The organism is Rhizobium leguminosarum bv. trifolii WSM2297 (assembly GCF_000271845.1).
On sequence record NZ_JH719395.1, the window covers coordinates 2124903 to 2181562 of the forward strand.

Genomic DNA, 56660 nt, shown 5'->3' on the forward strand with positions numbered 1-56660 from the left:
AAACTGTGATAACTCGTCGATAAATTCGAGTTGATTGACCTTCACGAAAATTAAGCGCGTCCTAACTTTAGATGTATGTGCGTAACAATCGGAGGAGGATTGTCATGACGATACAAAGTGGTTCGCCTGCGTCCACGGATGTCCAGGAAACATCCCGCGCAATCGACACATCCGAGTTTATGACGCGCATCGCTGAGAAATTGCGGGCCAAGAGCGGCTCGGATCTGCCGCTGTCCTGCTTCATCGAGCAGGTCAAACTGCAACTGGCCGGCGGAAAGTCGCCGGAACAGCTGCAGAACGAAGCAGCGGCTGCCAACAGCAACATGCCCGGCCAGCTTTCGGATACCTACAAAGCCTGGGCGATGCCCGACTGACACGGCCTTTACCGGCCGGCATATCGATGCCGGCCGGAACCTTCCCTCCCCCCGCACATTCATAAATCGCGTCAGATCGCGATCGTCTTTGTGTTTTAAACAGAGGAGAAGACCATGCGACTTTTCGAATGCGGCACACTCGTCCCCGGATGCGCCTGGCATACGCGGGCCGACAGCGACGCCGAGGTAGTCCGCCGCGCCGTCGAGCACCTGAAAAACGCTCACGGCGAAACCACGATCCGCGAAAACATGGTGGATAATATCAAGGCTCGCATCCGAGACGAGGTCAACGCAGCCTGATTATTGCACCCGTTCCTGCAGCCGGGCGAGCAGCGCCGCCCGGTCGGAAGCGAAATTTTCCTCGACCCACTGGTTTTCCAACCCGGCTAGCAGCTCGCCGACACGCGGCCCGGACGCGATCCCCGCAGAAATCACATCGCCGCCGTTCAGCGGAAATTGCGGCTTCTTCCAGTTTGCGGCCTGATCCAGGAGCTTGGTGAGCCGCGCCGATCGCGCCATTTCGTCCAAATCCCCTTCAGCCTTGCCCCGCGCAACGCCGAGCGCCAGCTTCAGCCGAGTGACGATCCCGTCGGTACCGTTGCGGTAAAGCAGCCGTTCGAAGGCGGCCGACGACATGTCGTCATTCACAGGCGCTGCCATTGCCCAGGCCTTGAGCGTGGCCGCTTCCGCATTCGAGAGCTTGAGGCGGCCTGCCAGCGTTTCCAGCCGCGCCGCATCGGGCGGCACGATCGCTGCAAGCCGCAGCAGCGGATCGGGCGTCCAGCCGAGCGCCTTTTCGGTGGCGACCAGCGAAGGGATCGCATCGATCCCCCATTTTTCCGATTCAGGCAGGATTTCCGTCAGTACCGCCACCTGTCGCATCCAGAGCAGCGCCCGCCCGGGATCGGCAGCACTGAGCAGCTTGCGCAGCTCCGACCAGACTCGCTCCGCCGACAGCATCTCCAGCTTCGAACGCGCCGCCGAACACGCCTTCAGCCCCTCGGCGTCCGGCCGTCCGGATCCGTAATAGGCAAAGAAGCGGAAGAAGCGCAGGATGCGCAGATGATCCTCGGCAATACGCTTTGCCGCGTCACCGATAAAACGGATGTTGCGCCTTTCAATGTCGGCAAGCCCGCCGACCAGATCCACCACCTCGCCCTCGGCATCGGCATAAAGCGCATTGATCGTCAGATCCCGCCGCTCGGCATCTGCCTTCCAATCGGTGCTGAATGCGACCTTGGCATGGCGCCCATCGGTCTCGACGTCGGTGCGAAGCGTCGTCACCTCGAAAGGCTTGCCGTCGATGACGAGCGTCACCGTGCCGTGCTGCAAGCCCGTCGGCACCGCCTTGATACCGGCGGCTTCTGCCCGTTCCATCACCATCTCCGGTCTAAGCGTCGTGGCGATGTCGATATCGCTGACCGGCAGGCCCATCAGGCTGTTGCGCACGGCGCCGCCGACGACCCGGGCTTCCCCGCAGTCGGCCCCATCATTGGCCCCACCGTCGGCATTGAGAAGCGCCAAAATCCGGCCGAGCGCCGGGTCGCGGAACCATGCTTGGTCGGCAAGGCCGGTCATGCATAAAGCCTTTCGTAAAGCGTGCGGACGATGCCGGCGGTAATGCCCCAGATCATTCTGGTTTCATAGGGCACGCGGTAGAAATGCCGGTCGATGCCGTCGATAACACGCCTGTCGCGGGCATGGTTGGCAGGGTTCATCAGGAAGGAAAGCGGCACCTCGAACACGTCAGCCACCTCGGCGGGGTTCAGTGTCAGTGCGAAGCCCGGCGAGACGACGCCAAGCACCGGCGTGATGCGGAAGCCTGTCGAGGCAAGATAATTCGGCAGCCGTCCGACGGTCTCGACGAAGGAACCGGAGAGACCGATCTCCTCCTCCGTCTCGCGGATCGCCGCCATCTCGGGTGAGATATCGGCGGGATCGATCGAGCCACCGGGAAAGGCGATCTGCCCGGAATGTTTGCGCAGCGTCGCCGTGCGCTTGGTGAAGATCACATGCGCTTCCTCGCCGTCGTCGACAACGGGCACGAGCACGGCGGCGTCGCGCAGCTTGAAGGTCGCGACCTCCTCCACGATATCGGGATTGAGGATGTGGTCGCCATGATCGCGCCAGGCATGGTCGACCGGGCCGCCATTCTGGTTGAGCGCCCGGCGGCGGAATTCGGCTGCTGAGAACAGCGGGTAACGGCGGGTGATCGCATCATTCATCGGCAAAGAGCATCCAGTTCATCGGCCGGCATGACCGGGAAGACCTCGCCGGCGGAGCGGATCGCAAACATCGTCTGCCCCTCCACGTCGAGAATCTCGCCGAGCGCGACCAGTTCATACATCACCGCACGCGACACCAGCGCCTCCAGCCGCCCGCGCACATGCAGATAGGGTTTCAGTTCGGCGCTCTCGCCGGCAATGGCAAAGCGCAGCCGATGCCCTCCTCCCGCCTCCACGACATCGCCGACATTGGTGCGGAAGGTCAGCACCTGTTGGCCCTGCCCCTCCGTCACGCTCAACTCCACGGCGATGAACGGAGCGTCGACGACCCTGATCCCGACCTTTTCCACAGGAGTTACGAGATAGGTCTTCTCGTCGTCATCTTTTCGCAAAACCGTCGAAAACAGCCGCACCAGCGCGGGCCGGCCGATCGGCGTGCCCATATAGAACCAGGTGCCGTCGGCCCTGATCTCCATATCGATATCGCCGCAGAACGGCGGATTCCACCGTTCGACCGGTGGTAAGCCACGTTTTTTTCCGCCGCTTTCGTCAGACGCGCGCGAAATCATGGCAGCAAGTCCTGCCGCATCCGCCTGTCCGCTGATTTTCTCGGCTGCCATTCTTCCGTCCCGGTTTGTCCTTAACGAAGTAAAGTCACGAGATAGTCATTCGCAACGAACTTGTCAGCCTGTCGCATCTCCATAACTCTATCGAGTATGAGGCAGATAAATAAGTCCGCCGATTCGCTGCCGAATGATTTCAGCCGTTGGAGATGCCCGTGGGTATGATGAAGACCGAAGCCAGCCTCGATGAAAAGGCGATCGTCGCCGCTGCCGAAAAGGCGCTCTCCGATATCGCCGCCATCCGCGGAGAAGTCTCGAAGGTGATCTTCGGTCAGGAAAGCGTCGTCGAGAACACCATTCTCGCCGTCCTTTCCGGTGGTCATGCCCTGCTCGTCGGTGTCCCCGGCCTTGCCAAGACCAGACTGGTGACGACGCTCGGCGAAGTCCTCGGCCTTGCCGCCAACCGCATCCAGTTCACGCCGGATCTGATGCCGTCCGATATTCTCGGCTCCGAGGTGATGGACCAGGACGACAGTGGACGCCGCTCTTTCCGCTTCGTCAAGGGCCCTGTCTTCGCCCAGCTGCTGATGGCCGACGAGATCAACCGCGCTTCGCCGCGCACCCAGTCGGCGCTTCTGCAGGCGATGCAGGAATATCACATCACCATCGCCGGCCAGCGTTATGACCTGCCGGCACCCTTCCATGTGCTCGCCACCCAGAATCCGCTCGAGCAGGAAGGCACCTATCCCCTCCCCGAAGCCCAGCTCGACCGATTCCTGCTGCAGGTCGACGTCAACTATCCCGAGCTCGCCGCCGAACGCCAGATCCTGCTCGAGACGACGGGCTTGGGGGAAACCCGGCCTGCAGCCGTCATCGACGCGCAGCGGCTGATCGAGATTCAGACGCTGGTGCGTCAGATGCCGGTGAGCGACACCGTCGTCGATGCCATCCTGGCGCTGGTGCGTTCGGCCCGTCCCGGCCAGGGCAATGCTTCGACCGACAAGAATGTCGCCTGGGGTCCGGGCCCTCGCGCCGGCCAGGCGATGATGCTCTGCGCGCGTGCCCGTGCGCTCTACGAAGGCCGCCTGGCGCCCTCGCTCGACGATATCTTCGCGCTCGCCGAACCCATTCTCCAGCACCGCATGGCGCTGACTTTCGCTGCCCGCGCCGAAGGCATGTCGGTGCGCGACGTCATCGCCGGACTGGTCAAGCAGGCAAAGGGATAAGGAAGCCGGACGCGTGGCATCTATCGGACAGATCGTCAACCCGACGTCAGGCAGCGATGCCCTTTCCCGCGCCAGACAGCGGGCCGCCCTGGTACCGGACTGCCTGGTGGAAGCCAAGCGCATCGCCAACACGGTGATCGCCGGCTGGCATGGCCGCCGCAAGCGTGGCATCGGCGAGAATTTCTGGCAGTTCCGTCCCTATTCCGAGGGCGAAAGCCTGTCCCGCATCGATTGGCGCCGCTCCGCCCGCGACGACCATACCTATGTGCGCGAGCGCGAATGGGAGGCGGCGCACACGATCTGGCTCTGGTGCGACATGTCGCCGTCGATGATGTACAAGTCGAGCTACGGCAGCGTCTCCAAGGAAAGCCGTGCGCTGGTCATCATGCTGGCGCTTGCAGAAATCCTCGCCCGCTCCGGCGAACGCATCGGCTGCCCCGGCATCATGGAGCCCGCCTCCGCTCGCAACGCCGCCGAGCGCCTTGCAGCCGCTCTCATGCACACGCCGCTGACCGGCGGCCTGCCGGAAACGGCGATGATCCGCGGCTGGAGTGATCTGGTGCTGATCGGCGATTTCCTCGACGATGCGCCGGCGATCATGGAACGCCTCGGCCCGCTTGCCCGCCGCGGCCTGCGCGGCCACGTAGTCGAGATCGCCGATCCCGCCGAAGAGATATTCCCCTATAGCGGCCGCACCGAATTCACCGATCCGGAGACCGGCGCCAAGCTGGTCTCCGGCCGCGCCGAACACATCCGCGAGGCCTATCGCAACGCCTACCTCGCCCGCAGGGACAGCCTCGGCCAATCGCTGCGCCATCTCGGCTGGACCTTTGCGACGCACCGCACCGATCATCTCGCCTCGGAGGCGCTGGTCGCGGTGCACATGTACCTGTCCGGCATGCCGGCCAAGGCAACGCATGGAGGGCAGATGTGAACGCCCTTCCCTTCGCTTTCGCCTTTCCCGCCATTCTCGGCGCGCTCGTCGCCCTGCCGGTCATCTGGTGGCTGCTGCGGCTGACGCCGCCGCGCCCGAAGACCGAGGTCTTCCCGCCGCTAAAAATCCTCGCCTCTGTCTTGAAGCGCGAGGAGACGCCGGCGCAAAGCCCGTGGTGGCTGACGCTGCTGCGCATGCTGCTCGCCGCCACCGTCATTCTTGCGATCGCTGATCCGGTGTTCAATCCGCGCACCAGTTCGCTGGCATCCGGTGGCCCGCTCGTCCTCTTCGTCGACAACAGCTGGGCGGCGGCGCCCGACTGGGAGCGCCGCATCCAGACCGCCGACGCGTTGATCGACGACGCAGAATCCGCCGGCACGCCTGTGTCGATCGCCTTCACCGCCGATCCGACCAACGACGCCGTTCCAGGCACCGCCGCGAGCGCCCGCGACAAGCTGCGCGCCGCCGAGCCGCGACCGCTGGTGCCGGACCGTGAGCGAGCCTTCCAGGCGCTGCGCGCCGCGCTGAACGGCATCAAACCCGGCACCCTCGCCTTCCTGACCGACGGCGCCGCCGCCAAAGCCGACGACGCGACCGTCCGCAGGCTCGCTGAACTGCAGCCCGCCGATCTCCGGCTGATCGAGGGCGATGCCGCTCGGACGGTCGCGATCACCGCGGCCAACAATGCGGCCGACGCCATGACCGTCAAGGTCACACGGCTCAACACCTCGCGTGCTGCGTCCGTGGCGCTGAACGCCGTCGATAGCCAGGGCCGCTCGATCGCCAACGGCAGGGCGGATTTCAGCCCCGGCCAGAGCGTTGCGACGAGTTCGATCACCGCACCCTTCGAGATGCGCAACGATTTCGCCCGCGTCAGCGTCGACAATGGCGCAACCGCCGGCGCCGTCCACCTTCTCGACGACGCGTTCAAGCGCCGCCGTGTTGTCTTGCTGTCGGGTGAAGGCGGGGATGAGTTCCAGCCGCTGCTCTCGCCGCTCTATTATATCCAGCGAGCGCTGCAGCCCTATGCGGATCTGATCCAGCCCAGAGATTCCGATCTTTCGGTCGCCATACCGAAACTTCTCGCCAGCAATCCCTCTATCATCATCATGGCCGATATCGGCCGCCTGCCGGAGGAGACCTACGAACCGCTGACACGCTGGATATCGAATGGCGGCATGTTGTTGCGTTTCGCCGGTCCGCGTATGGCCGCAGCCCCTGCGGACGATCCGCTGATCCCGGTTATCCTGCGCCAGGGAGAACGGGCGCTCGGCGGCACATTGTCCTGGAGCGAACCGCAGTCACTCGCCGAATTTCCGAGTTTAGGGCCTTTCGCCGGCATAGCGCGTCCCGCCGACGTCGTCGTCAAGCGGCAGGTGCTTGCCGAACCGACGCCCGATCTTGCCGAACGCACCTGGGCGAGCTTGGCTGACGGCACGCCGCTCGTCACGATGAAGCAGCTCGCATCCGGCCAGATCGTCCTGTTTCATGTCACGGCGGAAGCGACCTGGTCCGATTTGCCGATCTCAGGCACGTTCGTCGACATGCTGCGCCACCTCCTGCAGATATCGCGTTCGGGCGGCGTGACGTCGGAGGCGCGCGGCAATGCACGTGTCTCCGAAACGCTGCCGCCATTCCGGATGCTGACGGCCAAGGGCACGCTCGTCTCCGAGACGGGTTCGGCGCGACCCATCATTCCACAGGCCGGGGCCGAACCGACGGCGAATTTCGACAACCCGCCCGGGCTCTATGGTTCGGAAGATGGCTTCACCTCGCTCAACGTATTGCCGGAGAATGCCGAACTGATGCCGCTCGACATCACGGGGACCAATGCCGTGCGCGAAGGCCTGATCGGCGGCGAAAGCTGGTCGGCAAAGCCCGCGCTCTTTCTCGCAGCCTTCCTGCTGCTGCTGGCCGATAGCCTGGTCGTCCTCTTCATGAACGGTGCGTTTTCGCGCTCGCGCCCCGCTGTCCGCACCGCCGCGATGGTCGCCATCGCGATCAGTGCCGGCTTTCTCATGCAACCCGGCTCACTTCACGCCGACGACTCTAAGCCCGGTGACGACCTCATCCTACAGAGGCTCGATAACACCCACCTCGCCTATGTCGTCACCGGTGAACAGGACGTCGACGATATATCCGAGCGCGGCCTCGAGGGCCTCACCCAGTTCTTGACCTTCCGCACGACGCTGGAGCCGGCGCCGCCGGTGGGCATCGACCTCACCAAAGACGAGCTCACCTTCTATCCGATCATCTACTGGCCGGTTTCGGCGACAGCGCCGATGCCGTCGAGCGCCGCGATCAGCCGCATCGACGCCTATATGCGCAACGGCGGCACCGTGCTTTTCGATACGCGCGATCAGATCAGCGCATTGGACAATGGCGGCAATGTCAGCGCCAACGGTCAGAGGCTGCAGCAAATCCTCGGCAATCTCGACATTCCGCCGCTGGAACCCGTGCCATCCGATCACGTGCTGACGAAATCCTTCTATCTCCTGTCGAGCTTTCCCGGTCGTTACACCGGCAGCCCACTCTGGATCGAGGCCCGGCAGGGCGGCCGCGAAGCGACCGAAAAATCGGCAGCGACAGCCGACGGCGTGTCGCCGATCCTGATCACCGGCAATGATTTCGCCGGCGCCTGGGCGGTCGACGATAACGGCGTGCCGATGCTGCCGACCGTGCCGTCCGATGAAGCGCAGCGTGAATATGCCTATCGGTCCGGCGTCAACATCATGATGTACATGCTGACCGGCAACTACAAGACCGACCAGGTCCATGTTCCCGACCTACTCGAACGGTTAGGACAGTGAGATGACCTTCGACTTTTCGCCCTTCCTGCCTTGGCCGGTTCTGGCCGCACTGGCCGCCATCGGCGCGATTATCGCCGCCTTCGCGATCTGGCGCGGCATTCGCGGCGCCTGGATCAGAACGCTGGCGGCACTCGCCATGCTGACCGCCCTTGCCAATCCGGTGCTGCTGCAGGAGGACCGGGATCAGCTGTCGACCATCGTCCCGGTTCTCGTCGACCGAAGCCAGAGCCAACAGACGCCCGATCGCGTCAAGCTGACCGACGATGCGCTGGCCGCCCTGAAGGGACAGCTCGCCCGCTTCCCCCAGATCGAGCCCCGCTTCGTCGATGTCGAAGGCGACGTCAATTCCGACGTGCCATCGACGCGCCTGTTCGACGCGCTGTCGGCCAACATCGCCGATGTCCCGCCTGCCCGCATCGGCGGCGCTATCATGCTGACCGACGGTGAGGTTCACGATGTTCCGGCCGCCAATCAGGCGCTGGGTTTCGATGCGCCAATCCATGGCCTCATTACCGGCAAAGCCAACGAATTCGATCGCCGCATCGAAGTCATCAAGGGGCCGCGCTTCGGCATCGTCAATGAGGAGCAGCAGGTCGTGCTGCGTGTATTCGACGACGGCCCGAGCCCCGGCGGCACCGCCAATGTCACGGTAAAGCTGAATGGTGACGAGATCGCCACCCTGCAGGCGACACCCGGCCAGGATACGCCCTTCTCCTTCAAGGTGCCGGCCGGCGGCAGCAACGTGCTCGAATTCTCAGTCGCAGCACTCCCCGGCGAGGTCACCACCGCCAACAATCGCGCCGTTCACGTCATCGACGGCATCCGCCAGAATCTCCGCGTTCTCCTCGTCTCCGGCGAGCCGCATGCCGGCGAGCGTGCCTGGCGCAACTTGCTGAAATCCGATGCCTCGGTCGATCTTGTGCATTTCACTATCCTGCGCCCGCCGGAAAAGCAGGACGGCACGCCGATCAACGAACTGTCGCTGATCGCCTTTCCGACGCGCGAACTCTTCGTCGACAAGATCAAGGATTTCGACCTGATCATCTTCGACCGCTACCAGCATCGCGGCGTGCTGCCGCTGCTCTATTACGATTACATCTCGCAATATGTCGAAAACGGCGGCGCGCTGCTGATTGCCGCAGGGCCTGAGCATGCCGGCCCCGATTCGATTGCAATGACGCCTCTTTCCACGGTCCTGCCGGCAACGCCCACTGGCGAGATGATCGAGAAAGCCTTCTATCCCCGCCTCTCCGAAGAAGGCCGCAAGCATCCTGTCACCCGTGGTCTCGACGGTTCGGGCGAGGAACCGCCGCATTGGGGCCGCTGGTTCCGCAGCGTCGATGTCGACCGGCCGCAGGGCGAGACGATCATGCTCGGCGCCGACAACCACCCGCTGCTGGTGCTGAACCGCGCCGGCCAGGGCCGCGTCGCCATGCTGCTTTCCGATCAAGGCTGGCTCTGGGCGCGCGGCTTCGAGGGCGGCGGCCCGAATGTTTCGCTCTATCGCCGTATCGCCCATTGGCTGATGAAGGAGCCGGCGCTCGAGGAAGAAGCGCTGACAGCGCGCGCCTCCGGCCGGACACTTGAAGTCACGCGCCAGACGATCGGCGACAATCCCGGCAACGCCACCGTGCGTTACCCCTCAGGCAAGACCGAAACGTTGCCGCTCACCCAGACCGAACCAGGGCTCTACAAGGCCGAAAAGCGGATGGACGAGATCGGCCTCTTCGAAATCCGCAACGGCAAGCTGTCGACGCTCGTCCATATCGGCGCCGTCGACGCACCTGAGTTCAAGGCGATGATCTCGACGACCGATGTGCTGAAGCCGGTCGCCGACAGGAGCAAGGGTCTCGTCACCCGCGTCGCCAACGAAAACGGCAGGATCAACGTGCCGCCGATCCTGCCGGTGCGTGGCCAGGTCCGCGTCGCCGACGACGATCGCATGATGATCCGCATGACCAGCGAGACCGTCTTGAAGGGCATCAATACGCTGCCGCTCTTTGCCGGTTTTGCCGGCGTCGGCATTCTGCTGCTTGCCTTCGGAACCATGTGGTGGCGCGAGGGGCGCTAATCTCATGCCGGAATTCGAGCTCACCGCCTCACCCTCGCCGGAGGAACTGGCAGTGATTACCGATGCGCTCCAGGCCTTCAACAACAATGATGTCGGCCCCTCCGACCGCCAACCGCTTGCCGTCCTTATCCGCGATACCGATGGCAAGGTGACCGGCGGTCTTTCGGGCTATACCGCCTGGGGCTGGCTCTTCACCCAGATGCTCTATATTCCCGACACGCTGCGCGGCACCGGTCTCGCCGGCAAGATCCTCACAAAAGCAGAAGAAGAGGCCAAGGCCCGGGGCTGCCGCGGCGCCTGGATCGACACATTCAGCCCGCAGGCCCTGCGTGTCTATCTCAGTCAGGGTTATGAGGTTTTCGGTGAGCTCGAGGATTTCCCGGAAGGCCGCACACGCAGCTTCCTCCGGAAAAACCTCTAGAGCGGGTCAGCTTTTCGCGGAAGCGCAGAACCGCTCTGACATTAACGCAATTCCGGACGAAAAACCGCTTCGCACTTTTCCTGGAATTGCTCCAATCATCCGTGCCAGGCGATGATGCCCTTCAGCCGCTCGTGCACGTCCTCGGCGATCGCAACGACAAGCACGCGGCCGGGATCGACGGGGCCGGGAAAGGCAAGCGCGTTGTAGGCGACTTTCTCGAAGCCGAGCGGGCCATAATAGGGCGGATCGCCGACCAGGATGACGGCTTCCGAGCCCTTGCGCCTTGCCGCCTCCACCGCGATCCGCACCAGTTCACGGCCGATCCCCTGGTTCTTATGGGAGGGACGCACGGCGAGCGGGCCGAGCAGATGGCCCTTGACCGTGCCGGCCAGCACCGGCGTCATCCGCACGGAAGCGATCGTCTCGCCATTATCGGTGCAGATGAAGGAGAGCGACAGATCATGCGGCCCCTGCTCGCGGATGCGAGCGGCCGCCCGCGTGAAGCGACCCGGACCGAAGGCTTCTTCGTTGATATGTTCGATGGCGGCGTCATGAGACGCGTCTTCGGTGAGGTAGACGAGATCGTGCTTGTACATGATGACAGAAACCGGATGGACAGATTGATGGGTCTCGAACACGCCTTGGGCGTTCGGGAGCATCAGCGTCGTCGCGGGTTTCTGGAAATGAACATCAGGCAGGGATCCTAAAATCGTGGAAACGCCGATAGCAGGAAAAATTTCTGCCGTCCAACGCAAAATGCACACCACAGCACGCGAAACTATGCAGCGCCCGAACGGCGTGACACACTGTTCAACCTTTACCGCATGCAAAGCCCCGCTATCTCAGCTAACTTCGGTCCCGACACGCAACCAAAGGAAATGAAGATCATGGGAATGCTGGTGGACGGCGTCTGGCATGATGTCTGGTACGACACAAAGGAGAGCAAGGGCCAGTTCAAGCGGCAGCCCTCGCAGTTCCGCAACTGGGTGACATCGGACGGTGAGGCCGGCCTTTCCGGCAGCGGCGGCTTCAAGGCCGAGGCCGGGCGTTATCATCTCTATGTCTCGCTTGCCTGCCCCTGGGCGCACCGCACGCTGATTTTCCGCAAGCTGAAGAAGCTGGAGGAACTGATCTCGGTCTCGGTCGTCGATCCGCTGATGCTCGACAACGGCTGGGAATTCAAAGTCGGCGACGGAGCCACCGGTGACCAGCTCTTCGGTTCAGCTACGCTCTGGCAGATCTATGTCAAGGCCGATCCGCATCATTCCGGCCGCGTCACCGTTCCCGTCCTCTGGGACAAAAAGACCGGCACGATCGTCAGCAACGAATCGGCCGAGATCATCCGCATGTTCAACAGCGCCTTCGACGGGCTGACCGGCTCGAGGACGGATTTTTATCCCGAGGATCTCCGCGCCGAAATCGATGCGCTGAACGCCACCGTCTACGACACCGTCAACAACGGCGTCTACAAGGCGGGCTTTGCCACCACCCAGGAGGCCTATGAGGAAAATGTCGGCAAGCTGTTCGAAACGCTCGATATGCTCGACGAACGCTTGGGCAAGAGCCGTTATCTCTTCGGCGACCGTCAGACCGAAGCCGACTGGCGCCTGTTCACGACGCTGCTACGCTTCGATCCCGTCTATGTCGGCCATTTCAAATGCAACATCCGCCGGATCGCCGATTACCGCAACCTGCCCGGTTATTTGAGAGATCTCTATCAGACGCCAGGCATCGCTGAGACGGTAAACCTCACCCACATCAAGCAGCACTATTACCGCAGCCACAAGACGATCAATCCGACCGGCATCGTTCCCGTCGGCCCGGCGCTCGATCTCGACAGCCCGCATGGCCGCGCTACAGCGCCGCGCGTCTTTTTAGACGCGCAAAGGACGCTGTAGAACCTTTAAATTGCTGCGGCTTGCCGCGGCTTAAGATTTGCCTCTCACCAGCGGTGGTCGGGCTGCTGCTCGCCCCGAAGCTCAGCGAGGCGGCGATGCGTCGCCTCGGTCGTGCCCTCCGGCAGGCTGTCGAGCGAGAAGAAGCCGCTGTCGGAGATCTCCCAGTCCGGCGGGCGCGGCGCCGTCTGTTCGACGCTCGCCCGGTAAAACACGACATGGTCGCGACGGGTGTTCGTGGTGTTGAAATAGACCTGGACCAACTGCGGTTTGCCGATGATCCTCAGATTACCCTCCTCGCGCAATTCCTTGGCGAGCGCTTCTTCGACCGTCTCGTTGCGCTCCAGCCCGCCGCCCGGCATATGCCAGCCGCCGACATAGCTGTGGCGCACCAGGAAAATCCGCCCCTCCGCATCGAAGCAGGCAGCCCTGACGCCCATCGTCATGCCGCGGGCGAAGGAGAAATAGACATGCAGAAGGCGCAGGGCCGTCCTGATATGTAGGGGCCGCTTTTCTTTATCCACCATCGTTCCGTTTCAGCCCTTCATCGCGCCGGATGTGTTTGATTTGTCAATAAGCTGGTCTATGTCTCGTAGCATGTTCAAGCTCGCGCATATTTCCGACGTCCACCTTGGGCCGTTGCCTCGTCTTTCCATCCAGGAGTTGTTTTCAAAACGCATAACGGGCTTTGTGAACTGGCATCGAAACCGACGCAAGCACCTTTTCGGCAGCACGCTGGATCTGCTCCTCGACGATATCCGCGCTCACCAGGCCGATCATCTGGCCGTCACCGGCGACCTTGTCAATCTGGCGAGCGGCATTGAGATCCGCGCCGCCGCCGCCTGGCTGCGCGAACTCGGCGACCCCGCCGACACCTCGGTCGTTCCCGGCAATCATGACGCCTATGTGCCCGGCGCCTACGAGAAGTCGATGCGCGCCTGGTACGATTATGTCCGCGGCGATCTCTCCCCGCCGCAATGGCAGGAGGATCGCCACATCTTCCCGTATCTGCGCATCCGCGACAAAGTCGCGATCGTCGGCTGCTCGACGGCGGTCGCAACACCTCCCTTTGCCGCTTCCGGCTTCTTCGGCGCGCGCCAGGCTCGCGATACCGTCAATATGCTGCGCGCGGCCGGCGAAGCCGGTCTCTTCCGGGTCGTGATGATCCATCATCCGCCGATCCGCGGCGCCACCACCTTCTACAAGCGCATGATCGGCATTCGCCGCTTCGCCGCGGTGATTTCGACCGGCGGCGCCGAACTCGTGCTGCACGGCCACACCCACCTGAACACGCTGCACTGGCTGCGCGGCCAGGTGCAGCCGGTGCCCGTCGTCGGCATCGCCTCGGCCTCGCAGGGACCGGGCAGCATCAAGCCGCCCGCCGCCTACAACCTCTTCTCCATCGACGGTTCTCCCGGCGCCTGGGAACTCAGTGGCGAGCGCTTCAGCGTCAACAGGTCAGGCGACGCAGTGATGCCGGAAAGCGTCGATATTTTCGCACGTTAGCGCCGGTTCCGGACTCCTTTCCTCCAGCACTTGAATCGATCTGAGAGGAGGTCAGGCGATCGTCGCAACAATTGCCATGGAGGCCGCTTACCCTCTTGGTATTTTTAGCGGTAAGCGTACAATCCGGCCAACTGCATCGCCTCAGAACGGAGCCCGCCGATGACTTCTTCTTTCCGTCACCTGTCCAGACTCTCGCTCGCCGCCGGCTTTGCCTTCGGCATCGCCACGGCCGCTTATGCGGTCGGCGGCGGCAATGATGACACCAATCCGCCGCCGAAGACCGAGACGACCAAGACCTGCACCGGCGGCAAGGTCTGGGACAAGACCAAGAAGGAATGCGTCAATCCGAAGAAGAGCAGCTTCAACGACGACGATCTCTTTAAATTCGCCCGGGAATTTGCGTATGCGGGCCAGTATGAGAACGCCATCACCGTGCTCAATCTTGCCCGCAACCAGAACGACCCGCGCATCCTGAACTATCTCGGCTACGCCAACCGCAAGGCCGGCCGCATGGAGCTCGGCATGTCCTATTACCGCAAGGCGTTGCAGGCGGATGAAAACTACATCCTCGCCCGCTCCTACATGGGCATGGCGCTGGTAGAACAGGGAGATATCCAGGGAGCCCGCGTCCAGCTTGTCGAAATCCGCGATCGCGGCGGCGAAGGCACTTGGGCCTATCGCGCGCTGCTGCAGAGCTTGAACGGCTACAAGACATATTGACGCAAGTTTTGTGGTCTAGAATGCGAAAATCCCTTGAGAAAAGGGGATGAAGACAGCCGGATGCTTGCGAAGTGCAGGAGACTTGTTTCATAAAGCACATGCATCGTCGGCGTCGATAAAGCCGGCTTCGCGCCCGACGGCGAACCCTTCGTCCGCGAAACCATTGTGAACGCTTCTTGGATAGACAATGCGTCAACCCGCAACGACCATCGATCTCCGGCGTGATCTCGTCGGCCTTCTGCCCCGCCTTCGCCGCTTCGCGATCACGCTCGCGGGTGAGGCTGCCATGGCCGACGAACTCGTTCAGGCCGTCTGTCAGCGCGCCATCGCCAAGGGCCATCAGTGGAGCGGAGAAGGCCGGCTGGAAAGCTGGATCTACACGCTTGCCCGCCAGCAATGGACCGACGACAGCCGTAGGCGCAAGCCGAAGGCCTCCGTCCGCGGCAACGTCACCGATATTCGCGAGGCCGCCCGCGAACGCTCGGCTGCGGTCGATCCCGACGCCATCCATCGCATGATCGCCGATATGCCGGACGGCATCTGCAGCATGTTCCTGCTTGTCGACGTCGAAGGCCACAGCTACCAGCAAGCCGCCGACATCATGGGCGTTCCGGTGGCAAATGTCGTTTCGCAGCTCGCGACCGCCAGGCTGCATTTTGCCGGGCTTGCCGGCTCCCACCCGATCCACAGGTACTGAATTGCCCGATCTCAGGAAATTGCCGCTCGAAGCCCAGCTCACCGCCCTTCTCGATGGCGAAGTCTCGCCCGAACAGCGCCACGAACTGGAGCAGCGCCTGGCAGACGACGAGAATGCGCGCCGGCTGCACGAGAAGCTTCGCCACGGCGCCGATTTCGGCCGCCGCCGCCTCGATGATATCCTGAAGGAGCCGGTGCCGCTTGCCCTCGTCCGCTCGATCAAGAGCACGCAGCCGCCGAAGACGCCGATCGCCCAGCGCGCCACGCGCCCGCCGGTGAAGCTGGCGCCGAGCGGCCCGCAGGCGCTGGCCGCCGCGCTTATTCTCTTTGCCGTTGGTTGCGGCATCGGCTATTTCGTCGGCACCAGCCCGGATGCCGATGAAATCGCCACCACGACCTCCGCCACGGCGCCTGCCAATACCAGCGACTGGCTGGGCGACGTCACCGCCTATCAGCGCCTGCTGATCCGCCAGCCCCGGCATCTCGTCGAAGTGCCCGCCTCGCAGGCCGAGGAAATCTCCAGCTGGCTGACGACCGCGATCGGCGTGCCTTTCCGCGTGCCCGATCTCAGTGGCGAGTCCTGGACCTTCCAGGGCGCCCGCGTCATCCTCGGCGACAGCCGCCCTGTCGGCCAGCTCGTCTATTCCAACGCCGACGGCGACGTCATCTCCATCTGCTTCCGCAAGGACGCGCAGCCACCGGAGACCGACGACTTCAAGGAAACCATCAAGGACGAGATCGGTCTTGTCACATGGCACAATGCCGGCACGTCCTACGTGCTTGCCGGCCCCTCCGCCGAAGCGACGCTCGGCCAGCTCGCCATGAAAGTCGCTACGGCGATCTGATCGCCGACTCGACGATTTGACGCGATAGGAAAATCGACGACCAGCGACAGCGGGCCGCTGGCGCCTATAGGAACGAATGCCCGGAGCATCGCCGACGGGCAATCTCTTGATCAAGGCACCAATATTACTTCACCAATCGATCAGGCCTTGCCGGCCTTAACGTCGAGCACGCGGTTGGCAGCCGAGACGATCGCTTCCAGCGATGCCGCGACAATGTTGGTATTGACGCCGGCGCCGAAGAGCTTGCCACCGGGATAGGAGGTCTCGACATAGGAGATCGCCGCTGCGTTCGAGCCGTGCTGCAGCGAATGCTCGGAATAATCCTCGACCGACATCTCGATGCCGAGATAATGCGACAGCGCGTTGATGAAGCCGTCGATTGGACCGTTGCCGCGGCCTTCGATGCGCTTGATCTCACCATTGTCGGTGATCTCGGCCGCAACGATCCGCTGACCCTTGCGCTCTGTGTCGGGATAGGTGTGGTGATCGACGAACCGCAGGCGTGCATCTGGCTGCGTCACGTAACGCTCGATGAAACGATCGTAGATCCGCTTCGAAGGAAGCTCCTTGCCCTCGACGTCGGTGATGCGCTGGATATCCTCGCGGAATTCCACCTGCAGGTTGCGAGGCAGGTTCAGCCCGTAATCCTGCTGCAGGATATAGGCGATGCCGCCCTTGCCGGATTGCGAGTTGATGCGGATGATCGCCTCGTAGGAACGGCCGACATCGCGCGGGTCGATCGGCAGGTAAGGCACTTCCCAGACGGGGTGGTTGGCGACCTGGGCCGCCTTCATGCCCTTGTTGATCGCATCCTGATGTGAGCCTGAGAAGGCCGTATAGACCAGCTCGCCGACGTAAGGATGACGCTCGGAAATCGCCATCTGGTTCGAATATTCGAACACTTCCTTGATGCGCTCGATATTCGAGCAGTCGATCTCGGGATCGACCCCTTGCGTGAACATGTTCAGCGCCATCGTCACCATGTCGACATTGCCGGTGCGCTCGCCATTGCCGAACAGCGTGCCTTCGACACGGTCGGCTCCTGCCAGCAGGGCCAGTTCGGCAGCGGCGATCCCTGTGCCTCGGTCGTTATGCGGGTGCAGCGAGATGATCAGGTTTTCGCGATTGTCGAGATTGCGGCACATCCACTCGATCTGGTCGGCATAGACGTTCGGCGTCGCCATCTCGACGGTGGACGGCAGGTTGATGATCAGCTTATTATCCGGCGTCGGCTTGACCACCTCGATAACGCCATTGCAGATTTCCAGCGCCACTTCGAGTTCCGTGCCGGTGAAGCTCTCGGGGGAATATTCGAAACGGTAGCCGCCGCCGGCCTTCACGGCCATGTCGGTAATCATCTTGGCGGCATCGACGGCGATCTGCTTGATGCCCTGCACATCCTTGGCGAAAACGACGCGGCGCTGCAGCTCGCTGGTCGAATTGTAGAAATGCACGATCGGCCGGTTTGCCCCTTCCAGCGCTTCGAAGGTGCGGGTGATCAGTTCCGGTCGGCACTGTACCAGCACCTGCAGGGAGACATCGGCGGGCACATTGCCCTCTTCCACGCACCAGCGGGCGAAATCGAAATCGGTCTGCGAAGCGGAGGGGAAACCGATCTCGATCTCCTTGAAGCCCATCTCAAGCAGCAGCTGGAACATGCGCGCCTTGCGGTCGTGGCCCATCGGGTCGACGAGCGCCTGGTTGCCGTCGCGCAGGTCGACCGAGCACCAGACCGGCGCCTTGGTGATGATCTTCGTCGGCCAGGTGCGGTCGGGAATGTTTACCTGCGGATAGGGCCGGTATTTCACCGCGGCGTCGGGCATGCCCTTTGCAGGGCTCGTCGCGCTTTTGGAGGATTGCGTTTTCGCGTCCATGGTGTCGTCTCCTCGTCCCGGCATTTGCCCCGCTCTTAGCCGATCACATCAGGCTTGGCGATAAACAAATGCGGACCTTTGTCGGTCGTTAGGTCAATTTTGAAAGTGAGTCGCGAGGAGCGATGGCCGGGCGGGCTTTCGGCCGCCGGGCGCTCCTCAAAGGACCCGGCAACCGCGCGTAAGGCCGAGGAGAAGAAGCGAGGTCAGGGCGCGCGTATTGTCACGCAGGGCAATGCGGCCGCGTGCAATCGTGTTGGAAATCCTGGCGCCAGTGGTCTTCATGGCCGCGCTTATAACCTTGGGCGGTGAAACTGGCAAGCCCTCGCGGCACTTCGACCTTCCGTTACCGTGCCTGAGCCCTATCTTTCGACATCTTCACCAGCCGCGACAGCGCCAGCATCAATCCGCCGGCGATCAATCCCCAGAAGGCGCCTGATATGCCGCCGAAAGAGATGCCGGAGGCGGTGACGAGGAAGGTGATCGCCGCCGCTTCGCGCGACTCCGGCGCCTGGAAGGCCGACATCGCCGAGGAGGAGAAAGCGCCGACCAGCGCCAGCCCGGCCACCGCCTCGATCAGGATCGGAGGCGCAAGCGCGACGAAAGCCGTCACCGCGCCGGCGAGCAGGCCGAGGATGATATAACCGACGCCGGCGATCAGGGACGCCCAATAGCGCCGCTTCGGATCCGCGTGGGCATCCTGTCCGGCGCACATTGCCGCGGTGATTGCCGCCAGATTGACGGCATGACCGCCGAACGGCGCCGACAGCAGCGAGAAGAAGCCGGTGACGGCAAAGAGCGGGCCGGGCTTCGGATCGTAGTGATTGACCTTCAGCACCGCGATACCGGGAATGTTCTGCGAGGCCATGGTGACGATGAAGAGCGGCAGCGCGATCGACACGAAACCGGCAAGATTGAACACCGGCCGGACGACTTCAGCCGTCGGCACCAGCGATTGTTCGAGCGAGGCGAATGCGCCGTCCGGAATATCGACGCCGAAGGTGAGCACCAGCACGAAGGCTGCGAGTGCCGCCGGCACCGCCCAAAGCCGTTTGAAGGCGCCGACGACGATCCAGGCGACGACGATCGGCAGGCCGAGGACGGGATTGAAGCCGATCGCCTTCACCGGCGCGAAGCAGAGGCCGATCAGCACGCCGGAGAGCATCGCATTGGCAAGCGGCGCCGGAATAGCGGCGACCGCCCGGCCGAGCGGCTTGAACAGCCCTGCGACGATGATCAGGGCGGCACAGATCAGGAATGCCCCGACCGCCGCATTGAAGCCGCCCTCGATCGCCCCCGTGCTTGCCAGCAGTGCAGCACCTGGCGTCGACCAGGCGATGCTGATCGGCAATCGCGTCACAGCACTGAGCACGATCGCGCAGACGCCCATAGAGATGGACAAGGCCATCAGCCCCGAAGCGGCCTGCGCATCCGTTGCACCGACGGCCTCCAGCCCGTGCAGCACGACGGCAAACGAGCTGGCGGAACCGACGAAGGCGGTCAACAGCCCCATGAACAGGGCCTGGACGGAAAAATCTTTGAGCATGGCAGGACTCGCGGCTGCGGAATGGCGCATGGAGCATGACGATTGCCGCGCGTGCAAGTCCGGATTCGGTCCTTTCCGTTCAGCGCGCCCGCGTGTTCGGGTTGGTCGGCCTCTCCAAGCCGGCCAAAACAAAACGCCCCTGCCTGATGTCTACAGGCAAGGACGGTTCTTGGCAGCTTGGCTGAGAAAACTCAGATATCGGCCTGTGACGTCACGATCCGCGAGACGAGACCGTAGTCCTTCGCCTCTTCGGCCGACAGCCAGTAGTCGCGATCCGTATCCCGGGCGATCTTGTCGAGCGGCTGGCCGGTGGCCGCCGCCATGATCTTGTTCAGGCGCTCGTTCATCTTGATGATCTCGCGTGCCTGGATCTCGATGTCGGATGCCATGCCGCGCGTGCCGCCGGAGGGCTGGTGCAGCAGGAAGCGCGTGTTCGGCAGGCACAGGCGCCGCTCCTTTGGAGTGGCGACATAGATCAGCGCGCCGGCGGAGGCGACCCAGCCGGTGCCGATCATCCAGACCTTCGGCTTGATGAACTTGATCATGTCATGGATGGAATCACCGGATTCGACGTGGCCGCCGGGCGAATTCACATAGATGCGGATGTCTTCGTCGCCGGCCGCGGCAAGCGCCACGAGCTGCGAGCAGACCTTCTGCGCCAATTCCTGATTGATCGGTCCGTAGATGAAGATCGAACGCGACTTGAAAAGATTCGCCTCCGTTTCCTTGCCGAGCGGCAGTTCCTTCGTCTTGTCGTCCTGGTCTTCGTCGTTCATTCGAACCTCTTGGAGATGAATTCGGCTTCCCCGCACATAGTGCGACTCAATGCCTAAAACAATGCGGGAAAAACACAAGGCATCGAAGCGATGGAGATATCCTTAAGAAGCCGCGCGCCGTTCTGCAAGCCTTACTGAAATGTAACGATGAAAGGCTTTGAAAAGCCTGAATCGGTTCCTACCTCAACCTCACGCAGCGATAGCTGCACCGAAAAACCATGGAACGCTGTACGCGTCCGGTCGGATACGCGAGCGCTCAGGACCAACAGGAGGCAGAACATGTCACCCGAAGAACGCCAATTGCTGACCGCACTCTTCGACCGCGTGCGCACAGCAGCGGCCCAGCCGCGCGACCGCGACGCCGAGGCCCTGATCGACCAGGCGACGCGGGAACAGCCCTCCGCCACCTATTATCTCGCCCAGGCCGTCATCGTCCAGGAAAAGGGGTTGGAAGCGGCCGCCAACCATATCAAGGAACTCGAAGAGCATGTCCGCCAGCTGGAAGCCGGCGCGAGCGATCATCGCCAGGCCGAACAGGGCGGCGGCTTCCTGAGCTCAATCTTCGGCAACACCCAGACGCAGCAGCCGGCCCCCGTTCCCTCCAATCCCGGTCCCTGGGGCCAGCAATCCCGCGGCTATGACGATTCCCGCGGCTACGACCGCGATGGCCGCCAGCCGCAGCAGCAGCCGACCGGTCCCTGGAGCCAGCAGGCCGATGCGCCGTCGGCCGGCGGCAGCTTCCTGCGCGGCGCGCTCGGCACGGCGGCCGGCGTCGCCGGCGGCATGCTGCTTGCCAATTCGCTGAGCGGCATCTTCGGCAATCACATGTCCTCGCTCGGCTGGGGCTCGCCCTTCGGCGCTAACCCCTTCGGCAATGCCAACGCGCCCACCGAGGAAACCGTCATCAACAACTATTACGGCAATGACGACACCCGCCAGGCCTCGGATAACGCTGCCGACGACAATGACAATGCCAATGTGCAGCAGGCCGATTATGATGACGGTGACGATTACACCGACGACTCGTCCGGCGGCGACGTTACGGATGTCTGAGGTTTAATGGCCAAGGAGGCAGCGGCAGTTGGTTTTACACCTGCCGCACCGTATCCCGGCCGCTGCAATCGATTCACTGGATCGATTGCTGCCGCCTTTGGCGGCACCGCGGCTCACCCACGTCCGCGATAGGTGGCGACGCCTTGCTCCGGCAGCCAAACACCTTCCGGCGGTTTGCCGGTCTGCCAGAAGACGTCGATCGGAATGCCGCCGCGCGGATACCAGTAAGCCCCGATCCTCAGCCACTTGGGATCGAGCAGCTCGACGATGCGCTTGGCGATGTAGATCGAGCAATCCTCGTGGAAAGCGCCGTGGTTGCGGAAGGAATGCAGGAAGAGTTTCAGCGACTTCGATTCCACCAGCCATTCGCCCGGAATGTAGTCGATGACGATATGGGCGAAATCCGGCTGCCCGGTCATCGGGCAGAGCGAGGTGAATTCCGGCGCGGTGAAGCGCACGACGTAATCGGTGCCGGCATGATTGGACGGCACTTTTTCAAGCACCGCCTGCTCCGGCGATTGCGCGGTTTCGGTTTGCTGGCCCAGCATCGACAGGCTGGAAACATCGGTATTCGGCATCATGCCTCCTTGACGACTTTGACGCGGATGCCATGGGCCTTTTCACCCTCCGGCTCCACGTGAATGGCTATTTTGGCGCCCTCGTGCACCGCACTGATGGCATCCTCAAGGCGGTCGCATATATCATGCGCCTGCCGCACCGACATAGTGCCGGGCACCACCATGTGAAAATCGATGAAGGTGACGGTGCCGGCCCGCCTGGTCTTCAGGTCGTGCACGCCGATCGAACCCGCCGCATGGGTGGCGATCGCCTGCTTGATCGCCTCCTCGTCCCGCGGATCAACCGCCTGGTCCATCAGCCCGCCGATCGATTGCGAGATCACTTTCCAGCCCTGGTAGATGATGTTGACGGCGACGAGAATGGCAAGCACAGGGTCGAAGATCGCATAGCCCGTTGCCAGCGCCAGCAGCAGGCCGACGAGCACGCCGACCGAGGTCACCACATCGGACATGATATGCTGCCCGTCCGCGGCAAGCGCCGCCGAGCGGTGCTTGCGACCGGTCCGGATCAGCAGCCGCGCCCAGACCGCATTGATGACGCCGGCCGCCAAATTGATCGTAAGACCGAGCACCGGCGCATCGAGCATGCGCGGCTCGGCGAGGTAACCGACAGCCTCGTTGACGATTAGCAGGGCGGCGACGACGATCAGCACGCCTTCGGTGACGGCAGAGAGATATTCCGCCTTGTGATGGCCGAAGGGATGGTCGTGATCGGCCGGCTTCTGCGCATAGCGGATGACGAAGAAGGCGATGAAGGCGGCAACGACATTGACCGTTGATTCGAGCCCGTCCGACAGCAGCGCCACCGAGCCGGTGACCCACCAGGCCACCATCTTCAGGCCCATGACGCCGAGCGACAGCGGAATCCCCCACATCGCCAGCGTCCGAACCGTAAGATCGCCGTTATCACTCATATCGTCCTCCTGCGGTTGCGAATGAATTGCAGGGTCCAAGCCATTGAAATGCAAAACCGCCCACGCGAATGTCGCGAAGGCGGTCCAATTGGAGGTGATATGGGCGATGATGCAGGATTTGTCAAAGAGAATGACACGTCCTTCACAGCTGTTGCCGCCCGCAATTGGAAAGCAGCGGCGGGAACGGTCGCGATCCCGCTGCGCTCAGTGAGCCGGGTCTGAAAGGACAGGCTGCGGCCAGCGCAAAAGCGCGGCCTGCCCTGCCGGCGTCAGGGCGTAGATGCCCTTTTCTATGCGCTCGAACCATCCATAGACGTTGTCGCGCAGGATCGGGCCGGCCTTGGCCGCAAGCGCCTTCATCTCCCGCGGCCGCTTGAGCCCCTGCTCCAGTGCCGAGGCGCAGAGCAGCGCCTGCTGGCGATAGGCGGTCATGATCGGCGCTCGCGAACCGCCGCCGACGGCAGGATCGCCACGCCGCCGCTGGTGCTCGCTGACGAGGCGCGAGCGCCGCTTCGGGTTGGTCCGCGGCATCGGCGAAATGGAACTGACGATAATGCTGACCTCGCCGCGGTCGGAAACGCCGAGCATGCCGATCCCGAGCCGCCGGCAGAGGTCGCGGTAGCGTCTGTCGGCCTCTCGTCCGCGCCCCTTGGCCGAAACGCGCGCCGCGATCCAGACTTCATCGCTCATCGCCGCGCGGTCCACCGCCTGGAGAACGAGTTCGAGGTTGAAGGAGAGTTTCAGTTCGCAGACCACCACGACCGGCGGTTCGCCATCGCTCAAGCCGACGAGATCGCATTTTCCGACCTCACCCTTCACGACGTAACCGGCCGCCTCCAGGAAAGCTTTGACCGGTAGATAAAGCGACGTCTCCATGCCGGAACGATGCCTCAGGCGGCGTTGAGATCGGCAATCTCACCATATCGCGCCAGCAGTCGCGGCGAAGACATATCGCCGGTTTCTTCGTCGACGATCACCGCATAGGCCGCCACACCGACGAAACGCTCAGCCATCGCCGAGGCGATCTTTTCCGCACTGACGGAGTTGGAAGCCTGGCGCATTTCGCCGGGCACCAGATTGCCGCGGTTCTTGCGGTAGGGGAGAACGATGAACTTTTCAGCATTGGCCACGGCGATGGGCTCCAATTGATCGTTCCTGAAATGTTCTGATTTACATGAAAAAGTCAACCGGGCTCTGATGCGGAGGCCTGGCCCTTCCCGCAAGCAGGAAGGGCCAGGCGGAATCGCCATCAAGCCGCCTTCGTCTTCACCTTGCGGGCCAGATGGGCCACCACATTTTCGATCATCCGCATGCCGGCATCGCCGCCGAGCGTCATGATAGATTCCGGGTGGAACTGCACTGCGGCGATCGGCTCCTTCTCATGCTCGATGCCCATGATCGTGCCGTCCTCGCTTTCCGCCGTGATGATGAACTCGCGCGGCAGCGTCGAGGGATCGGCAAAGATCGAGTGGTAGCGGCCGACGGTCACCTCCTTCGACAGGCCGGAGAAGACGATGCCCGGTTCCAGCACGCGGATGCGTGAGGGCTTGCCATGCATCGGCAGGGCCAGATGCCGCAGTTCCCCGCCATAGGCTTCGGCGAGCGCCTGCAGGCCGAGGCAGACGCCGAAAATCGGCAGGTTGCGAGCCCGCGCCTTCTTGATCGTCGCCTTGCAGTCGAAATCCTTGGGCGTTCCGGGTCCGGGCGACAGCACAACGAGATCCGGATTCAGCCGGTCGAAGATTTCCTCCGGCACCGGCGTGCGCACGGTCGAAACCGTCGCCCCGGTCTGGCGGAAATAATTGGCGAGCGTGTGAACGAAGCTGTCCTCATGGTCGATCAACAGGATGCTGACGCCCTTGCCGACGCTTGCGACGTCACGCTGGATCTTGCCTGAGTTGCCCGTTTTGGCGTCGCGGATGGCGGAAAGCATGGCGGAGGCCTTCAGTTCTGTTTCGGCTTCTTCTTCCTCGGGAATGGAATCATTCAGCAGCGTCGCGCCGGCACGCACCTCGGCGATGCCGTCCTTGATGCGCACGGTGCGCAGCGTCAGGCCGGTATTCATGTCGCCGTTGAAGCCGACCATGCCGATTGCTCCACCATACCATGCGCGCGGGCTCTTTTCACGGCTCTCGATGAAGCGCATCGCCCAGAGTTTGGGGGCGCCGGTGACGGTGACGGCCCAGGCGTGGCTGAGGAAACCGTCGAAGGCGTCCATGTCGTCGCGCAACCGCCCTTCGATATGGTCGACCGTGTGGATGAGACGCGAATACATCTCGATCTGCCGGCGGCCGATCACCTTGACCGAACCCGGTTCGCAGACGCGGCTCTTGTCGTTGCGGTCGACGTCCGAGCACATGGTCAGCTCGGATTCGTCCTTCTTCGAATTCAACAGCTTCAGGATCTGCTCGCTGTCGGCGATCGGATCGTCGCCGCGCTTGATCGTGCCCGAAATCGGGCAGGTCTCGATCCGCCGGCCGGAAACGCGCACGAACATCTCAGGCGAGGCGCCGACCAGATATTCCTGATGGCCGAGATTGATGAAGAAGGAATAGGGCGAGGGATTGATCGCCTTCAGCCGCTTGGAAATGTCGGAAGGCTTGCTTTCGCAGCGCTCCATGAATTTCTGCCCGGGCACGACTTCGAAGAGGTCGCCTTTGCGGAAACTTTCCTTCGCCTTGACGACGAGCTCGGCATATTCGCCCGGCCGGTGATCGCTCTTCGGTGGAATGGCATCCGTGTGCTTGAAAGGCTCAGGCGCGATGTCTTGCGCCTTGCCCTCGGTCGTCAGGCCGCCCTTTTCGAAGTCGTAACGGTCGATCCAGGCCTTGGCCGCATAATTGTCGACGACGAGAATCTCGTCCGGCAGGTAGAGCACCATGTCACGCTGGTCAGACGGCCGCGTCAGCTTCAGATCGATCGCATCGAACTGGAAGGCGATGTCGTAGCCGAAGGCGCCGTAGAGCCCGAGGCTCGCATCCGCCTGCGAATAGAAGAGGTCGGTGACGGCGCGCAACACGGTGAAAACCGTCGGCATCTTCGAGCGCTCTTCCTCGGTGAACACCCGGTCCGGCGTCTTGACCGATAGGTCGAGGCGGCGCGCGGAGTATGCACCCAGCACGAGGTCGGACACCGTCTTCAACCGCTCGGCCACGAAGCTGAGGATCACCTCACCGCGTTCGTTATAGGCTTCGATCCAGACGTCGCGCCCGAAGGAGGAGATGCCGAGCGGCGGATCGACGACGGCGGTATCCCAGCGCGTATAACGGCCCGGATATTCGTAGTTCGACGAAAACACCGCGCCGCGGCGTTCGTCGAGCTTGTCGATATAGGAAGAGACCGCGTCGCCGTAGGGGATTGCCCGCCGCTGCCGCGTGACGGATATGCCGCCCTTGGTCTCGTAGATTTCCGCACCATCATCCCGCAGGATCGTTACCATTGTTCCACTCCGTTATCGGGGCCCGGACGACAGGCGGCGATAAAATAAAAAAGCCGCCTCGAAGTTTCGGGCGGCTCACTCGTCGTCGTCTTTGGACACGATTGGTCGAGGCCGCCTTAGCGAGCCCACCACCAAACAGCAATGTTCAAGGACTTGATCATGGCGAAAATTGTTAGCCTGAGATCGGCCGCCGCGCAAGAGGCGATTGCGGCAATGAAAGGGGCGGCCCGAAAGCCGCCCCTCCCCAGCCTTGAAGGCGTGATCGGCAATCAGAACGTCTTGGAGAGCGAGACCTTGAAGGTGCGGCCAGGCTCGGAATACCAATCGCGCGGCTGCGACGCCGTCACCGAGCTGAGATTGACCTCGCGCACGGCAAGCGCGTTGAAATATTCCTGGTCGAAGATGTTGTAGACGCCAGCCTGCACGCGCAGGGCCGGCAACTGTTCCGGCGTCCACCAGCCGGTCAAGTCGACGATCGCATAGCCGGGCGCATCGAAGGTCGTATCGGCGGTCGAGCCGACGGTGTTGAGATGGTCGGTGAGCATGCCGGCCGAAAGCGTCGAGGAAAGGTCGAAGCCGAAGGTCTCATTGCTCCAGCCACCGCCGACAATCGCCTTGAACGGTGCCACCGAGCGCAGGCGCTGCGTGGTTTCTTCATTCCGGCCATAGGCATAGGCAAGCGAAGCATGAAGATTGATGCCGTTGTTGAACGTCTTGGCGGCGCTGGCTTCAATACCCGAGATCGTCGCCGCTGCCACGTTCGTGTAATTGAACTCAGTGAAGCCGGTCGCATCCCTGCTTGTTACCGTCTCGATAAAGTTCTGGTAGCGGGTGTGGAAAGCCGCAATCCGGCCGGTAAAATCGCCGGTGTCGAAATTGGCGCCGACTTCGATGCCGCGGCCGATTTCCGGTTCCAGATCGGGATTGCCGAGCTGGGCGTAGCGGCCCGTTGGGTTGTAGAAGCGGCTGTAAAGCTCGTCCACGGTCGGCGCGCGGAAGCCGCCCGCAAGTTGCATATAAAGCTCTACGTCGGGCGTCAGGTCGTATGTCGCAAGGATCTTCGGCGATAAGGCGGCTTCCGTCCGGTGGCGAAGGTCGCCGAAACGAGCAAGTCCGGTATTGCTCGCAAAACCGCCGTCGGTCGACGGGTCGTAGTTGAACCAATCGAAGCGGAAACCGGGTGTCAGCGCGAAGCCGGTATTGCCGATTTCGATCTTGTCTTCGACAACAAGCCCAAGGCTCTGGCTGTCCACATTGGGAACTTCGCCTGATTGTTCAGCGCCGGGCATGTTGTCGATGTCGGGCAAAGAGCCCAGCTATATTGGCTCCAGCTCGACACGCCGGCGTCGAGGCCGACGCGAACGGAGTGGTTGAGACCGGAATATTCGAAATCCTTCGTGGCGGTGCCGCTGAAGCCCCAGGTTTGGTTTTCGATTTCGTTGTTGCGGCCATAGGCCACATTGGCGGTCGTCCGGCCCCTGCTGCCGGCTTCCTTCTTCAGATCCAGCCAATAGAGCGTGGCGCGCGCACTGCTGAAGAACGCGTCGGAGGACTGTGCTTCATAAGCATAATCGAGCGATACGCGATCGCGGTCACGCAGTTCGCGGCCGTCATAATTGTCGATCATGAAGGCGCGGGGCGTGGCGCCTCCTTGGAGTTCGCGCAGGTCTGTCTTGAGATCGCGGCGGAACCGTTCCGCCGTCAAGCCGATCCGATGGCCGCCTTCCAGTTCCTGGCGCAGTTTGAAGAGCAGGTTGTTCTGATCGAAATCAGCCGGATCCGCCTCGGTGCGGAAACGACCGTAACTGTCGTTGTCGCCCATATTGTCGCGTTCATGGCCCCTGCGGTAACCGCCCTGGAACAGGATCGACGTGCCGCCGATCTTCTTGGCGGCGGCGGCCGATCCGGAAAGGCTGCGGTCTTCGCTGTCATAGGTGGACTTGACGATCGCGCCCCAGTCGCGGCCTTCGGGAATAAGATCCTCCGGCTCCAGCGTATTGAGAACGACGGCACCGCCGAGCATGCCCGAACCACCCTTGCTCGAATCCGCACCGCGCACGATATCGAGCGAAGACAGCGAATCGAAATCGAAGGTATCGCCGCCGCCATTGGCGTTGGCCGGAGCAAAAGCACCCTGGCGCGAGCTGTTCGAAATATAAGGGATCGGAATGCCGTCGATCGTGGTCAGGATGCGCGAACCGGAAAGGCCGCGCAGGTTGAAGCCTGCGTCGGCGCGCGAATAATTCACGCCCGCATCGACCCTGCGGCCAATTTCGCTGTAATTGGTGATCTGCTTCTCCTGCAACTGCTTGGCGGTAATTTCGGTCGCCAGCGGCGTATCGGCGACGCTGCCCGGCGCCACGCGTTTTCCCTTGATGACGATCTTCTGCAGGACGGTGCTGTCTTCCGCGGTGGCTTGCGGCGCCGTTGCCGCAGCGCTTTGCGCTAGAGATTTTGAAACAGGAAGAACAATAGCGGCTGCCGTGCAGACCAATAGAACCGAGCGCCAATACCGGACGATCATAACCTAGCCTCTCATGATGATTACCGGGCTGGCTGGTCGTGGCGCGTCGAACGCTCGAGGGGCTGGCTGGGCTTTGCGGATGAAGGCGCGGAATTTCGCCTTCTTTTCGCCGCATAAAAAACATGAGCATCATTGTCAAGATAAAGTGGGTATTTATGTTGAATAATATAATCAAGTTTTAGCGATCTTTCCGGAGGTTGCGCGATTGCAACGAAAACTGCGATAATGCGTTATCCTCTCCGCTATCGACATGACGGAACCGGATGCGTTGAGAAAATTTTCGATACTGGCGATTGTCGCCGCAACCGCCTTTCTTGCCGGCGCCCGCCTGCCCCCGCACGGCCCTTTACCCCAACCTCGACCGGATGCCGGGGATATAACAGCTCCCGCCCCACTCCCCGACAAGACTGAACTGCCTGCACCGGATGATGTGCCCGCGCCTCAGCCAAAGCCTGATGTGCCAAAGCCTGAAGTGAAGGAGGAGCCGAAAACGCCGGCACGGGACCAGCCGTCGGTGCCATCCACCGAACCGGCAAAGCCCGAACAATCCAAGCCGGAACAGTCAAAGCCTGAGCCGGCAGAACCCATGCAGGGCCCGCCGCTGCCGCCGGGCAAAGGTCCGCAGACGCCGGCGGAAGACAACAAGCCACCTGCCGAGCAGACGCTCGAAGAACAGCATCTGACGATCGAACCCGAAAGCGACGCCGACCACGCCGAATGCACGGCGGCACTCCAGGCCCTGGGCGTCGTCTTCAAGGAAACGCCGCGCATCGACGACGGCAACGGCTGCGGCATCGACAAGCCGATCATCGTCTCCGAAGCCCTGCCCGGAATCAAGCTCAAGCCGGAGGCGACGATCCGCTGCCCGGCAGCCCTTGCCCTTGCCCGCTGGATGAAGGAGAGCGTTATTCCGGCAGCCTCCGCCGCCCTGCCGGAGCAGGGTCGCCTCACCACCGTCAACCAGGCAACGGCCTATATGTGCCGCCTGCGCAACGGTGCCGGAACGGGCAAGATCTCAGAGCATGCCCGCGGCAACGCCATCGACATTGCCAGCTTCCATTTCGAAAAGGGCGAGGATGTCGCCGTCCGCTCCCGCCGCGAAGACCCGACGCTGACCGGCGCCTTCCAGCGCACCGTCAGCGCCGCAGGCTGCCTCTATTTCACCACCGTGCTCGACCCCGAAAGCGACGCCGCCCACGAGACCCATTTCCATCTCGACGTGATCGAGAGGAAGGGCGGCTATCGCTATTGTCACTAATCATTTCAAGCGCTTGCGATTCCAGCTTGAATCAGGCCGTAAAATACCCAAATCGATGCGTAAAACGCGAGGGGAAGGGCCGGCAACGAATGAAAACGATCGCAGGCTCCCTGATCGCCTACCTGTTTTTCCTCGGTATCGGCTATGTCTTCACCGGCGAACTGTATTGGTTCGCCTGTCTGGGTGTGTTTTCCTTCGGTCTGGAGAGGCTCTTCATCTGGCTGTTCGTCGACCCGGACTATGGAAAGCGCCGCGATCGTCCGACCGGACACCCCGGCAAGCTGTCCCCGGATCAGAACAGCCCCTCGATATAACCCTGCTCATTCAGGAAAATCCGTTCCGCCGACGGTGACTTCGGCAGCCCGGGCATCGTCATGATCTCTCCGGTGATGGCGACGACGAAGCCGGCGCCGGCCGAAAGCCGCACCTCCCGCACGGTAACGATGTGGCCCTCCGGCGCGCCGCGCAGGCTCGGATCGGTCGAGAAGGAATATTGCGTTTTGGCCATGCAGACCGGCAGCTTGCCATAGCCCTGCTCCTCCCATGTCTGCAATTGGTCGCGCACCGCCTTGTCGGCCGTCACCTCGCCGGCATGGTAGATCTTCGAGGCGACGATCTCGATCTTCTCGAACAGCGAAATATCGTCGCCATAGAGCGGCTGGAATTTCGCCTGACCGGATTCGGCCAGTTCCACCACCTTGTGCGCCAGTTCCTCGATGCCGGCCGAACCCAGCGCCCAGTGGCGGCAAAGGATCGCCTCGGCGCCAAGCCTAGAAACAAATTCCTTCACCGCCGCGATTTCGGCTTCGGTATCCGAGATGAAATGGTTGATCGCGACGACGACCGGCACACCGAAACGGCGCACATTGGCGACGTGCCGGCCAAGATTGGCGCAGCCCTTCTTCAGTGCGACGACATCCTCTGTGCCGAGGTCCTCCTTCTTTACCCCGCCATTCATCTTCAACGCCCTGACGGTCGCAACGATGACCGCCGCATCCGGCTTCAGCCCGGCCTTGCGGCACTTGATGTCGAAAAATTTCTCGGCGCCGAGATCTGCCCCAAAACCCGCTTCCGTCACCACATAATCGCCGAGCTTCAGCGCCGTCTTCGTCGCCGTCACCGAATTGCAGCCATGGGCGATATTGGCAAACGGCCCGCCATGCACGAAGGCCGGATTGTTCTCGAGCGTCTGAACCAGGTTCGGCTGCATCGCATCTTTCAACAGCACCGCCATGGCGCCGTCGGCTTTCAGGTCGCGCGCATGCACCGGCGTCCTGTCGAAGCGATAGCCTATGATGATGTCACCGAGCCGCCGCTCCAGATCCCTAAGGTCGGTTGCGAGGCAGAGGATCGCCATCACTTCGGAGGCAACGGTGATGTCGAACCCGCCCTGGCGCGGGAAGCCGTTGGCAACGCCGCCGAGCGAGGAGACCATGGTCCGGAGCGCCCGGTCGTTCATATCCATCACTCGCCGCCAGGTGATGCGGCGGATATCGATATTCTCTTCGTTGCCCCAGTAAATGTGGTTATCGATCATCGCCGCCAGCAGATTGTGCGCCGAGGTGATCGCATGGAAATCGCCGGTGAAATGCAGGTTGATGTCTTCCATCGGCACGACCTGCGCATAACCGCCGCCGGCCGCTCCCCCCTTGACGCCGAAGCAAGGGCCGAGTGAAGCCTCGCGGATGCAGACGATGGCTTTCTTGCCGATCCGGGTCAGCCCGTCGCCGAGCCCAACGGTGGTCGTTGTCTTGCCCTCGCCCGCCGGCGTCGGATTGATGGCGGTGACGAGGATCAGCTTGCCGTCCTTCTTGCCCGCTTGCCCGGCGATGAACTCGGCGCTGACCTTTGCCTTGTCGTGACCGTAGGGGACGAGCTGCTCGACTGGAATGCCGAGCTTCGCCCCGATCTCGAAGATCGGCTTCTTGGCTGCAGCGCGCGCGATCTCGATATCGGATTTGATTGGTGGCATGGATGTTCCCCGTCCCGACTTCCGCGGACGCGGAGTCGTTTGTTCTCCCTCCATCGAGATATCGAAATATCGGCGGGCTGTGAATAGCGCTGCGCCTTGCGGCCGCCGCGCTGGATGTTTAAGTGGCGGTCAACGATCGCGGTTTTACAGGATGAAGACATGAAAGCACTGGAACTCATCATCGAGCGCATCATCCTGTCGAGCCGCTGGCTCCTCGTCGCCTTCTATTTCGGCCTTGTCGCAGCACTCGCCGTCTATGCCGTTTCCTTCGGCTACAAGCTCCTGAAGATCGCCTCCGGCGTCTTCGCCCTCGACGAGGCGGAGATGATCCTTGCCATGCTCAGCCTGATCGATGCGGCCCTCGTCGCCAGCCTGATTGTCATGGTGATAATCTCCGGCTACGAGAATTTTGTCAGCCGCTTCGATGAGGCCAGCGAAGCCGACAACGAAGTCTCCTTTCTCGGCAAGCTCGATTCAGGCAGCCTGAAGATCAAGGTCGCCTCCTCGATCGTCGCCATCTCCTCCATCCACCTGCTGCAGGTCTTTCTCAATGCCGACAAATATGCGGACGGTAAGATCATGTGGCTGACGCTCATGCACCTCGCCTTCGTCGCCTCCGCCGTCATGCTCGGCTTCCTGGAAAAGCTGATGAGCGTGACCGCTAAGAATGATTTGAAGGATAAGGCTTAATGCATGCCGCCCCGGAAGCAGTTCCGGGGCGGCATAAAAACAAGGAGCCAAAGCGCGCCGCATGATTCAAAATTGATGTGACGCGCTTTAGAAGTCGGTACAGGAGCGCGTCGAACAGGTGAGCAAGCGGGAACGCCATGTCCCTCTCCTTCGCGTCCCGATATCAATTTAGCGAAGCAGCAGCAGGAACGATCTCGGCCTCCGCCTTTCTGGGGCATCGAAGGCTTTCCTTGGCATCGGGTCCACACAGGCGATAACCGGGCTCGTCGCCATAAGGGATGATACCGTTGATAATGCCAAGCTCGAGCGCCTGAGAACGAAGTATAGTCTTTCGCTCGGTCGATGTTGCCAGCATCGTCGACTCGAATGTCTCGGCACTGACGCCCATCTCGTCGAAATAGGCGAAGAATTTCGTATATTCGGCGGTCGTGGGTCTGGCGAGGCCGATAGTGGAATATCCGATGATCCGCGGCGTTCCGCTCATCAAGACAAGAGTACAGGTCGAAAGACAGTATCCACCCCCAGCAAAAACCTCGCCTTCGGTCGGTCCACTTTTGGCGATACCCGCCTTGCAACGCGGATCCAGCTTTGGACAATTCGGCAACCACGTTCTGCCGATTGATGTCTCCAGACCTGCAGCACGGATCAGACGGCCCATCGCGAAAGCCGCATCCATGTCCCCGCCATTAGACTGAAGGACGATCGGCAGCTTTGTTCCGCCGAGCGATTTCAAGATCGCCTCCAGCCGCGCTGGTGTCTCCCGCGTGATGTCTCCATCCGCGGAAATCCATTGCATGCACTCGTCCTGGCAATTGCCATTGTACATCAGCAGAAAGTCCATCGGATGGGTTTTCGGCAGATTCTCGCTTTTGTCTGCGGTCGTATTCAGCACGGGCGCCTTAAGTACAGGCGCTTCGGCTGTCACAGGCGCGTCAACGGCCGGATGGCCATGGCAAGTGGCTTCGGGTGCGCAGAGCGACATGCCGGGCCGCTCACTATAAGGCAACATATCCGTGATGAGACCTATTCGAAGGGCATCGGCAGACGGCACCAGATGAATGCTGTCCGGCGTGGCGCTCATCATCATGTCGATCACATCGTCGGCGACGCCCATTTCTTTCAAATAGGCCGTCAGTGCGGCGTTGGCTTTCTTGCCGAGCTTGGTAGAACTGGTCTGCCCCGCCACCTTGCGTCCCACCTCCTTGCGGGAGATCTCCTTCTTCTTGCCGTTCACCATCTTGTATTCGATGCGATAGGAGACGCGCACCCTGTTGTAGATGGTCGTGATCTGATGGACGCCGATCAAGGACCATTGCGACGCGACACGCGACGTACCGCCGGCGAACGCCAGCGGACAGGCGGAAAAGCAATATGCGCCGGCCGAATAAGTGTAGCCGGTCGCGGTTCCGTCCTTGGCGATAGCGGCGTCGCAGAGCGTATCCTGAACCGGGCACCCCTTCAGCAGCGTGCCGCCGACCGCCGTTTCCAGGCCGGCCTTGCGGATCATCCGGCCCATCGCATAGGCGGCATCGACATCGCCGCCCTCCGAACGGAAGACGACCGGCAGTTTCCGGCCGCCGATCTTCTTGATAATTTTTCTCAGCCGAGCGGGCGTATCGGCAGTTATGCGCCCCTCCGCCGATATCCATTCAGGACAGTTTTCCTGGCAGAGGGAACTGCGCACGATGATGAAATTCATCGGGGGCTGTGCTGCCTGTTTTTGTTCGGCAGCCTGCGAGGTTGCCGTCCCGATCGGCAAGGTCAAAAGGAGAAAAACAAGTAATAAGCTGGAAAATAGACACCTTACCAAAAAGGAAATTGCAAAGCGCACGATTAAATTGCCTCAATTGTATATCATGATAGGCTTAGCAACTCGATTGAACGGCAGCAAGCCGGATTTCGATACTCGTTGCCGGCGTACTCCCGCAGAGACCCGAGCTCTCCTTGAAATCTTCCAAAGTGATTCTCTCCCCGCCGGACTGCGCGAGACCCATAGCTGCGCGGCGATAGAGGAAGCGAGAGATACCGTAACGCTATATCCACAAGTCAAAACTCAACTAAAGCGCGACCGCCCGTCAATTATTTTACACAATTTGAGTAAATCAGCTTGCGCTAAGTCAATTGGGACTAGCATCCGGCCGGCTTTCTGTGTTTGATAGCGTTAACATTGGGGCAGCCGGAGGCGTACAGATGTCTTATATGACTACCTCTGAAAGACAGTCATTGCTTTCGGCAGAGCTTGCCGCTGCACGAACGCGCAGCCTGTTTGCCCAAGCGCTCGGCAGGGTCTCCGCCGCCTTCGGATTGTCGCACGCGACCCTCATGCACGCTCCGTCCCCGGAAGACCTGCTGTTGAAACCGCTGCTGATCGAAAGCTCGCTTCCGGCCGCCTATATCAAGGACTTCGACCGCGCCCACATGATGCGCGGCTGCCCTTTCGGCTTGCGGCTAAGGGAATCCGCCGTCCCTCCGGCCTGGCACCTCAACGACGCCGCCAATGGTCAGGCCTTCCCTGGCGAACTGCGTGCCCTGATGCTGCGCCATGCCATACCGGCGGGCGTTGCCATGCCGACCATTGCAGCCAATGGCCAGCGCCTGGTCTTCTGGTTCTGCGGCGAGCGCGCCGCGCTCAGCCAGAGCGAGGTCAACGAGTTGGCAATGATCATTCTGCATGCACTCGATGCATATAATGCAGTCAAGCGGAATGAGGAATGCGCGCATAACGCGCTGTCGACTAGAGAACTAGAAGTTGTGCGCTGGACTGCCCAGGGCAAGACCTCGATCGAAATCGGCCAGATCCTGGCGCTCTCCGATCATACAGTGAACGCCTACATGACCAACGCGATCAAAAAACTCGATTGCGTCAACCGTACTCAGTTGGTAGCCAAGGCAATACGATTGAAGCTGATAAACTGAGGCTTCGGAAACAGAGCCAGTACGTTGTCCCGTGATCTGAGGGAATCGTGTCTCTTCGCTTCGAACAGCCCGTCGTCGACAAGACTGAGCAATCCCGCGCTCACATCGGCATCACCGATGCGGAAATCGTCCAGATGCTTGCTGCCTATCGCCTTTTCGGCTTCTGGCGCATCGACATCGAGACTGGGCATTTCTTTGCAAGCGAGGATGTGCACGCGATTTTCGACCTCCCCTACAGCAACGGCCCCGTCAATCTGACCGAGCTGATGTCGCGCATCCATGAGGACGACCGCAGCCTGATCGCCCAGACCTTCGAAGAGGCGAGCCTTCACGGCGTCGGCTTCCATTCCGTATACCGAGTCGACAATCGGCTTGGCGGCCACAAGCTGGTGCGTAGCGTCGGCCGCTTCCGGGACGGTCAAAGCGGCGGCGGCATCGTCGGCATCGCCTATGAATTCGTCGAGAAGCCACGCGTCGTCGGCTTCGAAGACGATACGAGACCGCGCTGAGTCCCGGAAATTTACCGGTCGAGCACAGAGCGGATCTCGACGAGATTCGAGCGAACCCGCAGAATATAAAAGCCCATGGTGGCGAGATGGCTCGGCATGATCCAGCCGTCCTCACGCCCGTTCGAGATGATCGCCGGCTGAATGCGCAGCGCCGCCTGGAACTGCCGCATCGTGCTGCCCCAGACGGCTCCGAGATTGCGCTCCTGCACCACCTGCGAGAAATCCGCCTGCGCGGCGGCGAGGATGGCGTAATAGGCGTAAAGCTGGCCGTAGGCGAACCAGAACCGGTCGTCGGCGCGGGTGTCGAACCAGCCGCGATTGTGGTTTTCCGAGCGCTCGGCGAGCATGTCGGACGTGCCGCCGAGATCATTGGCGATGCGGTCGATGAACTGCATCAGGTTGTCGGCGCGGCCGTCGAAGATGACGTTGCAGGCGGAAAGATCGGTGTTGAACTTGCGCAGGCTGCCGATCGCCGAGCGGTAATAGGAGGGCGTTGGCGTCTTCGGCCCGAAGGGATTGAGCCCGAAATACCAGCTGTATTCGTCGAATTGCAGGTTGCCGCGCGCGCTCTGCAGATCATTGTTGATGCCTGACGTGCCGCGCACGCGCCCCAGCGTATCGACGAGCTCCGCCGAGGTCCGCCGGACCGCCTGATTGATGCCGCGCTGGAACGACGCCTTGTTGTCGAGAAAGGGCGTGTGATCCCAGTCGATGCCGAAAAAGCCCATTTTATAGAGCAGCATGGAGGAGATCCATGCATTCTGGTTGACATTGAAGTCGGTCAGGTCGGCCGTGACGTCGACGATGGCCGAACGCTGGCAGGTCTTGGCAGCCACAGCGCTGCTTCCCTCCGCGACCGACACTTCTTGCCCTGCGGCGACCTTGCGTTCGGAAAGCCTGTATTGGTCGACGAAAGCGGTGTTGAAATTCGACCAGACCTGCGTCTGCCAGAAGAAATAACCGTACAGCACGACAAAGAGCGCCACAAAGGCGATAACCGGCAGCCGGATCATCCAGCTCCGGCGCTGATACCAGCCATGCGCGGCTAGAAGGGGCCAGAAGGCCCAAGCGAAAAACAGGCGGGCCCAGCGACCGATCGTCTGGCCGATCAGCCTGAAAAAACCGGCTATCCGGTCAAGCATCGTCGTCTCCTGTCAGGCGAGGCGAACATCGGGACATTGCCACACCCACATATGCGCTCGACGGGCCGAGCACAACACGAGCCCTTTGATTTTTCGGATTCAAGGCATCGCCGAAATGGGCGTGAACCTCGGCCTGCGGGTCAGGAACGCAGGAAAGGCAGGCTGAAACGGAAGGATCTGCGCGCCGTGTCGATCAGAGGCGCTCCCGATGCCTCCGGCAGCGGTTCGGCATAGGCAGGAAACCTGCCGACGAATTCGAGATCGGCACGGCTCTTGCGCCGTTCCAGATCCTGGGCGACCAGCATGCCCTTCTCAAACAGCCTGATCGGCGCGGCGATATCGGGAAAGAACTCCGGCTTGATCCGCGTCTTCATGCCCGGCCGGTCGGTATCGACCTGCGCCTGATAGATGATCAGCCGCTCCTCGACGTCGATCATCAGCTTGCGCAGCATCACGTTGCAGGCGGCGATCCGGCCGTTCAGCGAATCGACAAAGGTCTGGAACAGACCGATGAAACGCTCGCGCCGCTGGCTATCGTCGCGCATTTCATGCTCCCCGGCGGAAATCTGCTCGGCCTCGGCCTTCAGCGCCCGCCGCTCGGTCTCCATCTGCTCCCAATGCGCCCTGTTGCCGTAGACGCCGATACGACCCTGCGTCGTCAGCGCCTTGGCGTTGAGCTCCTTCATCTTCAGGCGGGCGATATCGATGGAATCGACCAGCCGGCGCCGTTGCTCGACGATGCCGACGAGACCATGTTCGGCAGCCCTGTGCCGTTCGATGATCGAAGCGCGCTGGCCTGCGATCAGACTGGCGAGCGCATCCGATTTCGTCAAAAGCTCAAGCAGCCGTTCGATGACCGGCGCCTCGCGCATGCGTTCAGTATACATGCGCCACATCCGCTGGCGCGACGTCCAGCCGGCCATCTTCTCGCGCAGCGTCAGCCCCCGGAAACTGTCGAGATCGGCGGAAACCTCGGCCGTCAGCCGGTCGAGGGAAAAGACCAGTTCCGCCTGCAGGGCGTCGAGTGCGGCAGCATCGGCGATATGGGCCTGGAAGCGAGCATTCTGCTCGAGAAAAACCTCGTCGGCCGACCGTGCTTCATCGCCGCTGAAGGCGCTGATCGCCGCCACGCAATAGGCTGCGTCGGCCGCAACCCTCTCGGCAAGGCTGCCTGCGGCTTCGTATTGGCTGTCGAATGGCGGCGGTTTGCGCACCAGGCCTCTCCAGGGAATCTCGTGCTTCACAAGCTAAAGCAATTTCAGCAAAAGTGCGAAGCGGTTTCCGCCCGGGATTGCGTAAAATAGAAGCCGGTCGCGGCGGCACACCAAAGAAACAGGCGGCGTCACGGCGTCAGACCGGCTCGGCGATCCAGGCCCCATTCATCGCTTCGTCCCAGTGCCTGCGGCAGAGCGAGACATATTTCTCATTGCCGCCGACTTCGATCTGCGCGCCTTCATGCAGCACGTTCCCCTGCGCGTCGAGCCGCACCACCATCGTCGCCTTGCGCCCGCAATGGCAGATCGTCCGCACCTCGCGCATTTCGTCGGCGATCGCCAACAGTTCCTGCGAGGCCGGAAATAATTTGCCCTGGAAGTCGGTTCTCAGCCCGTAGACCATCACCGGAATGCCAAGCCTGTCGACGACGCGGGCAAGTTGCCATACATGAACAGGCGTCATGAAATGCGCCTCGTCGACGAAGACACAGGCAATCGGCGCCCCCTCTCCGCTCAGCGTCGTAATCAGTCGGAACAGGTCTTCATGCGGCTCGAAGGGAATGGCGCTCGCCTCCAGCCCGATCCGCGAGCCGATGACGCCGCGGCCGGTGCGCTCGTCGAAAGCGGCGATCAGCTGCACCGTGCGCATGCCGCGTTCCTGGTAATTGTAGGAGGCCTGCAGCAGCATCGTCGACTTGCCGGCGTTCATCGTCGAGTAGTTGAAATAGAGTTTTGCCATCCGATCTCTCCTTGATCGGTTTATTGAAAGCTCACAATGGCAAAGAAAAGCCCCTACGGGCGATAATCACAGGAATCCCAGCGCAAAAATCGCCAGGCGGCCTGAAAACAAGGTGCCACGAAAAATCCGCCGACGTCGCAATCGCATGGGTCGATACGACGCAAACGCACTGAGGTCGCTTGTCAAACTCGGCTATTGGTGGTTGGCTTGGGAACTTAAAGACTGGGAGCCTAAAATGAAAACAACAAGCATGTTCAAACTCGTCACTGCAACTGCTGTCGCCGCCCTCTCCGTTGCGACCGCCGCATTCGCCGCCGATCCCGACAGCTGCTCCACCGTCCACTTCTCGGATGTCGGCTGGACTGACATTACCGCCACCACCGCCACCGCATCCGTCGTCCTGAAGAGCATCGGCTATCAGACCGACGTCAAGGTCCTCTCGGTGCCGGTCACCTACACCTCGCTGAAGAACAAGGACATCGACATCTTCCTCGGCAACTGGATGCCGACGCAGGAAAAGGACGTCCGCCCGTACATTGAGGACAAGTCGGTCGAATCCTTCGGCCCCAACCTCGTCGGCGCCAAGTATACGCTCGCCACCAACGCCAAGGGCGCAGAACTCGGCATCAAGGACTTCAAGGATATCGCCGCCCACAAGGACGATCTCGACGGCAAGATCTACGGCATCGAGCCCGGCAATGACGGCAACCGCCTCGTCATGGACCTGATCGAAAAGAACACCTTCGGCCTGAAGGACATGGAAGTCGTCGAATCCTCAGAACAGGGTATGCTTGCTCAGGTCGCCCGCGCTGAGAAATCAGGCAAGCCTGTTGTCTTCCTCGGCTGGGAACCCCACCCGATGAACACCAATTTCAAGCTGACCTACCTCACCGGTGGTGACGATGTCTTCGGTCCTGACTTCGGCGGCGCCAAGGTCTATACCAACGTTCGCGCTGGTTATCTCGACGAATGCCCGAATGTCGGCACGATGCTGAAGAACCTGAAGTTCTCCCTCGAGATGGAAAACCAGATCATGGGCAAGATCCTCGACGACGGCAAGGAGCCGGAGGCAGCGGCTTCCGAATGGCTTAAAGCCAACCCTTCCGCCCTCGACCCCTGGCTCGCCGGCGTCAAGACCCGCGACGGCAAGGGCGACGCGCTGGCGTCTGCCAAGACCGGCCTCGGCCTTTGATAGTATGAACGGGGCGGCTCGCCGCCCCGTTTCATTTTGTCCATTGTTGATTTTTTCTGGATAGGCGCGCTCTTGAATTGGATCACCGACTTTAAGATTCCCATCGGCTCCTGGGCCAAATCCTTCGTGGACTGGCTCACCTCGAACGGCGCGTGGTTCTTCGACCAGCTCGCCTCGCTGCTGTCGCACGTGATCGACGGGCTGCTCTTCGTGCTGCAGAAGCCGCACCCGCTGATCGTCATCGCCGCCATCGCCGCCATCGCCTTCTGGCTGCGCCGGTCGATCGCGATCACCCTCTTCACCTGTCTGGGGCTGCTGCTCATCGTCAACCAGGGCTACTGGAAGGAAACGACGGAGACGCTCGCTCTGGTGCTCGCCTCCACCTTCGTCAGCATGGTGATCGGCATTCCGCTCGGGATTGCCGCGGCCCGCCGCGCCTGGGTCTATGCCGCCATGCGCCCGGCGCTCGATCTCATGCAAACCATTCCGACATTCGTCTATCTGATTCCGGCGCTGATCCTGTTCGGCCTCGGCATGGTGCCGGGCCTGATCGCGACCGTGATCTTTGCCATCCCTGCCCCCATCCGGTTGACGCGCCTCGGCATCATCTCGACTCCGCCGTCCCTCGTCGAAGCCGCCGTCGCCTTTGGCGCGAGGCCGATGCAGGTGCTGCGCAAGGTCGAGCTTCCCTTTGCCATGCCACAGATCATGGCGGGCCTCACCCAGACCATCATGCTATCGCTATCGATGGTGGTCATCGCCGCCCTCGTCGGCGCCGACGGTCTCGGCGTGCCTGTCGTGCGCGCCCTGAACACCGTCAATGTCGCGAAAGGCTTCGAAGCCGGTCTTTGCATCGTCATTCTGGCGATCATCCTCGACCGCATGTTCCGCACGGCGGGTGAAGGAGACGGTGCATGACCGCGGTAAGCTTCAAGGACGTCAGCATTATCTTCGGCAACAAGCCGGAAACAGCACTTGCCATGGCCGACCAGGGCAAAACGCGCGACGAGATTGGGGCTGCGACCGGCCTGGTGCTCGGCGTCGCCAATGCCTCGCTGACAATCGAGGAGGGCGAGATCCTCGTGCTGATGGGGCTTTCCGGCTCCGGCAAGTCGACGCTGCTGCGCGCCGTCAACGCGCTCGCTCCCGTCGTGCGCGGCGATGTCGCGGTCTCGACCTCCACCGGGCCCGTCAACCCTTATAAATGCAATGCCAAGGCGCTGCGCGACCTGCGCACACACACCGTCTCCATGGTGTTCCAGCAATTCGCCCTGCTGCCGTGGCGCACGGTCGCCGAGAATGTCGGCTTCGGCCTCGAGCTCGCCGGCATGCCGGAGGCCGAACGCAAGGTGCGCATCGGCGAGCAGCTCGAACTCGTCAACTTGACGAAATGGGCCGACCGCAAGGTCAACGAACTCTCAGGCGGCATGCAGCAGCGCGTCGGGCTTGCCCGCGCCTTTGCCACCGGCGCCCCGATCCTGCTGATGGACGAGCCGTTCTCGGCACTCGACCCGTTGATCCGTACCCGCCTGCAGGACGAACTCCTGGAATTCCAGCGGCGGCTGAAGAAGACCATCCTCTTCGTCAGCCACGATCTCGACGAGGCCTTCCGTATCGGCAACCGCATCGCCATCATGGAGGGCGGCCGCATCATCCAGTGCGGAACCCCGCATGACATCGTCAAGAACCCCGCCGACCAGTATGTCGCCGATTTCGTGCAGCATCTGAACCCGATCAGCATGCTGACGGCGGCCGACGTGATGCAGCCCGGCCTCGGTCAGACCGCCGCCGGCATGAGCGTCAGCGCCACGGCCCGCGCCGTGACCCCGCTCGTCGATATCCTCGATGCCCTTGCCCGCCAGCCGGGCAGCATCGGCATCGTCGAGAACGGCACGATCGTCGGTACCATCTCGGCCCAGGATATCGTCGCCGGCCTCACCCGCCATCGCCGCAAGCAGGACGCTTGATGTTTTCAATCCGCTTTGCCACAAAGCGGATATGAAGGATCAGCCCTCGCCCATCCGCGAAACCGACGACGACGCCCGCAAACTCGCCCGCGTGCTTCTGCGCTCCGCGCGGCACGCGGCGATTGCCGTTCTCGACCCCGAGACCGGCTTTCCCTTCGCCAGCCGCGTGCTCGTCGCCACCGATATTGACGGCACCCCCGTCATTCTCGTCTCGAAGCTCTCTGCCCATACCAAGGCGCTCGCCAGGAACGCGCGGGCCTCACTCTTGACCGGCGAGCCGGGCAAGGGCGATCCGCTCGCCCACCCTCGCCTGACGACCCAATGCCTGGCAGAACCCGTCGAGCGCGGCAGCGCCGTCCACGAGCGTATCCGCACGCGTTTTCTCGCTCGCCACACCAAGGCAAAGCTTTATATCGACTTTCCCGATTTCCTCTTCTTCCGACTCAAACCGGAGCAGGCCAGCCTCAATGGCGGCTTCGGCCGTGCCTACCAGCTCGACGGGAACGATCTCATCATCCAGTCGGCCGCGAATGAGGAAATCGCCGCCGGCGCAACAGAAACAGTGCGAGATTTAGTAGAACGCCACCCCGATGTGGCCGAGGCCCTTGCTACCAGGTTAAACGCGCCGGAAACGGCTTCCTGGCGCATTTGTGGTATCGATTCCTCAGGTTTTGACCTCATTTCCGGCGATTTTCTGCTGCGATACGAATTCGAAACCCTCGCTCGGGATGCCGATCACATTTGTTCAAACATATCTAAAATAGCATACTCGATACCTTAAATTTAGGTATATACAATCTTCGGCCCGACTTGCTAGTTTTTACGGGTGGGGAAAAATCGCGATTGACGGCCTGTGCCAACACGCATGATGTACGTTTCGCATTAGGAAGATGATAATATGGAAACCACTAATTTGGCCGATCACACCAATGTGGCGGCAGCGTTATTGTCGGCAATGGCAAACCCCAAGAGATTGCTGATCCTGTGCAGCCTGGTGAAGGGCGAAATGGCCGTCGGCGTGCTTGCAACGCAGGTCGGCCTCAGCCAGTCCGCACTCTCTCAGCACCTGTCGAAACTGCGCGCACAGAAGCTGGTGAAGACTAGGCGTGACGCGCAGACCATTTACTATTCCAGCACCTCCGAGCCGGTGATGAAGATCCTGGCAACGCTCGAAGACATCTACCTCGTGGCGGACAGGAACAGATCTGCCGCTTGATGATAGCGCTGACATGAATGTCGGCCTATGCCATGCCGCAAGGGGATGTTCCCGGAGGCGTGGAAACGATATTTCAGCACCTGAACCTTAGGGCACGACCGGCAAACTTTGCGATTTGCCGGTCGTGCCCCTTTTGCTGTACCCGCCGGTCCCGGAATATCCCCAGATCGATCCGGTCAAAACTCGAGGCTTCCTGTCACGAGCGGCACGCCGGCGTTTTACCGTTGACGCTTCAAGCAGCCCTGATAATTTGACCGGGCAGTCAAAATATGGGCGTGAAGCCCCGGGAAAGGGCCGTCAGCGGCCAGGAGAACAGCATGTCCAATCGCCTCAACGCACCCAACGATCTTCGCGCCTTCTGGATGCCGTTCACGGCAAATCGCCAGTTCAAGAAGGAGCCGCGTATGTTCGTCGGCGCCAAGGACATGTACTACACGACGCATGACGGACGTCAGGTGCTGGACGGCACGGCCGGCCTCTGGTGCGTCAATGCCGGCCATTGCCGCCCGAAGATCACCGAGGCGATCCGCCAGCAGGCCGGCGAGCTCGATTACGCGCCGGCCTTCCAACTCGGCCATCCCAAAGCCTTCGAACTGGCGAACCGTCTCGTCGACATTGCGCCGGAAGGCCTGAACCACGTCCTCTACACCAATTCCGGATCCGAATCCGTCGAGACGGCGCTCAAGGTGGCGCTCGCCTATCACCGCGTGAAGGGCAACGGTTCGCGCTTCCGCCTGATCGGTCGCGAGCGCGGTTATCACGGCGTCAATTTCGGCGGCATCTCCGTCGGCGGCATCGTCACCAACCGCAAGATGTTCGGCACGCTGCTGACCGGCGTCGACCACATGCCGCACACCCACCAGCCCGGCAAGAACAATTTTACCCGCGGCGAGCCGGAACACGGCGGCGACATCGCCACCGAACTGGAGCGGATCGTCACCCTACACGACGCCTCCACCGTCGCCGCCGTCATCGTCGAGCCGGTGGCCGGCTCCACCGGCGTGTTGATCCCGCCGAAGGGTTACCTGCAGAAACTGCGCGAGATCTGCACCAAGCACGGCATCCTGTTGATCTTCGACGAGGTCATCACCGGTTTCGGCCGCCTCGGCGCCCCCTTCGCCGCGCAATATTACGACGTCAAGCCCGACATGATCACCGCCGCCAAGGGACTGACCAATGGCGTCATTCCGATGGGCGCCGTCTTCGTCACCTCCGAGATCCATGATGCCTTCATGAACGGCCCGGAGCACATGATCGAGTTCTTCCACGGCTACACCTATTCCGGCAACCCGATCGCTTCCGCCGCGGCACTTGCCACGCTCGACACCTACAAGGACGAGGGCCTGCTCACCCGCGCCGCCGAGCTTTCCGACTACTGGGCCGACGCGTTGCATTCGCTGAAAGACTGCCCCAACGTCGTCGACATCAGGAATACCGGCCTGATCGGCGCGATCGAACTCGATCCGATCGCCGGCGAGCCCACCAAGCGCGCCTTCACCGCTTTTCTGAAAGCCTATGAAAGCGGCCTGCTGATCCGCACCACCGGCGATATCATCGCGCTCTCCCCGCCGCTGATTATCGAGAAGCACCATATCGACGAACTCTTCGGCAAGCTGCGCACCATTCTGCAGAACAACATCTGAGAGATCTCAAGCTTTCCGCATCGCGGCCTGCGCCGGGTTCAAGCCCACGCAGGCCATTGCCGCCGTGATGGGTCGACCTCAGGTCACGGAGGCGACCGAAAGGCAGAGGGCGAATTTTTTCAGGAGCCGGCGGTCGAAGTGCCCTTCATTCCCAAGCATCCATTTTAGTGCGTCGCTCGCGCTCCACGCCGCCTTGTATGACCGCACCGAGGTGATGGCGTCATAGACATCGCAGATTGTCGCAATGCGCGTGTGGAGGCTCACCTCTCTGCCGGACAACCTGCGCGGGTAGCCCTTGCCGTCGATGCGCTCGTGGTGATTGAGGCAGACATCGAGAATAATCTCCGACATGCCCTCCTGCCGCGACAGGAAAGCGTGCCCCTTCTCCGGATGGCCGCGGATCAGGCTGATCTCGTCCTTTTCCAGAGGCCCGGCCTTGTTCAGCACCTCAAGCGGGATTTCCAGCTTGCCGACATCATGCAGCAAACCCGCGGTACCGAGCATTTGGACCGTATGCTCGTCGAGTGCGAGATGGCGGCTGAACAGGATCATCAGCGCGCTCACCGAAATGGAATGGAGGAAGGTCACCTCGTCTTTTGATTTCAAACGCGTGACGTTCAGGAAAACCGAGGGATTTTCCTCCATCGACTTGGAGACGGATGAAATCACCGGCGCCACATGCGCGACGCTGATTGCATCGCCATTCCGCAGCCTCGCGAAAGCCTCTTCCAGCACCTGCACGGATTTCTGGACGGTTTCGCGCGCAGCCTGGATATCGGTCTCGATGTCTCGGCCCGGCAGGCCGTTGGTATCGAGCCCCTTGCTGGTGTTGATGACCACGCTGGCGGTGCCGTATTTGCGAATTTTCGCGGCATCGACCTCGCGCCGCAGGGAAAATCTGCGCTTGGACAAAATCGGATCCTGCCACAGGCCCTCGACGGCCTCCACAAACATTCCGATACGCACTTGGCTGGCGTCGATACGCTTGAGCATTCAGTCTCTGTTTCCCGATGTCTTTATCTAATTATTTGTATGAGTCTCTTTTTCAATGCTGCGGTATTTTGGGTATCGGAGGATACTACTGCCACGGGCCAAACTAACGGTTAATGGGAAAGATAAAGACAACCATACAGAGGTGGTTTCGTCTGGGCGGGAGCCCCCCTTGCAACTTCGCCTATGAGAAACCGCCGAAAAGCGAAGAAAATGATCGCCTTCGAACGAGTTTCCGCTCGGATCGATCCGATTTCCCTTCCCTTTTGTTATGAACTTGCGAAATCCCGTCAAAATTCCTAGAAATCCTGTCATGAATCTTCCCGAGTCAAACATGGCCGGCAGGTTCGCTGATCGCGCCCTTGCCGATCGTCCTTGGCACAGCCCGAAGGGCTGTTGAATGATCGGAAAAACCGGCGCGGCACCTCATCGCGGGTCGAAGGACCCCACCCAAGGAGACAGACTATGACCCTCAAGACATTGACGGCGACACTCGTCGCGTCGCTGGCCTTTGCGCCGCTTGCCCATGCCGATATCACCATCGGCCTGATTGCGCCGCTGACCGGCCCCGTCGCCGCCTACGGCGACCAGGTGAAGAACGGCGCTCAGACCGCCGTCGACGAGATCAACAAGAAGGGCGGCATTCTCGGCGAGAAGGTCGTGCTCGAACTGGCCGACGACGCCGGCGAACCGAAGCAGGGCGTTTCTGCCGCCAACAAGGTTGTCGGCGACGGCATTCGCTTTGTCGTCGGCCCGGTGACCTCGGGCGTCGCCATTCCGGTTTCGGACGTGCTTGCTGAAAACGGCGTGCTGATGGTCACCCCGACGGCGACAGCGCCTGACCTCACCAAGCGTGGTCTCACCAACGTGCTGCGCACCTGCGGCCGCGACGACCAGCAGGCCGAAGTCGCCGCCAAATACGTGCTGAAGAATTTCAAGGACAAGCGCGTTGCCATCGTCAACGACAAGGGCGCCTACGGCAAGGGCCTCGCCGACGCCTTCAAGGCGACGCTGAACGCCGGCGGCATCACCGAAGTCGTCAATGACGCGATCACCCCCGGTGACAAGGATTTCAGCGCGCTCACCACCCGCATCAAGTCCGAGAAGGTCGACGTCGTCTATTTCGGCGGCTACCACCCTGAAGGCGGCCTGCTCGCCCGCCAGCTGCATGACCTCGCCACCAACGCCACGATCATCGGCGGCGACGGCCTCTCCAACACCGAATTCTGGGCGATCGGCACGGATGCGGCGGCAGGCACGCTGTTCACCAATGCCTCCGACGCCACCAAGAACCCGGATTCCAAGGCTGCCGCCGATGCGCTCGCTGCCAAGAACATCCCGGCCGAAGCCTTCACGCTCAACGCCTATGCCGCCGTCGAAGTCCTGAAAGCCGGCATTGAAAAGGCCGGCAGCGCCGAGGATGCGGAAGCGGTCGCTGCCGCGCTGAAGGACGGCAAGGAGATCCAGACCGCTATCGGCAAAGTCACCTACGGCGAAACCGGCGACCTCACCTCGCAGAGCTTCTCGCTCTACAAGTGGGAAGCCGGCAAGATCGTCGCTGCCGAATAAGCCGCGACACCGAGACAGCGATCGGGCGCCATCGGCGCCCGATTTCGTTGGCGGGCATCGCATGTCGGCGCAGATCGGTTATAACGTTGGAATCGTCCAATGTGAGCAATGCCATGACCGCAAGTCTCGAACGTCTGATCGACCAGGGCGTCGGCCGCGTGCCGGCCGATATCGTGCTGAAGGGCGGCAGCTTCTTCGATCTCGTCACCGGCGGACTCGTGCAATCCGATATTGCCATCGGCAGTGACCGCATCGTCGGCACCTCTGGCAATTACGAAGGCGAAACTGAGATCGATATCTCGGGAAGGATCGTCGTTCCCGGCTTCATCGACACGCATCTGCACATCGAATCCTCGCTGGTGACGCCGCATGAATTCGACCGCTGTGTTCTGCCTTATGGCGTTACCACCGCGATCTGCGATCCGCACGAAATCGCAAATGTGCTCGGCAGCGAGGGAATCGAGTTCTTTCTCGAATCCGCGCTGGAGACGATCATGGATATCCGCGTCCAGCTCTCCTCCTGCGTGCCGGCGACACATCTCGAAACTTCCGGCGCCGACCTGCCGATCGAAAGCCTCCTGCCCTTCCGCCATCATCCGAAGGTCATCGGCCTTGCCGAATTCATGAATTTCCCGGGCGTGATCCACAAGGATCCCGTCTGCATGGCCAAGCTCGATGCCTTCCAGGGCGGCCATATCGACGGTCACGCGCCGCTGCTGTCCGGCAACGACCTGAACGGCTACCTGTCGGCCGGCATCCACACCGAGCACGAATGCACGACTGCACGCGAAGCGTTGGAAAAGATCCGCAAGGGCATGCATATCCTCGTGCGCGAGGGCTCGGTCTCCAAGGATCTCGCCGCGCTGATCCCCATCATCACCGAGCGGCTTTCTCCCTTCCTCGCGCTCTGCACGGATGATCGCAATCCGCTCGATATTGCCGAACAGGGCCATCTCGATCATATGATCCGTACGGCGATCGCGGCGGGTGTCGAGCCCCTGGCGATCTACCGCGCCGCTTCGATCTCGGCCGCCCGCGCCTTCGGTCTGAGGGACCGGGGCCTGGTGGCGCCCGGCTGGCGCGCTGATCTCGTGGTTCTCGACAGCCTGGCAAGCTGCCGCGCCGAAATGGTCTTCTGCGCCGGCCGCCGCGTCACCGACGCGCTCTTTTCCACACGCAGGCCGGTTGCCCCGATCGGCCTCGACAGCGTCAAGGCCCGGCCGGTCAATGCCGCCCATTTCGGCGTGCCGGCCAGAGAGGGTGAAACATCGGTCATCGGCGTCATGCCGGGCAAGATCATCACCGAGCATCGCCGCTACCGCCTGCCCGTCAGGGGCAACGAGACATCAGTCGATCTTGCCAACGACATCATCAAGGTCGCCGTCATCGAGCGCCATGGCAAGAACGGCAACCACGCCAACGGCTTCGTCCAGGGCTTCGGTCTGAAGAAGGGCGCGATCGCCTCCACCGTCGGCCATGACAGCCACAATATTTGCGTCGTTGGGGTCGACGAGGACGACATGGCGACCGCCGCAAACCGCCTCGGCGAGATCAAGGGCGGCTTCGTCGTCGTCGAGGACGGCCAGGTCACCGGCGAAATCGCCCTGCCGATCGCCGGCCTGATGAGCCTCGAGCCTTACGAGACAGTCCGCGATACGCTGCACCATCTGCGCAAGGCCGCCTTCGCGCTCGGCGCCACTCTGGAAGAACCCTTCCTCCAGCTCGCCTTCCTGCCGCTGCCGGTCATCCCGCACCTGAAGATATCCGACCGCGGCATGGTCGATGTGGACAAGTTCGCGCTGATCGGGTGATGGATTCCTTGGCAAATTCCACGCCAGCGCCTATTTTGCGATATCGCTGGAGCAAATCATGACCAAACTCGAACAGATTGAAAATCCGTGGCCGACCTCGACAAGAAGGAGTTCGAGGCCTTTTCTACGTGGTTTGAAGCCCTTCAGGCCGAACGCTGGGATCGACAGACGGAAACAGACGCAGCACGCGGCAAGCTCGATCATTTCGCGGAGAAGGCCTTGGCCGATTTTCGTGCCGGAAAGACAAGGCAGCTTTGAAACACCACGCAACACCTGCCTTCTGGCAAGCCTATGACGGCTTGCCTGAACAGATACGGAAGCTGGCCAACCAGCATTTCGATCTGCTCAACGAGATCCCAGACATCCATCTCTGCATTTCAAGCGCGTCGGCCGCTTCTGGTCGGCACGCATAGGCACGTCCTGGAGAGCTTTGGCCGTCAGGGACGGAGACGATGTCATCTGGTTTTGGGTCGGCTCCCACGCGGATTACGACAAACTTTTAAAATAGCCCTCAAATTCGCGCGCAAAATCCCTCGAGCGCTGCAAGCTTCACCGACCCCGTGCCAGCCACCGCCTCGAACCCTGGCATCTCAAGCGGCTCGCCGAGGACCACGCCCTCAGGCAGCCGGAACTCCGCCGGCTCGCGGGTTAAGTTGAAAACAAAGAGCAGTTTTTCTCCGTTCTTTTCGCGGGTGAAGACGAGCAGGTCCTGGTTGGTGTCGATGAACGTCATCCCGCCGTCGAGCAGCGCCGGGTGCCGCTTCCGGAATGCGAGCGTCTTGCGGTAGTGATTGAGCACCGAGCTGCCGCTTTGCTCCTGGGTGTCCACGGAAAGTGCTGCCTGCTCGTAAGGCACCGGCAGCCAGCTCTTTTCAGCCGAGGTGAAGCCCGCATGCGCCTTGCCCGCCTCCCAGGGCATCGGCGTGCGGCATCCATCGCGGCCCTTGAAGGCCGGCCAGAAGCGGATGCCGTAGGGATCACGCAGATCTTCGAAGGCAAGCTCCGCCTCCGGCAACCCGAGCTCCTCGCCCTGATAGAGGCAGATCGAGCCGCGCAGCGCCGAGAGCACCGAGATCGCCAGTTTGGCGATGACGGGCCGCTCTTCTTCCGTCAGCGCAAAACGGCTGACATGGCGCATGACGTCATGGTTTGAGAAAGCCCAGCAGACCCAGCCATCGGTCACCGACTTCTGGAAGGCTTCGACGCAGCCGCGAATATGCTCGGCGGCGAAATCCGGCCCCAGCAGGTCGAACGTGTAGCACATATGAAGCTTGTCGCCGCCGCTCGTATAGGCGGCCACCGTCTTCAGCGAACGCGCCCCGTCGCCGACCTCACCGACTGTCGTGCGATCTTCGTATTGGTCGAGAAGCACCCGGAAGCGTTTGAGGAAATCGACGTTTTCCGGCTGCGTCTTATCATAGAGGTGGTTCTGCATGCCGTAGGGATTGCTGTCGGGCGCATCGAGGCCCGCATCATTCTCATCGGGCTCGTGGGGCGGATTGCTTCTGAGCTGCGTGTCGCAGAAATAATAGTTCACCGTGTCCAGCCGGAAGCCGTCGACGCCGCGGTCGAGCCAGAACTTCACCGTCTCCAGCACCGCATCCTGAACCGCCTTGCTGTGGAAATTGAGGTCCGGCTGCGAGGTCAGGAAATTGTGCTGATAATATTGCCGGCGCACGCCGTCCCACTCCCAGCCCGGCCCTCCGAAGATCGACAGCCAGTTGTTCGGCGCCGTGCCATCCGGCTTCGGATCGGCCCAGACATACCAGTCCGCCTTGGGGTTGGTTCGGCTGGATCGGCTCTCGACGAACCAGGGATGCCGGTCCGATGTATGTGAGATCACCTGGTCGATGACGACCTTGATGCCGAGCCTGTGCGCCTCGGCCATCATCTCATCGAAATCATCAAGCGTGCCGAAGATCGGATCGACGTCGCAATAATCGGAAACGTCGTAACCCATGTCGGCCATCGGCGACTTGAAGAAGGGCGAAAGCCAGATCGCGTCGACACCGAGACTGGCGATATGCGGCAGCCGGCGGGTGATGCCCTTGAGATCGCCGAGCCCGTCGCTGTTCGTGTCCTGAAACGAGCGCGGATAGACCTGATAGATCACCGCGCCGCGCCACCAATCCGCATTCCCGCCCGTCTGTAATGCCATCGGCTACATCTCCCGCTTGTTTGCGCTCGCCACACTAAAGCGGAACAAACAAAAGACAACCACATCAAGCCGTTATGAAAGAGCTGCTGACGTCGCGACACGTCGTCGCGATCCGACAAGGGGGAGACGTATATAGGCTTGTCCACAACCCCTTTCCAGCTTCCGGATTTGGGGTTGCAACGCGATTCCTTTGCGATAAGGTGCGCACTGACCTGCACGTAAGAGGTCAAACACCGGGAACAAATGTCTAATAAAGGCGCAAAGCCTAGGAAGGTGGACCCACCATGAACCAATTCGCGAAAAAATTTCTCGCCTCCGCAATGCTTGGCACATTGCTGGCGTTTTCAGCCCATGCGGCGACGCTCAACATTCACAATGGTGGCGACCCGCAATCGCTCGATCCGCAGAAACTCTCCGGCGACTGGGAGAATCGTATCGCCGGCGACATTTTCGAAGGCCTCGTCACCGAAGACGCCAAGGACAATCCGGTCCCCGGCCAAGCTGAGAGCTGGACGATTTCGCCTGACGGCAAGGTCTATACTTTCAAGCTTCGCGACGGCATCAAATGGTCCGATGGCCAGCCGGTAACGGCAGGAGACTTCGTCTTCGCCTTCCAGCGCCTCGTCGACCCGAAGAACGCCGCCGATTATGCCTATCTGCAGTTCACCATCAAGAATGCCGAAAAGATCAACAAGGGCGAGATCACCGACCTCAACCAGCTCGGCGTCAAGGCGATCGACGACAAGACGCTGGAGATCACCCTTGAAAATCCGACCCCCTATTTCCTCAATGCCCTGATGCATTACACCGCCTATCCGCTGCCCAAGCACGTCGTGGAGGCGAAGGGCCAGGATTGGGTCAAGATCGGAAACATCGTTACCAACGGTCCTTACAAGCCGGTCGAATGGGTTCCGGGCTCGCATGTCACCACGGTCAAGAACGACCAGTGGTACGGCACCAAGGACTTGAAGATCGACGGCGCGAAATTCTTCGTGCTCGAGGACCAGGAAGCCGCGCTGAAACGCTACCGTGCCGGCGAATTTGATATCCTCACCGACTTCCCGACCGACCAGTACGAATGGATGAAGAAGAACCTGCCGGGCCAGGCGCATGTCGCGCCCTTCTCCGGTCTCTACTATTACGTCATCAATTCGACCAAGCCGCCTTTCGCCGACAAGCGCGTGCGCCAGGCTCTCTCCATGGCGATCAACCGCGAAGTCATCGGCCCGCAGATTCTCGGCACCGGCGAACTGCCGGCCTATTCCTGGGTTCCGCCGGGCACGGCAAACTACGGCGAGCCGGCCTACGTCTCCTGGAAGGATCTTCCCTATAAGGACAAGGTCGAAGAGGCCAAGAAGCTGCTGAAGGAAGCCGGTTTCGGCCCGGATCATCCGCTGACCGCCCAGCTCAAGTACAACACCAACGACAACCATAAACGCATCGCCGTCGCGATTGCCTCGATGTGGAAGCCGCTTGGCGTCAATGTCGAACTCGTCAATGCCGAGACCAAGGTGCACTACGACCAGTTGCAGCGCGGGGAAGTACAGATCGGCCGTGCCGGCTGGCTCGCCGACTACAACGATCCGGACAACTTCCTGAACCTTCTGGTCACAGGCGTCCAGATGAACTACGGCCGCTGGTCCAATCCTGAATACGACAAGATGATCAAGGACGGCAACGCCGAGACGGATCTCACCAAGCGCGCGGCGATCTTTAAGAAGGCCGAGCAACTGGCGCTGGATGATTCCGCCGCCCTGCCGATCTACTATTATGTTTCGAAGAACGTCGTCTCACCGAAGATCGAAGGTTTCGTCGATAACATTCAAGACATCCACCGCACCCGCTGGCTGTCGATGAAAGAGTAAGGGAAAACGGTCCTTCCCGCGCATTGCGGGAAGGACCGGCCCACGATCATGATCAAATACGCCCTCCGTCGCCTGCTATCGACGATCCCCGTTCTGTGGATCGCCGTCACAGCCTGCTTTTTCGTTTTGCGCCTTGCCCCCGGCGGCCCGTTCGATGGCGAAAGGCCATTGCCGCCGGTGATCCTGAAAAATCTTGCCGTCCACTACAACCTCGACAAGCCGCTGATCCAGCAGTACCTGATCTATGTCGGCGACCTGCTGCGCGGCGATCTCGGCCCCTCCTTTGCGAGCGAGGATTTCACCGTCGCCCAGCAGATCATGATCGGTCTGCCCTATACCTTCACCATCGGTACGGCTGCCTTCCTGATCGCCATCATCGTCGGCGTCGCCGTCGGCTGTCTTGGCGCGCTCTACCAGAACAAGGCGCCGGACTATATTCTGGGCGCCCTCATCCTGGTCGGCGTCGTGCTGCCGAACTTCCTGATCGCGCCGATCCTGCAGCTGATTTTCGGCATCCACCTCGCCTGGTTTCCGGTCGGCGGCTGGGGTGACGGCTCGATCAAGTACCTGATCCTGCCGATCGTCGTTCTGGCCCTGCCGCATGCCGGCCGCATCTCGCGCATCACCCGCGGCTCGATGATCGAGGTGATGAACCAGAACTTCATCCGCACCGCCAAGGCCAAGGGCATCGGCCCGCGCCTGACGGTGATGCGCCATGCGCTGAAGCCCGCCCTGATGCCTGTCGTCTCCTATCTGGGTCCGGCGGCAAGCTACCTTCTCACCGGCTCGCTGGTTGTCGAAAGCATCTTCGGATTGCCCGGCATCGGCCGCTATTTCGTCAACGCGGCGCTGAACCGCGATTACGGCATGGTTCTGGGCACAGTCATCTTCTACATGGTGCTGATCGTGTTCCTGAACCTTCTGGTCGACATCGCCTATGCCTGGCTGGACCCGAAAGTGAGAAACCGATGATCCTCAATCCCGCAAAACGCGAGCTGCTGGCCCAGGAGCTTCTGGAGGCGGACGGCCTCGCACCCGAAGGCCGCTCTCTGACCAAGGATGCGTTGCGTCGTCTCGGGCGCAACAAGGCCGCCGTCCTGTCGATTGCCGTCCTGACGCTCTTGATCCTCGCAGCCTTCCTCGGCCCCTGGTTCATTCCCTTCAATTATGAGGATCCGGATTGGGCGGCCTTCCGCATCCCGCCGTCGATCGAGACAGGCCATTATTTCGGCACCGACCCGAATGGCCGCGATCTTCTCGCCCGCGTCCTCTATGGAACCCGTGTCTCGCTCGCCGTGGCGCTGACGGCAACCGTCGTCTCGGTCGTCATCGGCGTGCTCTACGGCGCGGTGTCGGGCTATATCGGCGGCAGGCTGGATGCGATCATGATGCGCTTCGTCGACATCATGTATGCCCTGCCCTACATCCTCTTCGTCATCCTACTGATGGTGATCTTCGGCCGCAACGTCTACCTGCTCTTTGCCGCGATCGGGGCGCTGGAATGGCTGACGATGGCCCGCATCGTGCGCGGCCAGACGCTGTCGATCAAACATCGCGAATTCATCGAGGCGGCCCGCGCATCCGGGCAACGGCCGTTCAAGATCATCGTCAAGCACATCATCCCGAACCTCGTCGGACCGGTGGTGATCTTCGCGGCGCTGACGGTGCCTGAAATCATCGCCACCGAGAGCTTCCTGTCCTATCTCGGCTTCGGCGTGCAGGAACCGCTGACCTCGCTCGGCACGCTGATCGCCGAGGGAACAGATGCCATGGAAAGCATGCCCTGGCTCTTGATCTTCCCGGCCAGCTTCCTCGTGGCGTTGCTGCTCAGCCTGCTGTTCATCGGCGACGGCCTGCGCGACGCGTTCGACCCGAAGGATCGCTAAAGAATGGCCCACGAAACACAAAAAGACGTTCTTCTCGAACTCAAGGACTATTCGATCACCTTCAAGACGCCTGACGGCGAGGTGAAGGCAGTCTCGAACATGAACCTCACCGTCCGGCGCGGCGAACGCATCGCTATCGTCGGTGAGTCCGGCTCCGGCAAGAGCCAGACATTCCTCGGCATCATGGGCCTGCTCGCCAAGAATGGCAGGACGACGGGGCAGGCATTGCTGGAGGGCAAGGACGTGCTTTCGCTGAAGCCGCGCGAGCTCGATCAGATCCGCGGCAAGGACATGGCCATGGTCTTCCAGGACCCGATGACCGCCTTGAACCCATCCCTCAAGATCTCCAGGCAGCTGACGGAACAGCTCGAGGTTCACCGCGGCCTGACGGCGCGCGCCGCCTCCGCGGCAGCCCTCGACATGCTGAAGCGGGTCGGCATCCCCGACCCGACGCGGCGCTTCCACCTGTATCCCCACGAACTCTCCGGCGGCATGCGCCAGCGCATCGTCATCGCCATGGCGCTACTCACCAAGCCGAAGCTCCTGATCGCCGATGAGCCGACGACGGCGCTCGACGTCACCATCCAGGCGCAGATCCTCGATCTCTTCAACGACCTGACGGCGGAGATGAACACGGCGCTGATCATGATCACTCATGATCTTGGCGTCGTCGCCGGCCTCGCCGATCGCGTCGCCGTCATGTATGCCGGCCGCATCGTCGAGGAGGCGCCGGTCGACGAACTCTTCGACAACCCGGCCCATCCCTATACGGCGGCGCTGCATGCCTCGATCCCGCGCCCCGACCAGGATGTCGACGACCTCGTCGTCATCCCCGGGCGTCCGCCGAACCTGCAGCACCTGCCGAAGGGTTGCAATTTCTCGCCGCGCTGTTCGCAGGTCCAGGATGATTGCATCGACCGTCCGCCGCCGCTCGAA

General features: G+C 61.6%; 53 protein-coding genes and 1 pseudogene (2 of these 54 cut by a window edge). 33 read left to right on the top strand and 21 right to left on the bottom strand.

The features are described 5' to 3' along the window. The 3 genes from hemF to RLEG4DRAFT_RS25740 all read left to right on the top strand — a co-directional run. Position 1, top strand: partial view of an oxygen-dependent coproporphyrinogen oxidase gene (hemF, locus tag RLEG4DRAFT_RS25730; protein WP_003581177.1) — a 1-nt sliver only. It extends 911 nt beyond the left edge of the window; a 1-nt sliver of its 912-nt coding sequence is all that appears in the window; its start codon lies off the left edge, out of view; only part of the stop codon is in view: it crosses the left edge, with 1 base visible at position 1. A 103-nt stretch (positions 2 to 104) separates the two neighbouring features. Then, complete coding sequence (locus RLEG4DRAFT_RS25735) at positions 105 to 374, top strand: hypothetical protein (protein ID WP_003581178.1); 270 nt, start codon at positions 105 to 107, stop codon at positions 372 to 374. A gap of 114 nt (positions 375 to 488) precedes the next feature. After that, the gene (locus RLEG4DRAFT_RS25740; RefSeq protein WP_003565542.1) at positions 489 to 674 is read left to right on the top strand and encodes a DUF1059 domain-containing protein; all 186 of its coding nucleotides are present in this window, start codon (positions 489 to 491) and stop codon (positions 672 to 674) included. On the opposite strand, the gene RLEG4DRAFT_RS25745 is transcribed toward RLEG4DRAFT_RS25740, so the two are convergent. Genes RLEG4DRAFT_RS25745 through RLEG4DRAFT_RS25755 form a run of 3 tightly spaced genes read right to left on the bottom strand, consistent with a single transcriptional unit; the run spans position 675 to position 3219 of the window. Beyond that, positions 675 to 1952, bottom strand: coding sequence for a CCA tRNA nucleotidyltransferase (locus RLEG4DRAFT_RS25745; protein ID WP_003581180.1), 1278 nt, complete (start codon positions 1950 to 1952; stop codon positions 675 to 677). Continuing rightward, positions 1949 to 2599 (bottom strand): CoA pyrophosphatase, encoded by a 651-nt coding sequence (locus RLEG4DRAFT_RS25750; RefSeq protein ID WP_003581182.1) that lies wholly within the window; start codon positions 2597 to 2599, stop codon positions 1949 to 1951. Before RLEG4DRAFT_RS25750 ends, RLEG4DRAFT_RS25745 begins: the two co-directional genes overlap by 4 nt. Continuing rightward, a complete protein-coding gene (locus RLEG4DRAFT_RS25755; RefSeq protein ID WP_003581183.1) occupies positions 2596 to 3219 on the bottom strand; it encodes a DUF1285 domain-containing protein in 624 nt (207 codons plus the stop codon). Before RLEG4DRAFT_RS25755 ends, RLEG4DRAFT_RS25750 begins: the two co-directional genes overlap by 4 nt. A gap of 158 nt (positions 3220 to 3377) precedes the next feature. On the opposite strand from RLEG4DRAFT_RS25755, the gene RLEG4DRAFT_RS25760 reads away from it, so the two are divergent. From RLEG4DRAFT_RS25760 to RLEG4DRAFT_RS25780, 5 genes are read left to right on the top strand one after another with little or no spacing between them, the layout of a single operon-like run. After that, positions 3378 to 4388 carry an AAA family ATPase gene (locus RLEG4DRAFT_RS25760; RefSeq protein WP_003593035.1) on the top strand — a complete coding sequence of 337 codons (1011 nt, stop codon included), beginning with the start codon at positions 3378 to 3380 and terminating at the stop codon, positions 4386 to 4388. 13 nt (positions 4389 to 4401) lie between these two features. Then, the gene (locus RLEG4DRAFT_RS25765) at positions 4402 to 5322 is read left to right on the top strand and encodes a DUF58 domain-containing protein (RefSeq protein ID WP_003581185.1); all 921 of its coding nucleotides are present in this window, start codon (positions 4402 to 4404) and stop codon (positions 5320 to 5322) included. Beyond that, positions 5319 to 8132: a DUF4159 domain-containing protein gene (locus RLEG4DRAFT_RS25770; protein ID WP_003581186.1), complete on the top strand. Its 2814-nt coding sequence runs from the start codon at positions 5319 to 5321 to the stop codon at positions 8130 to 8132. Before RLEG4DRAFT_RS25765 ends, RLEG4DRAFT_RS25770 begins: the two co-directional genes overlap by 4 nt. A 1-nt stretch (position 8133) precedes the next feature. Continuing rightward, positions 8134 to 10203, top strand: a complete 2070-nt coding sequence (locus RLEG4DRAFT_RS25775; protein ID WP_003581187.1) for a hypothetical protein — start codon at positions 8134 to 8136, stop codon at positions 10201 to 10203. A 4-nt stretch (positions 10204 to 10207) separates the two neighbouring features. After that, positions 10208 to 10624: a GNAT family N-acetyltransferase gene (locus tag RLEG4DRAFT_RS25780; protein WP_003581188.1), complete on the top strand. Its 417-nt coding sequence runs from the start codon at positions 10208 to 10210 to the stop codon at positions 10622 to 10624. 95 nt (positions 10625 to 10719) lie between these two features. Here the strand turns inward: RLEG4DRAFT_RS25780 and RLEG4DRAFT_RS25785 are convergent, their stop codons facing one another. After that, positions 10720 to 11283: a GNAT family N-acetyltransferase gene (locus tag RLEG4DRAFT_RS25785; protein WP_003581189.1), complete on the bottom strand. Its 564-nt coding sequence runs from the start codon at positions 11281 to 11283 to the stop codon at positions 10720 to 10722. 228 nt (positions 11284 to 11511) lie between these two features. Here RLEG4DRAFT_RS25785 and RLEG4DRAFT_RS25790 point away from each other — a divergent pair, with 228 nt between their 5' ends. Continuing rightward, positions 11512 to 12522 carry a glutathione S-transferase family protein gene (locus RLEG4DRAFT_RS25790; RefSeq protein WP_003581190.1) on the top strand — a complete coding sequence of 337 codons (1011 nt, stop codon included), beginning with the start codon at positions 11512 to 11514 and terminating at the stop codon, positions 12520 to 12522. Positions 12523 to 12566: 44 nt separating this feature from the next. Here the strand turns inward: RLEG4DRAFT_RS25790 and RLEG4DRAFT_RS25795 are convergent, their stop codons facing one another. Beyond that, positions 12567 to 13046, bottom strand: a complete 480-nt coding sequence (locus RLEG4DRAFT_RS25795) for an NUDIX domain-containing protein (protein WP_003581191.1) — start codon at positions 13044 to 13046, stop codon at positions 12567 to 12569. 70 nt (positions 13047 to 13116) lie between these two features. On the opposite strand from RLEG4DRAFT_RS25795, the gene RLEG4DRAFT_RS25800 reads away from it, so the two are divergent. The 4 genes from RLEG4DRAFT_RS25800 to RLEG4DRAFT_RS25815 all read left to right on the top strand — a co-directional run bounded on the left by RLEG4DRAFT_RS25800 (position 13117) and on the right by RLEG4DRAFT_RS25815 (position 16286). Continuing rightward, complete coding sequence (locus RLEG4DRAFT_RS25800) at positions 13117 to 14025, top strand: metallophosphoesterase family protein (RefSeq protein ID WP_003581193.1); 909 nt, start codon at positions 13117 to 13119, stop codon at positions 14023 to 14025. A 159-nt stretch (positions 14026 to 14184) separates the two neighbouring features. Then, positions 14185 to 14745: a tetratricopeptide repeat protein gene (locus RLEG4DRAFT_RS25805; protein WP_003581195.1), complete on the top strand. Its 561-nt coding sequence runs from the start codon at positions 14185 to 14187 to the stop codon at positions 14743 to 14745. 187 nt (positions 14746 to 14932) lie between these two features. Then, positions 14933 to 15442 (top strand): RNA polymerase sigma factor, encoded by a 510-nt coding sequence (locus tag RLEG4DRAFT_RS25810; protein WP_003581196.1) that lies wholly within the window; start codon positions 14933 to 14935, stop codon positions 15440 to 15442. A gap of 1 nt (position 15443) precedes the next feature. Beyond that, positions 15444 to 16286 carry an anti-sigma factor family protein gene (locus tag RLEG4DRAFT_RS25815; protein WP_003581199.1) on the top strand — a complete coding sequence of 281 codons (843 nt, stop codon included), beginning with the start codon at positions 15444 to 15446 and terminating at the stop codon, positions 16284 to 16286. A gap of 140 nt (positions 16287 to 16426) precedes the next feature. Here RLEG4DRAFT_RS25815 and leuA read toward each other — a convergent pair whose 3' ends face one another. The 3 genes from leuA to RLEG4DRAFT_RS25830 all read right to left on the bottom strand — a co-directional run bounded on the left by leuA (position 16427) and on the right by RLEG4DRAFT_RS25830 (position 20479). Then, positions 16427 to 18160, bottom strand: coding sequence for a 2-isopropylmalate synthase (leuA, locus tag RLEG4DRAFT_RS25820; protein WP_003581202.1), 1734 nt, complete (start codon positions 18158 to 18160; stop codon positions 16427 to 16429). 343 nt (positions 18161 to 18503) lie between these two features. Next, positions 18504 to 19733: a benzoate/H(+) symporter BenE family transporter gene (locus RLEG4DRAFT_RS25825; RefSeq protein WP_037094157.1), complete on the bottom strand. Its 1230-nt coding sequence runs from the start codon at positions 19731 to 19733 to the stop codon at positions 18504 to 18506. A gap of 161 nt (positions 19734 to 19894) precedes the next feature. Next, complete coding sequence (locus tag RLEG4DRAFT_RS25830) at positions 19895 to 20479, bottom strand: ATP-dependent Clp protease proteolytic subunit (RefSeq protein WP_003581207.1); 585 nt, start codon at positions 20477 to 20479, stop codon at positions 19895 to 19897. Between the two features lie 279 nt (positions 20480 to 20758). Here RLEG4DRAFT_RS25830 and RLEG4DRAFT_RS25835 point away from each other — a divergent pair, with 279 nt between their 5' ends. Beyond that, entirely contained in the window at positions 20759 to 21532 is a 774-nt protein-coding gene (locus tag RLEG4DRAFT_RS25835) for a DUF2076 domain-containing protein (RefSeq protein WP_003581209.1), read from the top strand. A gap of 113 nt (positions 21533 to 21645) precedes the next feature. Here RLEG4DRAFT_RS25835 and queF read toward each other — a convergent pair whose 3' ends face one another. The 6 genes and pseudogenes from queF to RLEG4DRAFT_RS25865 all read right to left on the bottom strand — a co-directional run bounded on the left by queF (position 21646) and on the right by RLEG4DRAFT_RS25865 (position 28987). Continuing rightward, positions 21646 to 22110: a preQ(1) synthase gene (gene queF, locus RLEG4DRAFT_RS25840; RefSeq protein WP_003581211.1), complete on the bottom strand. Its 465-nt coding sequence runs from the start codon at positions 22108 to 22110 to the stop codon at positions 21646 to 21648. Next, positions 22110 to 23024 (bottom strand): CDF family cation efflux transporter EmfA, encoded by a 915-nt coding sequence (gene emfA / locus RLEG4DRAFT_RS25845; RefSeq protein WP_003581213.1) that lies wholly within the window; start codon positions 23022 to 23024, stop codon positions 22110 to 22112. The genes queF and emfA overlap by 1 nt, the downstream gene beginning before the upstream one ends. Positions 23025 to 23228: 204 nt before the next feature. Next, positions 23229 to 23900 (bottom strand): DUF2161 domain-containing phosphodiesterase, encoded by a 672-nt coding sequence (locus RLEG4DRAFT_RS25850; RefSeq protein WP_003581216.1) that lies wholly within the window; start codon positions 23898 to 23900, stop codon positions 23229 to 23231. Between the two features lie 14 nt (positions 23901 to 23914). After that, positions 23915 to 24154 (bottom strand): hypothetical protein, encoded by a 240-nt coding sequence (locus tag RLEG4DRAFT_RS25855; protein ID WP_003561395.1) that lies wholly within the window; start codon positions 24152 to 24154, stop codon positions 23915 to 23917. 119 nt (positions 24155 to 24273) lie between these two features. Beyond that, a complete protein-coding gene (locus tag RLEG4DRAFT_RS25860) occupies positions 24274 to 26463 on the bottom strand; it encodes an anthranilate synthase (RefSeq protein ID WP_003581217.1) in 2190 nt (729 codons plus the stop codon). 269 nt (positions 26464 to 26732) lie between these two features. Beyond that, positions 26733 to 28987 (bottom strand): annotated as a pseudogene (locus RLEG4DRAFT_RS25865) (TonB-dependent hemoglobin/transferrin/lactoferrin family receptor). 250 nt (positions 28988 to 29237) lie between these two features. On the opposite strand from RLEG4DRAFT_RS25865, the gene RLEG4DRAFT_RS25870 reads away from it, so the two are divergent. Both RLEG4DRAFT_RS25870 and RLEG4DRAFT_RS25875 read left to right on the top strand, forming a co-directional pair. After that, positions 29238 to 30245 carry an extensin family protein gene (locus RLEG4DRAFT_RS25870; RefSeq protein ID WP_003581219.1) on the top strand — a complete coding sequence of 336 codons (1008 nt, stop codon included), beginning with the start codon at positions 29238 to 29240 and terminating at the stop codon, positions 30243 to 30245. An 89-nt stretch (positions 30246 to 30334) separates the two neighbouring features. Further along, on the top strand, positions 30335 to 30559 hold the full coding sequence (locus tag RLEG4DRAFT_RS25875) for a hypothetical protein (RefSeq protein WP_003581220.1): 225 nt from the start codon (positions 30335 to 30337) through the stop codon (positions 30557 to 30559). On the opposite strand, the gene RLEG4DRAFT_RS25880 is transcribed toward RLEG4DRAFT_RS25875, so the two are convergent. Further along, positions 30538 to 32217, bottom strand: a complete 1680-nt coding sequence (locus RLEG4DRAFT_RS25880; protein ID WP_003581221.1) for a formate--tetrahydrofolate ligase — start codon at positions 32215 to 32217, stop codon at positions 30538 to 30540. The two genes, RLEG4DRAFT_RS25875 and RLEG4DRAFT_RS25880, sit on opposite strands and share 22 nt — an antisense overlap. 159 nt (positions 32218 to 32376) lie before the next feature. Here RLEG4DRAFT_RS25880 and RLEG4DRAFT_RS25885 point away from each other — a divergent pair, with 159 nt between their 5' ends. Beyond that, positions 32377 to 32907 (top strand): TIGR00645 family protein, encoded by a 531-nt coding sequence (locus RLEG4DRAFT_RS25885; protein ID WP_003581222.1) that lies wholly within the window; start codon positions 32377 to 32379, stop codon positions 32905 to 32907. Positions 32908 to 33070: 163 nt separating this feature from the next. Here RLEG4DRAFT_RS25885 and RLEG4DRAFT_RS25890 read toward each other — a convergent pair whose 3' ends face one another. Then, complete coding sequence (locus RLEG4DRAFT_RS25890) at positions 33071 to 34738, bottom strand: hypothetical protein (RefSeq protein WP_003581223.1); 1668 nt, start codon at positions 34736 to 34738, stop codon at positions 33071 to 33073. Between the two features lie 359 nt (positions 34739 to 35097). Between RLEG4DRAFT_RS25890 and RLEG4DRAFT_RS25895 the strand changes: the two genes are divergently transcribed. Together RLEG4DRAFT_RS25895 and RLEG4DRAFT_RS25900 are read left to right on the top strand one after the other, a co-directional pair. Further along, on the top strand, positions 35098 to 35823 hold the full coding sequence (locus tag RLEG4DRAFT_RS25895) for a helix-turn-helix transcriptional regulator (RefSeq protein WP_003581226.1): 726 nt from the start codon (positions 35098 to 35100) through the stop codon (positions 35821 to 35823). A 47-nt stretch (positions 35824 to 35870) separates the two neighbouring features. Beyond that, positions 35871 to 36332: a hypothetical protein gene (locus tag RLEG4DRAFT_RS25900; protein WP_003581227.1), complete on the top strand. Its 462-nt coding sequence runs from the start codon at positions 35871 to 35873 to the stop codon at positions 36330 to 36332. Positions 36333 to 36343: 11 nt separating this feature from the next. On the opposite strand, the gene RLEG4DRAFT_RS25905 is transcribed toward RLEG4DRAFT_RS25900, so the two are convergent. From RLEG4DRAFT_RS25905 to RLEG4DRAFT_RS25915, 3 genes are all read right to left on the bottom strand, one after another. Next, a complete protein-coding gene (locus RLEG4DRAFT_RS25905; protein ID WP_003581229.1) occupies positions 36344 to 37474 on the bottom strand; it encodes a DUF2333 family protein in 1131 nt (376 codons plus the stop codon). A gap of 140 nt (positions 37475 to 37614) precedes the next feature. After that, positions 37615 to 38688, bottom strand: a complete 1074-nt coding sequence (locus RLEG4DRAFT_RS25910; protein ID WP_003581231.1) for a hypothetical protein — start codon at positions 38686 to 38688, stop codon at positions 37615 to 37617. Between the two features lie 136 nt (positions 38689 to 38824). Beyond that, complete coding sequence (locus tag RLEG4DRAFT_RS25915) at positions 38825 to 39427, bottom strand: thymidine kinase (protein WP_003581233.1); 603 nt, start codon at positions 39425 to 39427, stop codon at positions 38825 to 38827. A 235-nt stretch (positions 39428 to 39662) separates the two neighbouring features. Here RLEG4DRAFT_RS25915 and RLEG4DRAFT_RS25920 point away from each other — a divergent pair, with 235 nt between their 5' ends. The 6 genes from RLEG4DRAFT_RS25920 (at position 39663) to RLEG4DRAFT_RS25945 (ending at position 45445) form a co-directional block, all read left to right on the top strand. Continuing rightward, positions 39663 to 40619, top strand: a complete 957-nt coding sequence (locus RLEG4DRAFT_RS25920; RefSeq protein ID WP_003581234.1) for a choline ABC transporter substrate-binding protein — start codon at positions 39663 to 39665, stop codon at positions 40617 to 40619. Between the two features lie 72 nt (positions 40620 to 40691). Continuing rightward, positions 40692 to 41537: a choline ABC transporter permease subunit gene (choW, locus tag RLEG4DRAFT_RS25925; protein ID WP_003581236.1), complete on the top strand. Its 846-nt coding sequence runs from the start codon at positions 40692 to 40694 to the stop codon at positions 41535 to 41537. Beyond that, positions 41534 to 42586: a choline ABC transporter ATP-binding protein gene (choV, locus tag RLEG4DRAFT_RS25930; protein WP_003581238.1), complete on the top strand. Its 1053-nt coding sequence runs from the start codon at positions 41534 to 41536 to the stop codon at positions 42584 to 42586. Before choW ends, choV begins: the two co-directional genes overlap by 4 nt. Positions 42587 to 42617: 31 nt before the next feature. After that, positions 42618 to 43367, top strand: a complete 750-nt coding sequence (locus RLEG4DRAFT_RS25935; RefSeq protein ID WP_003581239.1) for a HugZ family protein — start codon at positions 42618 to 42620, stop codon at positions 43365 to 43367. A gap of 117 nt (positions 43368 to 43484) precedes the next feature. Next, complete coding sequence (locus tag RLEG4DRAFT_RS25940) at positions 43485 to 43802, top strand: ArsR/SmtB family transcription factor (RefSeq protein WP_003581240.1); 318 nt, start codon at positions 43485 to 43487, stop codon at positions 43800 to 43802. A gap of 317 nt (positions 43803 to 44119) precedes the next feature. Further along, positions 44120 to 45445 (top strand): aspartate aminotransferase family protein, encoded by a 1326-nt coding sequence (locus tag RLEG4DRAFT_RS25945; RefSeq protein WP_003581241.1) that lies wholly within the window; start codon positions 44120 to 44122, stop codon positions 45443 to 45445. 78 nt (positions 45446 to 45523) lie between these two features. Here RLEG4DRAFT_RS25945 and RLEG4DRAFT_RS25950 read toward each other — a convergent pair whose 3' ends face one another. Beyond that, entirely contained in the window at positions 45524 to 46438 is a 915-nt protein-coding gene (locus RLEG4DRAFT_RS25950) for an HD-GYP domain-containing protein (RefSeq protein WP_003581242.1), read from the bottom strand. Positions 46439 to 46900: 462 nt separating this feature from the next. On the opposite strand from RLEG4DRAFT_RS25950, the gene RLEG4DRAFT_RS25955 reads away from it, so the two are divergent. The 4 genes from RLEG4DRAFT_RS25955 to RLEG4DRAFT_RS64480 all read left to right on the top strand — a co-directional run bounded on the left by RLEG4DRAFT_RS25955 (position 46901) and on the right by RLEG4DRAFT_RS64480 (position 50323). Then, the gene (locus tag RLEG4DRAFT_RS25955; protein WP_003581243.1) at positions 46901 to 48004 is read left to right on the top strand and encodes a branched-chain amino acid ABC transporter substrate-binding protein; all 1104 of its coding nucleotides are present in this window, start codon (positions 46901 to 46903) and stop codon (positions 48002 to 48004) included. A gap of 113 nt (positions 48005 to 48117) precedes the next feature. Further along, complete coding sequence (gene ade / locus RLEG4DRAFT_RS25960) at positions 48118 to 49815, top strand: adenine deaminase (RefSeq protein WP_003581244.1); 1698 nt, start codon at positions 48118 to 48120, stop codon at positions 49813 to 49815. Positions 49816 to 49902: 87 nt separating this feature from the next. Continuing rightward, positions 49903 to 50073 carry a hypothetical protein gene (locus tag RLEG4DRAFT_RS25965; protein ID WP_245277985.1) on the top strand — a complete coding sequence of 57 codons (171 nt, stop codon included), beginning with the start codon at positions 49903 to 49905 and terminating at the stop codon, positions 50071 to 50073. A gap of 112 nt (positions 50074 to 50185) precedes the next feature. Then, on the top strand, positions 50186 to 50323 hold the full coding sequence (locus RLEG4DRAFT_RS64480; RefSeq protein WP_432416828.1) for a hypothetical protein: 138 nt from the start codon (positions 50186 to 50188) through the stop codon (positions 50321 to 50323). A gap of 3 nt (positions 50324 to 50326) precedes the next feature. Here the strand turns inward: RLEG4DRAFT_RS64480 and RLEG4DRAFT_RS25970 are convergent, their stop codons facing one another. Further along, a complete protein-coding gene (locus tag RLEG4DRAFT_RS25970; RefSeq protein ID WP_003581246.1) occupies positions 50327 to 51973 on the bottom strand; it encodes an alpha-glucosidase family protein in 1647 nt (548 codons plus the stop codon). 284 nt (positions 51974 to 52257) lie between these two features. Here RLEG4DRAFT_RS25970 and RLEG4DRAFT_RS25975 point away from each other — a divergent pair, with 284 nt between their 5' ends. The 4 genes in view from RLEG4DRAFT_RS25975 to RLEG4DRAFT_RS25990 are tightly spaced (at most 48 nt apart) and all read left to right on the top strand, a layout consistent with a single transcriptional unit that may run on beyond the window. Further along, entirely contained in the window at positions 52258 to 53838 is a 1581-nt protein-coding gene (locus RLEG4DRAFT_RS25975; protein ID WP_003581249.1) for a peptide ABC transporter substrate-binding protein, read from the top strand. A 48-nt stretch (positions 53839 to 53886) separates the two neighbouring features. Next, on the top strand, positions 53887 to 54810 hold the full coding sequence (locus tag RLEG4DRAFT_RS25980) for an ABC transporter permease subunit (RefSeq protein ID WP_003565604.1): 924 nt from the start codon (positions 53887 to 53889) through the stop codon (positions 54808 to 54810). After that, a complete protein-coding gene (locus RLEG4DRAFT_RS25985) occupies positions 54807 to 55724 on the top strand; it encodes an ABC transporter permease (RefSeq protein ID WP_003581250.1) in 918 nt (305 codons plus the stop codon). The genes RLEG4DRAFT_RS25980 and RLEG4DRAFT_RS25985 overlap by 4 nt, the downstream gene beginning before the upstream one ends. 3 nt (positions 55725 to 55727) lie before the next feature. Beyond that, positions 55728 to 56660: the 5' portion of an ABC transporter ATP-binding protein gene (locus tag RLEG4DRAFT_RS25990; RefSeq protein ID WP_003581252.1), read on the top strand. The gene runs 75 nt beyond the window's last position; only the first 933 of its 1008 coding nucleotides appear in the window; the start codon lies at positions 55728 to 55730; its stop codon lies off the right edge, out of view.

Coding starts and splice junctions, on each gene's coding strand:
- queF (WP_003581211.1), bottom strand. CDS start 22,110: ATGCCGAATACCGATGTTTCCAGCCTGTCGATGCTGGGCCAGCAAACC.
- RLEG4DRAFT_RS25985 (WP_003581250.1), top strand. CDS start 54,807: ATGATCCTCAATCCCGCAAAACGCGAGCTGCTGGCCCAGGAGCTTCTG.
- leuA (WP_003581202.1), bottom strand. CDS start 18,160: ATGGACGCGAAAACGCAATCCTCCAAAAGCGCGACGAGCCCTGCAAAG.
- emfA (WP_003581213.1), bottom strand. CDS start 23,024: ATGAGTGATAACGGCGATCTTACGGTTCGGACGCTGGCGATGTGGGGG.
- RLEG4DRAFT_RS25920 (WP_003581234.1), top strand. CDS start 39,663: ATGAAAACAACAAGCATGTTCAAACTCGTCACTGCAACTGCTGTCGCC.
- choV (WP_003581238.1), top strand. CDS start 41,534: ATGACCGCGGTAAGCTTCAAGGACGTCAGCATTATCTTCGGCAACAAG.
- RLEG4DRAFT_RS25735 (WP_003581178.1), top strand. CDS start 105: ATGACGATACAAAGTGGTTCGCCTGCGTCCACGGATGTCCAGGAAACA.
- RLEG4DRAFT_RS25980 (WP_003565604.1), top strand. CDS start 53,887: ATGATCAAATACGCCCTCCGTCGCCTGCTATCGACGATCCCCGTTCTG.
- RLEG4DRAFT_RS25805 (WP_003581195.1), top strand. CDS start 14,185: ATGACTTCTTCTTTCCGTCACCTGTCCAGACTCTCGCTCGCCGCCGGC.
- RLEG4DRAFT_RS25790 (WP_003581190.1), top strand. CDS start 11,512: ATGGGAATGCTGGTGGACGGCGTCTGGCATGATGTCTGGTACGACACA.
- RLEG4DRAFT_RS25825 (WP_037094157.1), bottom strand. CDS start 19,733: ATGCGCCATTCCGCAGCCGCGAGTCCTGCCATGCTCAAAGATTTTTCC.
- RLEG4DRAFT_RS25745 (WP_003581180.1), bottom strand. CDS start 1,952: ATGACCGGCCTTGCCGACCAAGCATGGTTCCGCGACCCGGCGCTCGGC.
- RLEG4DRAFT_RS25860 (WP_003581217.1), bottom strand. CDS start 26,463: ATGGTAACGATCCTGCGGGATGATGGTGCGGAAATCTACGAGACCAAG.
- RLEG4DRAFT_RS25785 (WP_003581189.1), bottom strand. CDS start 11,283: ATGCTCCCGAACGCCCAAGGCGTGTTCGAGACCCATCAATCTGTCCAT.
- RLEG4DRAFT_RS25945 (WP_003581241.1), top strand. CDS start 44,120: ATGTCCAATCGCCTCAACGCACCCAACGATCTTCGCGCCTTCTGGATG.
- RLEG4DRAFT_RS25775 (WP_003581187.1), top strand. CDS start 8,134: ATGACCTTCGACTTTTCGCCCTTCCTGCCTTGGCCGGTTCTGGCCGCA.
- RLEG4DRAFT_RS25905 (WP_003581229.1), bottom strand. CDS start 37,474: ATGCTTGACCGGATAGCCGGTTTTTTCAGGCTGATCGGCCAGACGATC.
- RLEG4DRAFT_RS25750 (WP_003581182.1), bottom strand. CDS start 2,599: ATGAATGATGCGATCACCCGCCGTTACCCGCTGTTCTCAGCAGCCGAA.
- RLEG4DRAFT_RS25870 (WP_003581219.1), top strand. CDS start 29,238: ATGACGGAACCGGATGCGTTGAGAAAATTTTCGATACTGGCGATTGTC.
- RLEG4DRAFT_RS25935 (WP_003581239.1), top strand. CDS start 42,618: ATGAAGGATCAGCCCTCGCCCATCCGCGAAACCGACGACGACGCCCGC.
- RLEG4DRAFT_RS25830 (WP_003581207.1), bottom strand. CDS start 20,479: ATGAACGACGAAGACCAGGACGACAAGACGAAGGAACTGCCGCTCGGC.
- RLEG4DRAFT_RS25795 (WP_003581191.1), bottom strand. CDS start 13,046: ATGGTGGATAAAGAAAAGCGGCCCCTACATATCAGGACGGCCCTGCGC.
- RLEG4DRAFT_RS25875 (WP_003581220.1), top strand. CDS start 30,335: ATGAAAACGATCGCAGGCTCCCTGATCGCCTACCTGTTTTTCCTCGGT.
- RLEG4DRAFT_RS25880 (WP_003581221.1), bottom strand. CDS start 32,217: ATGCCACCAATCAAATCCGATATCGAGATCGCGCGCGCTGCAGCCAAG.
- RLEG4DRAFT_RS25780 (WP_003581188.1), top strand. CDS start 10,208: ATGCCGGAATTCGAGCTCACCGCCTCACCCTCGCCGGAGGAACTGGCA.
- RLEG4DRAFT_RS25835 (WP_003581209.1), top strand. CDS start 20,759: ATGTCACCCGAAGAACGCCAATTGCTGACCGCACTCTTCGACCGCGTG.
- RLEG4DRAFT_RS25915 (WP_003581233.1), bottom strand. CDS start 39,427: ATGGCAAAACTCTATTTCAACTACTCGACGATGAACGCCGGCAAGTCG.
- RLEG4DRAFT_RS25955 (WP_003581243.1), top strand. CDS start 46,901: ATGACCCTCAAGACATTGACGGCGACACTCGTCGCGTCGCTGGCCTTT.
- RLEG4DRAFT_RS25810 (WP_003581196.1), top strand. CDS start 14,933: ATGCGTCAACCCGCAACGACCATCGATCTCCGGCGTGATCTCGTCGGC.
- RLEG4DRAFT_RS25800 (WP_003581193.1), top strand. CDS start 13,117: ATGTTCAAGCTCGCGCATATTTCCGACGTCCACCTTGGGCCGTTGCCT.
- RLEG4DRAFT_RS25850 (WP_003581216.1), bottom strand. CDS start 23,900: ATGGAGACGTCGCTTTATCTACCGGTCAAAGCTTTCCTGGAGGCGGCC.
- RLEG4DRAFT_RS25970 (WP_003581246.1), bottom strand. CDS start 51,973: ATGGCATTACAGACGGGCGGGAATGCGGATTGGTGGCGCGGCGCGGTG.
- RLEG4DRAFT_RS25755 (WP_003581183.1), bottom strand. CDS start 3,219: ATGGCAGCCGAGAAAATCAGCGGACAGGCGGATGCGGCAGGACTTGCT.
- RLEG4DRAFT_RS25885 (WP_003581222.1), top strand. CDS start 32,377: ATGAAAGCACTGGAACTCATCATCGAGCGCATCATCCTGTCGAGCCGC.
- RLEG4DRAFT_RS25895 (WP_003581226.1), top strand. CDS start 35,098: ATGTCTTATATGACTACCTCTGAAAGACAGTCATTGCTTTCGGCAGAG.
- RLEG4DRAFT_RS25940 (WP_003581240.1), top strand. CDS start 43,485: ATGGAAACCACTAATTTGGCCGATCACACCAATGTGGCGGCAGCGTTA.
- ade (WP_003581244.1), top strand. CDS start 48,118: ATGACCGCAAGTCTCGAACGTCTGATCGACCAGGGCGTCGGCCGCGTG.
- RLEG4DRAFT_RS25740 (WP_003565542.1), top strand. CDS start 489: ATGCGACTTTTCGAATGCGGCACACTCGTCCCCGGATGCGCCTGGCAT.
- RLEG4DRAFT_RS25975 (WP_003581249.1), top strand. CDS start 52,258: ATGAACCAATTCGCGAAAAAATTTCTCGCCTCCGCAATGCTTGGCACA.
- RLEG4DRAFT_RS25950 (WP_003581242.1), bottom strand. CDS start 46,438: ATGCTCAAGCGTATCGACGCCAGCCAAGTGCGTATCGGAATGTTTGTG.